The sequence below is a fragment of the Novosphingobium resinovorum genome (genome assembly GCF_036352595.1).
Taxonomy (GTDB): domain Bacteria; phylum Pseudomonadota; class Alphaproteobacteria; order Sphingomonadales; family Sphingomonadaceae; genus Novosphingobium; species Novosphingobium resinovorum_B.
In genome coordinates this window covers 110,902-165,196 of record NZ_JAZFAX010000008.1, presented here as the reverse complement: position 1 = coordinate 165,196, position 54,295 = coordinate 110,902, and the positions used below count along the sequence as shown (strand labels likewise).

Here is a 54,295-nt window from a genome sequence, read left to right as displayed (position 1 = left end):
GCGCCGCGAACAGCGCTGAACGTGTCCAGGCGGGCGGGTCCGGGGCGGCGACGGGATGCGCTTGCGACGGCGGAGCGGCGCCGATGGCGGGCGCGAGCCTCGCCACATAGGCGCGCGTCTCGGCAGGCAGCGGACGGCCGCGAAGATACTCATCATAGCGGCCCGGCCCGGCATTGTAGGCGGCGAGCATGGCGGCCGGATCGCCGTAGCGATCAAGCATCGCGCGCAGATAGGCCGCGCCCGCCATGATGTTGGCGCGCACGTCATAGGGATCGACTCCGAGGGCATGGCGAACGCGCAGCGCGGCCCAAGTCGCGGGCATGATCTGCATCAGACCTATCGCGCCCTTGGCCGACACCGCGCCGGGATCGCCCGCGCTCTCGACGCCCATAACCGCCCATATCCACGCCTCGGGAATGGCCCAGCGTTGCGCGGCATCGGCGACGTGGCGGGCAATCGCATTGGCGTCGGACGACGGGGCGGTTTGCGCTTGGGCCGGTGCGGTCAGGATCGCCGCGGGCACGCCGGCGAAACAGGCCAGCCACGCCAGCGCAACAGTCCGGCGACGCGAGGATGAACGACGCGGCGACATGCGCTCAGGCCCGATCGTCACGTGGACGCGGACGCTTCCACGACAGCCTGAGCGCACGGCCGTCGCGGTCCGCCTGGAACAGCACCGGACGGAATGGCGCACCGAAGAGCGGGCTATCGATCTCAAGCGCGATATAATCCCCGGCCCGTTCGCTGACACGTTTCCAGCCGCCGCCGATGTCCGGGCCTTCCGAGTCGTCGAGGTGCACGCGGTAGTCCGGCGCGTTTTCGGCGTCGCCGGGATCGAGGGCGATCAGCACGATCGCTTCGTCTATGCCGAACAGCCGGACGCGGCCGGCATAGCCGTTGGCGGTGGGTTCAAAGAACATGGAGGACATCGCCGGTCTCCTTTGCTGTGACGGATGAGGATTCGGGTTGAGGGCGTAGGCCGCGCCAGCGCAGCGGCGCGCTGGGTGCATCGCGAGTGAGCAGCGGGATTGCGCGGCCGAGCAGTCCCGAGGAGGGCAGAGGGCCGAGATAGCGGCCGTCCATGCTGTCGCGGACGGACGGGTTGAGCAGCAGCAGCTCGCCAGATCTGACCCTCCGGCATCCCCGCCAGATCGGTAGCGGTCGGCCACGGCTGTCGCGGGAGAGCGCGACGGCGATCGGCCGGGCATCGACGCTGACCACGGCGCCGGCACGACAAATCCGCTGCCCCGGCCGCGCGGCGACATGCTTCAGCAGCGGCACGCCCTCGGCGAGATAGCGGCGCGCCGCGAGCCAGCGCGCGACCGGCGCGGGCGGCACGATGGCGACCAGCGTAGCGACTGGCGGATGGGCATCCTGTTCGAGCCGGTAGAGCCCGATCGGCGCGCTCGCGCTCGCGTTCCAGATCAAGCGCGGTCGCGGTTGCACGAGCGCGACCGTGACGAACAGGGCTGCGAACAATTCCGCTGCGGAGACGGTCGCAAGGACATAACCGAAGCGGGTCATCCCTCGATCTCCCGGCGCTTGAGCCAGGCGTGATGACGCTCCAGCGTGTAGGGTCGTGGCTGATGGCCGGCGACGATGCGGTTGTGGACGTGGCGCCAATGGTCGGGTGCGGCGTCGCAGGGATCGACGCCCTCCGCCTCCACCGCGTCAATCGCGGCGAGTACCTGCGCGACCTTGGGCCAGCCCTCGATCTTGAGCAGGATGTCGCCACCCGGCCGTACGAACGGCAGCGTCGTATAGGCTTCGCGGGGCGCGACCGCCTGCACCACGTCGATACGCGACACGATCGTGCCGAAGTCGTTGGACGCCCAGCGCACGAACGCGAACACCGCGCCCGGCCGGAAGCTGACGACGCGGGTGCGACGCGTCACGATGCGGTCTTGGACGATGCGGCCGAAGCGTATCCAATGCTCCAGCTTCTTCTCGATCCACGTCAGCTCGACATGGGTGAGGCCGTCGGCGGCAAGTACGTTCAGCATGCGGCCGGCGCGCGCGCCGGTCGGTCCATTATCGTTCATGGGAATCGCTCCAGGGTTGGGCTCCGGGCAGGGTTGCGCGCCCCGCGGGCGGCCGGTCGTCCGGTAGGCCGGCGAGCGAGATGCGGCTGGGCGGCCCACAGCCCCGTTGCGCGTTAGCAAGAATCCGAAGGATTCTTCTCTATTAGCATCGTTAGAGGGGAGCCGATTCCGCGAGGATTTCCGCGGGTTTGCGGGCCATCCCGGTTCCTGATGGCACGACTCTGCGGTTCCCGATGGCACGACTCGGCCGGTTCCTGATAGCACGACTGCCATCACGACTTATCCACAGTCCGGAGGCCGACACGGCGCATGGCGGCGTCGAGCGGATCGACAGGGATGGGTGCGAATTTCAGCCGTTCGCGACCAAGCGCCTGTTCGAGAGTCAGAACGTAGCCGGGAAGCGGCTGTCGGCGCACGATGGCGCGCAGTTCAAATGCAAACCGCTTGAACGGTGAGAGCGCTCCGGACTTGAGATAGAGGTGGCTGAGATCGAAGCTCCAGCCGCCGCTCTGCCTTCCGCCATGCTTGCGCACGATGCGGTAGAGCCAGCGTTCGAGACCGCCGGTGAGGTCGAAATAGGCGCGGTCGATCGTCAGTACGAGCGCGCGATCGAGTACGCCGGCATAGAACCAGTCCGGCACGATCAGCTCAAGCCCGAGTGGGCGACCCGAGCCGTCGAGCCGCTCCTTCCATTCATTGATCCACGAAAAGCGATGACGCCTGCGTTGGTGCGGCTGGCGAATTGACGTCGCGACGGTGGTGGACTGCAGTCGATCGAGTGCGGCTTTCAGCCGGTCGTAGTCGCGGACAGACGTGCCACGGCCGATGAAGGTCAGGATTTCGTGTGGCGTCGTCGCCATCAGCCGCGAGGTCTGTCGCCCGGCGTCGCGCGCCTCGACGAGCTGACTGGCTGCCCAGATCAGCACGTCGGCGTCCCAGATGGTCGCCATGCCATGCTCGGGTGTCGCCTCGACGATGATCCAGGTTTCGCCCATGCGGAAGTCGATCGGCGCGATCCGCCTGGTCTTGGCGAGGCTGAAGAACGGCCAGCTCATCAGATCCTGGGCGTCGCGCGGCGCAAGGTCGCCGGGGATCGAACGGAACAGATCGAGTTGCGCTCGCTCGGCGCTGACAGCTCCGTTATTGGGTCGGGCTAGCATCGTCGGATCAGCCGCGCGTGCCGGTGGCCGGAAAGCGCCTGGCGGGATGGACGACACCGTTGCCTGGGTCTGACGTCGAGCGACGGGTGCCGAGGGCGGCCCAGGCTTCGAGGTCGTCGATGGCATAAACAATCCGGCCGCCGAGGCGGCGGTAAACCGGCCCTGTGCCGTAGCAGCGATGCTTTTCGAGTGTGCGCGGGGACAAGCCGAGATGAATCGCGGCGTCGGGTGTCTTGAGATAGCGCGGCGTGGTGACGGCTATGGCATGGTCCATGATGGTCCTCCTGACGATAGCCGGACCCAGGATGCAGGGCCGGCGGACAGGAGGGCATTGTGGCGAGCGGGCCCCTATGCCGAGAAGGGACAGCGCCAGAGGGGGCGCACTATGTCCCCTGCCGGTCGCCGCGCAGCAGGCGGACGTAGCCGCCCTGCATCAACTCCTCCGCCTCGGCTGACCAGCGTCGGATGCGCTTGCGCTGCCGACAATCGGACCACTCGGCCGCTCCATAGTCCCGCACGGCCGCGTCGATCAGGACAGCCGCCAGTTCGCGTTGGGTGGCGCCCGCGCGCCGCCCGTCGAGCAACTTCAACAGCGTCAGCAGATGGACGCGTCGCGACGGGCCCGGCCGCAGTGCCGGTGGTCCTGCGGCCAAGCCGAGCAAGCGGCGGCGCAAGCGCTCTGCCGCCGCCATATGCGTGTGTTGACCGGGACCATACGGGACCATCAGCGCCAGCGGCTCGTCGATCGGCCCCGCGATCCACAAATGTTCGTCACCTTCAGGGTCGGCCAAGATGAAATGGACGAAGCCGCCGAACGCGATTCGCGCCCGGATGGAGCTGAGCGCCGGCAGGTTGAGAGGCTGGGCCGAACGGAAGCCAGGCAGGGCCGGCGCGAGCACGATGCTGGAGGGCGACAGTTCCGGACGGATGACGACAAGCTTGGGATCGAACGCCGACGCTGGCACCGCGTGGAAGCTAAGGCCCCATCGTCGGACCAGTGCGCCGGTCGCTTCGTCGGCGCTGATCGCGCCGCGCCTTACACGACCCAGCGCGCGACGGTAATCGGCTTGGTACCGAGGGTTTCGGCTGAGATAGCCGATCGCGATGTCGGAATATTGGAGCGCTTCATTCCCAGCTTCCTCTGCCGGGGCGCGCCAGTCTGTGTCTGACGGCATCCGGGGTCTCCCAAATGCCGCTCCCTCGGAGCGGATCAGGAATTGTTCGGCGGAAGCGGTGCAGCGAGAAGACCCGGCATCCGACCGGTCGCATAGCCAATTCAAGTCAGCGTTGCCGCCGCGAGAATCCCAATATGCTACGGTCTGACGGGGTTGAGGTTAATCGTTCGGAGGCGTCAAATAGTGCCGATACCCTGTTTCCGACATCCACCGCGCACGCGCCAAATGCGTATCGTAGATGGTCTTGGCACGCAGCGGGTCCGCGGCGGCGTCGATGCCGAAAATGACCTGGGCCACTTCCCGCCAGTCGGCATTCTCGGCCGCCGCGTCGAGCAATCGCCAATAGGTGCGATGATGGCGCTCGTCATAGGCCGTGACATGATCGGCATCGGGAGCATGATCCTCGAACGGGGCCATTGCCATCGCTTCGCTCCGTTCCGAACCACCCCGCACGCGCGTTCCGCTTTAGGGGCTATACACCATGTTGGAGCGGAGTAATCGCACCAGCTTTGCTATGACTGTGGCATGGAATACGGATAATTGTATCCGCGCATTCACGGATTATTCGCGCAAGGGGCTCTGAGCACTGGCTGCGAGTAGCACCCCGTGACGGCCACCCGAATCGACGAACTCGATGCCTTCCAACTTCAGCGCATTGACGACTTGATGCCGGGTATCGTCGCGCACGGGTAGGTCGCTCTCCGATTCCAGACGCTTGAGCGCCGTCAGGGCGACGAGGGCCTTGTCTGCAAGCATCTCCTGTGTCCAACCGAGAAGCGCACGAGCGGCCCGCACCTGGCGGGAAGTGATCATGTACGATCACCTCCACAACCGATGCGTTATCCGCTATAGAAACGACTATTATAGTCGCTTTCGGAGAGCCGGAACGCAATATCGCGAGCCGGGCGGAGCCCGGCGAGCGCAGGCGCCCATCGCGGTCGCGCGGACCTTGGACGCGCGATCGCCGCCGATCTGCCTCAGCGGATCGGCGCAAATGGCGAAGCCGCAGGGCCGGAAACTCCGGCCCTGCGGCAGTTATGGTCAAGCCGCTTTGAGGCGCTGCATCCCTTCGGCCAGCGTCCAGAGCGCGCGATTGAGCGTCACATTCTGGTCGATGCCATTGATCGCGCGAGTCTGCGCGCGGCGAATGCGGCCCTCGGCATTCCGCTTACGGCCCTGCAACCCGCCCCGAACGACATTCTCTTGAATGACGTTGAACGTGGTCCACAGGCTGCGATCCACATCCTCACGGCGGCGCGGCTCGATGATCTGCTCGGGCCGAACCGGGCTTTCGTCGTCGCCATAGCGCGCAACGAGGCTAACCTCGCCAAGCAAGCGCTGCTCATCCGGCGAAAGCTGGATCGCCTTCATCGACTCGCTGGCGTCGATCAGGCGGGGGAAGTCCTCGGCGACGGTGAAGACGCCCTCGATAATATCGTGCTCGATATTGCCTTTGTGCGGCACGCGCACCTCCTCGAACCGCTCGCCCGCGATCATGCTGTTGGTGCAGACGAACCGCAGCATTCCGGCGAACATCTGATAAGCGCTGGTCCCGTCATGGCTGTTGACGATGATGACTTCGGCGGCCTCCGGCTTGCCGATGCCATCGTCCCGGCGCAGGCGAAGCATATGCTTGGCGTGGCCGTGGCGGCTGCCGTCGCGCGGAACGGACTGGACCGCGAAGAACGGCGACCATCCTTCCCGACGCAACCCCTCCACGATGTCGATGGTCGGGACATAGACATAGCGATCGGAACGGCTGTCGTGCGCCTCGCGGGCGAAGATGGACGGGACGTGGCGATAGAGCGCCTCGTTGTCGAGCGGTTCCCGGCCGCTGATCTGATGGGCGTTCCGGCCGAACCGGGTGGCAAGCTGATAGTGCATTTGGGCCTCCATGGGCTTGGGTTTCCGCGCAGCGGAGCGCCGCGCTGAAACCCTGCCCGTCGGCGAGACCGGGGGTGCAACCGGAGTGGGCGGCTTCGCGGGGAACCGGCTGCACGGAACGCGGCACGCGTGGAGGAAGCTGGGCGGAAGCCGATCCGGAGGGCGCTGGGGGCTGGCCCTAAGCAACAGGGCGCCACGCCAGTGGTGCCAATCAAGCGCAAACGCGGAGCGGTTCCGTGTGCAACCCTCTATCTAGAGGGATAGTGGCCTGGGGTCGGGACGTTATCGTTCGGGCAGACGATGAGGCTGATTCGCGGCATCGCGAGCAAATCACAGGAGATGCACCGTGACGGTCGACCGGGATGGCTATGTGCGCGACTTGCTGGAGGTGTGTGATTTATGGTTCCGCGGTCTGGATATGTTGGATCAATATCTGCCGAGCGACGATTCCGATCTTGTCGCACCATTGCTTGGGGCGCCGATGTTGATCGACAGCATCCTCCGGGAGTTGATGGGCTGTAAGTTGACCGCAGCCGAGCAGTCGGCGGTCGGGGCGCTGAAAAAGCGGCTCCAGGACCGTCGTGAGGCCATCATATTGTCGCAACCGGACGGCTCTGAAGAGCCGGTACGCCATTGAGTTCTCATAGGCCGGAGTCGAGCGTGCTTGATCGTGGATGGGGATTTGCAGATAGTTGAGAGATGCCGCAGCGCATGCAACGACAGTTCGAAGGAATATCTATGAATAATGCCGACATCGCCGAAAGACTGGTTACCGACCACGGCGTCTCCAAAGCCGACGCCAAAAAGCTGGTGGATGCGGTCTTCACCGCGATCGGCGACGCCGCCGCCAAGGGCGAGGAAGTGTCGCTCAACGGCTTCGGCAAGTTCAAGGTGAAGGACAGTCCCGCGCGCGAGGGTCGCAATCCTGCGACCGGCGCGGCAATAACAATCACGGCGTCGAAAAAGTTAGCTTTCACCCCGGCGAAGGCGGTCAAGGACAAGCTCAACGGCTGAGTTTGTGGTCGCTCTATCGATATGGTTGCGCGCCCGCACTGCGGCGCGTTGCACATTGAACAAGCGCAAGGCGCCCCGCCAGATGGCGGGGCGCCGGTTGCGGATCAACGCGACCAGATGAGGGCGTATTCGCCGGCGGTGTCGGTCTCGGACAGCGTGGCATAGACGGGAGCTGGGAAGCTCGGATCGTCCAGCTTGACGGAGATATAGTCGCGGCCTTCGCGGCTGGTCTTCTTCCAGGCGGCGCCGATGTCCATGTCGCCGACGCTGACGCGAAAGTCCGGGGACTTTTCGCCGTCCTTCTCGACGGAGCGGAAAACGGCCTTGGTGTTGAGAGTGAGCGTCTTGATGACGCCGGTGAACTCGCCTTTGCTGTTGGCGGTGAAGGTACCGATGGTAGCCATGTTGCATTCTCCATTTGCTCGGGCCACGCCCATCGCGCGGCCTCGATGGCTCGGCGTCGGCCGGGGTCCGATCGACCCGCACCGTTTGCGGCCGGAACGCAGTGGAGGTTGGGCAGAGGACGGCTTTTTTGCTTCGCGATGCAAAGCGCTGTGCGCGGCGGAAAAAAGCCGGATGGCGCCCTTGCGGGGAGGCGATCGGGCTTCGGCCAGACCAGCGTTTGGAGAGGCCGTGGGTGTGGCCCGCCAGCAAGTCGATGAGAGAGGGGTTGGCGTATCTGTCGGCAGTTCCGCCAGCAGACTTGCGCCATGTTCGGCCTACGTTCCAAGGTGCGCAGACGATAACCCAGGGAGGCCGTGAAGATTCGGGGGATGACGTGACGAAACTGTTCTCGCAGGACCAGCTCGAAGCCATTGCCGGCGCGCTCGGCGACACGGACACGGGCCTGAAGGGGACGGAGATCGCGATGCTGATTGCGACCTGCCAGATGAGCGATCCCGGTGAGATCACCAAACGCCACCGTATCTATACGGCCTTCGCCGAAAGCCAGAACGCCCGGCAGGATCGCACGCGCATCCTGGGCTTCATCCGCCATGCGATGCGCCCGGCACGGTATAGCCGCGAACCGCATCGTTACGAGCCGATGCGCGCCAGTCTCAACCTGGCGCTCGCCTTCGCGGGGCTGGTTGTCAACGAAGCGGGAAAGATTGAGGCGGCTGAACAGGCGACGACGCTGCCGGAAGCGCAACGCCGCGCGAAGGAGTTGCGCACCGATCTGGAAACGCGCGGCGTCCATGCCGACGTGCTGCGCTTCTGCCGGGCCGAACTATTGGCCGACGATTATTTCCATGCCGTCCAGGAGGCGGTCAAAAGCGTCGCCGACAAGATACGGGCGCGGACGGGCCTGACCGATGATGGCGGGACGCTGCTGGACCGGGCGCTCGGCGGCGAGCCGCCTATGCTCGCGATCAACCCGCGAGGAACAGCCAGCGAGCGGAGCGAGCAAAGCGGTTTCGCTAATCTCATCAAGGGCGTCTTCGGCATGTTCCGCAATCCGACCGCCCACGAAGCGCGCATCCACTGGCCGATGACAAAGACCGATGCCGAAGATCTTCTGACGCTCGTATCGCTGATCCATCGGCGGCTCGATGCCGCTCATATGCCGCCCCGCCCCTGAACCCCCAACAGCATCGCGGTCGCGCCCGGCGGGGCGCGGCCGCGATTTTTTGGACCCTACCGAAAGGGGTATGGCGAAATCAGCGCTGCGCTTCGCCCCAGCGCCGCGCCGCCGCCGGGTTGAACAGGGGGCGGCCAATGCAGGCCCGATGCTCGACCACGAAGGCGGCGCAACCGTCCAGAACATAATCGTGGGTGACGATGCGATCCTCGGAAAAATCGTTGATCGGCTCTCCGCAGCGGATGCAGCATAGCCGTCCCGGCTGGTTGTTGCGGCGGGCGATGACGCGGAACAAGCGGCGCATGACGGGCCTCCTTGTTGGCAACTGTCGCGCTGGCCCAGCCAGCGCGACAGTTGCAAAGGAAAGAAGGGCCGGAACCGTTTGCGCGATCCCGGCCCAGATGCCGCTATTCGGCGGCGACGGCATAGGCGGCTTCATCGTCCCCCGCTCGCGCTTCGGGGGCCTCGGCTTCGGACGGCTGCTCCGCCGTCCCGGCGTCCTCCTGCTCGACAGGTACGGGCTGCTTTGCCTCCGGCTCGGGGGTCCGCAGGATCGCGGGCAACCATCCGGTCCCGGCCAGAAGCTGCTCGGCGGCGTGCGCCATATCCGGCTTCTTCATGTCCGCGATGCGGCGGGCGACATCGTCCGACACGCCTTCGGTCACCGCCGCCACGATATGCGCCTTGGTGACGCGGCCAAGGTAGCTATCCACGGTCGGCGTCCAGTCCTTTGCCATGTCCAGCGCCAACGCGGTTGCCAGCCTGTCGGCGGTTTGCAGCGACCGGGGCTTGCGGTCCCACGGCAGGCGCAGAGCGTTGACGGTGCGGGACGCGCAATGCGCCAGCAATGCCAGCCGCTGCGCATCGTCCAGCCCGACGATGAAGCTCCACAGGTCCGCCACATCACGCGGCATCCGTTTGGCCCATGCCTCATGCGCGTCGCTCGCCCGCACTGCCAACGGGGTGTCCTCGATCCCGTCCGCATGGCTCCCCAACGGCGTCACGGTCGGACGAACCTCAAGGCAACCGGCCTCGGCATAGCTGTAGAACAACTGCGCCGTGAGCGTGTGGGTCAGGGCGATCAGCGCCAGATCGGGCCGCTCGGCCAGCCCGACGCGAAGCGCCAGCGTCCGATAGGCGGACAGGTCGCGGTTGAGGCTGTCGGAAATCGGCTTGCCCGGTTCCTCGTCCTCTTCCTCGATCTCCTGTTCGTCCTCGTCGCCGTGCTCGGCCCGCTCGTCCTCGACGGCATCCGGGTCGATGGCGTCAGGCCCTTCGCCCGCATCCTCGGGCTGCGGGTCGGCCAACGCCTCATCCTCGGGACGGACGAAACCGCGCTCGAGACGGGGAACGCCATCATGGTTCAGCACCACGAACACGCCGCCATGCGCGATCACATTGGCGTCGTAGGCGGAACGCTTCTCGGATATGGCGTCGATCTCGTCGGAAATCGCCTCCAGCTTTTCGGCCATGTCCTGGGGCATCTCGTCATAGGACGAATAACCTTCGGCCAGTTCGTCATGCTCGGTGGACAGGGCCTCAAGCCGCGCCTCGTCCTCGTCGGTCAACGCGACCGGCTCGGGATAGAAGCGCCGCATGCCATGCGCGTGGGGATAGTCGATATGTGCCTCGGCCCATGTCCAGCCCTCGGCCTGCACGGTCCCGGCGATCTCGCGCAGCTTCTCGATAGCAAGCATGTCGAGCAAGCCCGCATCCTCGAAAAACCCGCCCCGGTCCTCGCTGAACAGGTCACGGATGATATTGCCGCCCGCCTCGACATAGGCGTCGGCCCCGACGAACACCGCGCGCCGGTCAGTCGCCGGAACATTGCTGGCGGTCATGTCGCGCCGGATGATCCACGGCTCGCGATTATGGTGCAGACCCTCGAACACCTGCTCCTGCCGGGCGTGATCCTCGGTGATCGCGAAGGCCATCAACTGGTCCAGCGTAAGCCCATCCTCCCGATAGACCTGCAACAGCTTCGGGCTGACAGCGCCAAGGCGAAGCCGCTGCTTCACCACAGCGGCCGACACGCCGAACCGCGCGCCGATCTCTTGCGCGCCCCAACCCTTGTCGTTGGAAAGCTCCGCGAACCGCTCGAACTGGTCGGCGGGGTGCATCGGCGTCCGGGTGACGTTCTCGTCCAGACTGATCTCGGACGGATCGTTCTGCGTATCCAGCCAGCAGCGCACGGGTTCCGATTTCTTGATCTGCTTGCGCTTGGCGCGCAGCAGCATCGCCAGCCTGCGGCCTTCGCCAGCGGTGACGAGATAATAGCCGGTCGGCGTCCCGTCCTCCTTGGCCTCCGGCTCGATGACAAGGTTCTGGATCAGCCCCTTGTGCTGGATACTCGCGGCCAGCGCCTCGATGGCGGCTTCCCCATGCGGCACCTTGCGGGCATTGCGCGGGGACTTTTTGAGCTTGGCGAGCGGCACGAAAATCTCGATGCCGGACACAGGCTCGGCGGCAACGGTTTCGGTAACAGCGTTCATCACACTTCTCCTTCAAAACCACACGCACCCCGGAATGGGGTGGGCGGCGAAAGAGCGACCGGCAGGCCCGCCAGCAGAGCCGGGCAGCACCCGCAGGGCCGGAACGCAGAGGAGGTAAGCGCGGCACGCGCGTTGCGGCCCGGCGCGGCGGGCCTAAAGGGAAGCGACGCCCACCCCATCACGGGAGTGCAACGACCAAAACGCGATCGGGCCGGCGCACGCCCTGGCCCGATCTCCATGCCATCGTAGAGGCGCAATCCGTGGATACGGATTTACGGATCGGCGTGAAAACGCCGACACGCTCGGCGATCATCACCGACAGGACGAAACCCCGTAGGGCGTTCGGTCGGAGCGAAGCGGAGATAGAGCGCTGGTCCCGCAGGGAAGCGTCCGCTACTTGCGACGGCAGACACCGTCACATCCCGCTGGACAGGCGGTAACTTATATGTTACTCGTTGGATCATGAGATGATAGTTCAGGAATATATTCGGGAGGATGGCTCAAACCCATTCGGATCATGGTTCGGTGATCTCGATCCTCAAGCCGCCGCCAAAGTCGCCACGGCGACGCTGCGGTTGGAGATGGGCAACACGTCGAACGTCAAATGGATCGGTGGCGGGCTCGGCGAATATCGGATCGATTGGGGCCCAGGCTATCGCCTTTACCTCGCGCAGGACGGTGATGCCCTCATTATCCTGTTTGTGGGCGGAACGAAGAAGCGGCAACAGGCCGACATCGATCGGGCAGGTGCGTTGCTGGCAGAATACAAGGCCCGAAAAAAAGCGGTTGCGAAGCCATCGGGCAGGAGATGACGACATGGAACTGACACGCGATTTCAAGGAGACGGTGAAGGAGCGCGCGGCGCGTGATCCGGCTTTCGCCAAAGCGATGCTCGATGAAGCAGCGACGCTGTTCCTCAATGGCGAGCCCAATACAGCGCGGCTGATCCTGCGAGATCTGGTAAACGCGTCGGTGGGCTTTGAGACACTGGCCGTCGAGACGAACAGACCCAGCAAGAGCCTTCATCGGATGCTTTCCGAAAAGGGCAATCCGAGCATGGATAACCTCGCGGCGATCTTCGGCGCCGTCCGCAAGCGGCTTGGTGTCGATATCCAGGCTCACGCGGTGGAAGCCGCATGAGCCTCGGCTATTCTATGTGTTCCCATTATGTTCCGATTGATGTAAGTGCCGCGCGACGGGTGATCGACGCACGAATTCACGCCCGGACGGTGCAGCGAGATCGGCATGGCTGAAACGCAGATTGAATGGACGGACGCCACTTGGAATCCCGTCGCCGGCTGCTCGATCATCAGCGCCGGCTGCACGAACTGCTATGCGATGGAGATGGCGAAGCGGCTCGAAGCGATGCGCATGGAGAAATATGCCGGACTGACCCGGCAAAGTGGCAAGCGCACCATCTGGAGCGGCGTCGTCCGAGAAGATCCGGCTTCGCTCTCCATTCCCCATCGTTGGAAGAAATCGCGGAAGATATTCGTCAATTCCATGAGCGATCTGTTTCATGAACAGGTGAGCGATGCCTTCATCCTCGAAGTGTGGCGTGTCATGCGCGAAACGCCTCACCATAATTACCAGATTCTCACCAAACGCCCTGAGCGCATGGCGTCTATCGTCTCGACGCAGATCAAGGATATCCTGCCGAATGTGTGGTTGGGGACCAGTGTCGAAGATGCGGATGTTGTGGACAGGATCGATCATCTTCGAACAGTGCCGGCAGCCATTCGCTTCCTGTCGTTCGAACCACTGATTGGTCCCGTCGGGGACGTCGATCTGTCCGATATCCACTGGGCTATCGTGGGTGGCGAGAGTGGCCGATCGGCTCGGCCGATTCGGGAAGAATGGATCGATCAAATCCATGACCAGTGCGCGGAATACGAAACTGCTTTTTTCTTCAAGCAGTGGGGAACGTGGGGCAAAGACAATAAGCGCCGGTCGAAGAAAGCCAACGGTCGAGAATATCGCGGGCAAACCTGGGATGAAATGCCGTCCGCCTTTGCGGGCGCCGTATAGTCACAAGGGGAACGGCGTTGGTAAGGGGGCAGGATGGCGGAAAAGCCGTACGAGTGGGCTGATGGTGCGACGCTGGAGGATCATTCGCGGCGCAAACACAAGATACTTCGGGAGTATTTCGCCGAATATCTGACTGTCCGCTGCAAACTTCCACAGCAGGAACGGTTCCGCCTGGCGATCGTCGATGGGTTCGCTGGAGGCGGTCGTTATCAGTGCGGCACTGCCGGCTCGCCTCTGATCTTCGTTGAGGAATTGAAGCGGGCGATCGAGACGGTCAATATCCAGCGCGCGGCGCAGGGCATCGGGCTTATCGAGATCGAATGCCTGCTGATCCTGAACGATCAGAACCGAGATGCGATCGAGGCGCTGAAGGCGAACATCGCGCCTTTGCAAGCGGAGATCGTGGAGAATGTCCCGAAGCTTCATCTGCGCATCGCGTATCTGACCGAGGCGTTCGAGGTCGTTTATCCGCAGATGAAGGCGCTGCTCGATCAGGGTCGTTACCGCAACGTCCTCTTCAACCTGGACCAGTGCGGCCATAGCCATGTTCAGCGTCAAACGCTGCTCGACATCATGCGCTCCTATCACTCGGTCGAAATCTTCTACACCTTCGCGATCGAGGCGCTGGTGTCTTTCCTGCAGAAGTCGGACCCGGTCCAGCTCGCAGCCCAGCTCCGCCCCTTCGACATCGATGCCGCCAATCTAGGCACGCTCAATGGTGCGATGAGCAAGAGCAATTGGCTGGGCGCCGCCGAGCGACTGGTGTTCGAAACCTTCCGGACCTGCGCGCCCTTCGTCAGTCCATTCTCGATCAACAATCCCGATGGATGGCGATATTGGCTGATCCACTTCGGCAATTTCTACCGAGCGCGTCAGGTCTATAACAACATCCTGCACGAAAATAGCAGTGCCCAGGCCCATTTTGGCCGGTCGGGCCTCAATATGCTGAGCTATGATCCGAGCCACGAAGATGGATCATTATATCTCTTCGATCTCTCCGGCCGCGAAGCGGCGAAGACCCAGCTTCTGACGGACATTCCCAAGCTTATTTCCGGGTCCGGCGATGTTATCGGCGTGGGCGACTTTTACGAGAGCATCTACAATACGACGCCGGCGCACACGGATGATGTGCATAGCGCAATCATCGAAAATCCCGACGTTGAGGTGATAACACCCGCCGGGGGTGAGCGGCGCAAGGCGAACACCATCGCCATTGGGGATATGCTCAAGCTCAAGCCGCAAACGAGTTTCTACCCGATGTTCCTCAGAGCGGAGCCGCGGAAATGAGGGCGGCGTCATGACCAACATCATCGCTCGCACCGTCAGGCCGGTCCATTTCGAGGATTTCGGCGGGCAAGATTTCGAGCGCCTGGTCTTTGCCTATCATTTGCGCGCGGGCTGGAGCGATCTCGCGTGGCATGGCCAGACGGGCAGCGACCTTGGTCGGGATATTGTCGGCATCGAGCCCTTCGAGGATTGGCAACCGCGCAACACGGTGATCCAGTGCGTCAATCGGGCCAGTCTCACCGAAGCGAAAGCCACACGCGACATGGGAAAGGCTTGTAGTGCCCCAAGCGGCGTGCCGGACGCCTTCAAATTTGTCTGTCGGGGCGCCGTTTCGAGTGACCAGCGCGATCGGGTACGAGCCGCTGGCCGCAAGCTCGGCATCCTGAATGTCGATATCTGGTCGGGTGTCGAGTTCGAAGAGGCACTTCGGCTGCGTGCCGAATTTTTGCTTCAGCGGTTCGTCAACGGCGTCGTCTTTCCCGATGCCGAGAGCGAACTGCGCCGGTTCGTCGATGACTTTCCTGACCTGTCTGACGAGGACACGCTTCGGATCATGGCCGCGGTGTTCGAACGGCCAGCTTTCCGAACGCCGTTCCAGGCAGAAAGCTCGCTACCTGCTTTTCAGCAGGCGATCGAGGATACGATCGGCGCGCTCAACACGGGAATCTGGCGAACGCGCGAGGGCGCCGAAATTCGTCGATTGCCATCGCTGCACACCCTGCGAGATGCCGGGACGCGGGCAAAATTGACTAAAGTCGTGCGCGAGCTGGATGAAATTCGCCAGACCTTCAAACGCCATCTTGCCGATCAGAGTATCCGTCACTGTTCCTGCGACGATCCAAACTGTCCTGTTTTCATGGTCGATCATCGCGCTGCCTGCGCTTTGGACGAGGCCCGAACCAAGGCATTGCAGACGTTCCGTCGAGCTTGGCCACCCTTCGATGTCTCGGTTGCATGACCACGTGGACCGATGAAAGATCAGGCGGAGTTTGCGCGATGCACCTGTGTCGCCTTATGATTATCGATGAGGATCAGATTCGTCGGTCCGCTAATTGCGGTTGAGGCCCATTTCCCGGCTCTGCAGCTTGGCCTTCCAAAGTTGCTCCGCCACCAGGATCTCCTCGCCGGAAGCCGTCGAGCTACTCACTTCGAGAATACTAACCTGATAGTCCGAGGGATCGCGGCTTTTCAGCGCGACATTCCCGCCATGGCCGTCGCGGACATAACCGAGCCACCGGCCAAGGAAGCCGTCTTCTCCGGTTGCCGATCCGACATATTGTTCGCGGGTGCGCGGGCAGGTCAGCAGGTAGATGCCCCGCGAAGCCCGCAGAGCTGCGAGCCAGCCGTTCGGTAGCGTCTCGATTGCCGATAGGGTGCCCATGAAGCGGTTGTAGCCCGGAAACACCTCTTCCTGGAACGCGCGTGCGATCTCGACAATCGGCTTCGCCTGATTTTCCGCGCGCTGCACCCAGGACCGTGTGCCGGCGCCCCATTCGATGACCACACGTCCCGCCAGCGCTGTTGCAGACTCGACCGGGGCCTGCCGATAGATCTCCAGATCGCGCGCTCCGCCCTGAGACACAGGGACCAGTCGCAGCGGATCGATGATCGCGGGATCACAAGGGCCGGTCCGCTCCACCTCGAAGAGTCCCACGAACAAGGTCGACTGGGCCGGTGTGACCACAAAGCTTGCCCAATAGCGTGCCGAAAGCCGCGGACGGTTCTGGACGCTTTGGATGCTCTGATAGAGCCGAAACCCCTCGGGGTTGTCGCGCCAGAGCGTGTACGGTGTGCGCCCCGAATATTTGACCGTCTGGTGCCTCAGCAGCCGGACATCGCCCGGCGCGACGTCGAGATCTCTCAAGATCGCGTTGAATGTGAGCCCCATCCGCTCATAGTAACAAGAGCGAGGAGGCATGCCGATGGTAAAATTCTGCACGGCCCTCCGCGCGCAGGGAGGACACCGAATTTGATGGACGACTGGCCTGATGAAGCGCCCGAAGACCAGCGCCCGCGCCGAGCGGGCGAGATAGGTCCAAACGAGTTGTTCGAAGCGCTGAGGGCGCTTGCCGGGTTCAACGACAATCCCTTCCTTGTAATCCAGGGCCAACAGCTCGCGCTGGTCGACAATCTGCTCAACGGCATGGAAGAACGGGCCTTGCGCGGCATGGCCGACGACGAAAAGCCCATGACGCAGCGCGCCCTTCTCGGTGCGCTTTCACCCATGTGGATTTATGCCGCCTATGAACTGTTGCGAACTTGGCGCCAGCGCTGCGAAGAGATCATTCGTCTAGCCGCCAGCGGCGGCTTCGATCTCAAAGCCCAGCATCTCGAGCGCGAGACGAATTACCACCATCATGACCGTGAGCTGCGCGCCGAGCAGCTGCGGACAGCGCGCGACAATCCCGAGATCGTGCAGCGGATGAAGGATGATCTGACCAGAACCGAGATCGGCTTCACCATCATCGAGTTCATCCGTGTTGCGCTCGCCAAGCATGAGGTCAGCAGCAAGGCAAAGAATAAGCCGATCGCGTTCGCACCCGGTCTCGCCCTACCTGACCGTTACACCGGCAGCATGGTCTATGAGCTGAGCAATGGCGGCTCGATCATCGGCTTTCATTCACGCCGCGACCTGGCCGAAACCATCCGCGGTTTCCCGACGGCGCCGATCCCCAGCAAGGAGGATCTCGACGGATTCCGCGAATATCTGCGACCGCCGGAGGTCGGATGACGACCGCGCGCGCCGATGCATGCGGGCGGCATATGATTGCGCTGAGGCGGGTGGCGACACGCAGGCTTGAATTCATTCGCGGCTCGCGTGAATAGAACGCCATGCGACACGACGAAGTTAAAGAGGATCTGCGGCGACTCGCGTTCGAGTTCTTCTTCTGGTTCTCTCGCTTCGAATATGCGCTGAAAGACGCGCGCTTTCTGCGCTCAGACGAGGTTGGCACTCCCGCCGAGCCAAGCTGGAAGAAATTCAGCCAAAAATATCGAGAGACCTATAAGGCAGGACCGGCAGCGCGGGCGCTGCTCGACGCCAATCCGGAGCGCCAGATCGTCGCGGCGGGGGGCGAACTCGATTTCGAGCCGGTGCCGTTCAATCCCGGTGTCGCCGATCTCGACAAAGTCACCGAACTCGCGCGCACCGTCCGCAACACCCTCTTCCATGGCGGCAAACACGGCAGCAACTTCTGGGACGATCCCGCTCGGATGGAACTGCTCCTGACGACCACAATAGGCGTGCTGGACGAATTGGCGGAACTCGGCGGATTGCAGGCCGAATATAAGCGGGAATATTGAGCCTGCGTCGCTACCGCACGCCGGGGTTCGGCGCAATTTCGCTGTCGGCTGCGCCATGTTCGAGCCGCGCATGTTCGCGCGCGGCCGCTTCGGTCGGAAATCCTTGCGGCAGCTTGTTCGAGATGAAGTCTTTCCCATTCGCTGCGAACGCGCGATCGGTATGCAAATAGAAGAGGCCGTCGTCAGGATTCTTCTCGATCGCGTAGAGGCGGACAGGTGTTTCATTCATACCGTTGGCCTACCAGCCTGACGACACGATGGCGAGGCGCGCCGCGCGCAGTCAGATTTGGCCCATGTTTAATCCCTGCACCGCGAGTCTGAGCGCCGCAGAGGTAGCCGCCGCCTTCGGCGTAGAGACCCCGCTTGAGTCCAAAGAGGGCGCGAGGTCTATGCGGTCCGATGCCCGCTGCCAGCGGTATCTGTTATGGTGACGCAATGAATGATGGTCACACTCCTTTTTCGTCTCGATTCGGCTTCCGCGGACCCGACGCCAAGATCACGATCCGCGAGGACGCGCCCGACGAGGTGCGCGATGCCGTCGCGATGCTCGGCTATGCTTTCGACTTGGGGCCGGGGGGCATGCGCGAGCTCCTGTGCGAGGTGCTTCTCAAGCGCCCGGATCTCGGCAACTGGTCGCCCGGCAACATCGAGAGTGAGGTGCATCGGCTGATCGACCAGGCACCCTGGTACAAAATCTACGACTTTGTCGAGCGGCTCTATACCGAGGTCGGAAAGAACGACTTCACCGGCGAACGGAAGCGCGCGTTCGAAGAGCGGCTCAATCTGAGCTTTCGTGAACTGGGCGTCGGCTGGGAGCTTGAACAGGGCAAGCTGGTCGCCCGCGGATCGGAAGCCTTCGCGCTCGCAACCCGCGATGCCGTCGCGGTCATGCTCGAAGCCGGGTCGCCAACCGCCGCCAACGAGATCCACGAGGCGCTAAAGGACGTCTCCCGCAGACCGTCAGCTGACGTCACGGGCGCAATCCAACACGCCATGGCTGCTTTGGAGTGCGTGGCGCGTGAGATTGACGGCTCCACCGATACGCTCGGCAAGATCATCGGCCGCCTGACCTTGCCGCCACCACTCGACGCCGCCCTGCACAAGCTCTGGGGCTTTGCCTCGGAACAAGGCCGGCACATTGTTGAGGGCCGCGAGCCGCGCTTCGAAGAGGCCGAGCTGGTGGTGACGGTCGCCTCCGCGGTTAGCGTCTACCTCCTGCGTCACGCCGGGCGCGCAAGCCCGACAACCAGCTTTTGACCAGAAGATCCGCGGACATGGCACTCGATCTGTTCCAGCGCCTTGCCGCCGATGAGACGCTCCACCCGCACTATCTGAAGACGCGGGATGAGGCGATCATGGACCCCGCCCGCGCAGTGTTACGCGAGGTGGCCGCCACCATGACCGACCCCGACGGCAATTTCGTCCAGCAGTTCCAGACCCACGGCTTCGATGCGCGGACCTTTGAGCTCTATCTCCAGGCGCTGTTCACCGAGGCGGGACACAGCATCGACCGCAGTCATGACCGGCCTGACTTCCTCATTACCTGCGATGGTCTCACGGTCGCCGTCGAGGCGGTCACCGCCAATCCACCGCCACGGCCAGACTATCAGCCCTATGAACAATTTCCGCAGGACGGGCCGCGGAATCAAGAAGAGGCGATGCGCTATCTGAAGCACGAGGTGGCGATTAAATTCGGCAGCCCGCTCTATTCGAAGCTGAAGAAAAAATATTGGACCTTACCCCATGTCGCGGGGAAGCCGCTGGTGATCGCGATCGAGACCTTCCATGGCGGCGCGCTCAATCTTTCCGCTACCTCCATTTCCCAATATCTCTTCGGCATCGACCATCGGCACTGGTTCGATGACGGCGGTAATCTCGTGGTCGAAGGGGACACGATCCTTCACCATGAAGGCTCGAAGGTGATACCGTCCAACTTCTTCGGCCTGCCGGATGCGGAGCATATCTCCGGTGTTCTGTTCTGCAACGCCGGCACCATCCCGAAATTTGGCCGCATTGGTCAGCAGGGTGCTCACCGTTCAAGCGCCGTTCGCATGGTGCGCATTGGCGATTGCTGGGATCCCGATCCCAATGCAATCAGCCCCGAACCGTTCGCTTATGAGGTCGGCGATCCCGACGTGCCGCCTGAGCCTTGGCGCGATGGCTCGGTATTCATCCGCAACCCGCAGGCGCTGTTACCGCTTCCGCCGGGGTGGATTGGAGCAGGGGCGGAAGACGAACTAGCGGAAACCGGCACAATCATCCCGACCTTCGCGGACCGCTTCCATGTCTACTCGTCCAATACTCTTCTGTTCCGCGGGGATGTCTCGGACGAGGCGCTGTGGGTGGCCGTCGATGAACGGATGACGATCATGCGAATGGCACAGGAATTGGGAGAGCGGTGGCGAGCATGATCCGCGTTACCTGATGGCTATTCCGTCCCCCCCAACGCGACGAAATCTTCGGCATCCGCGTGTCGTGCGGGCTGTGGCGTAATGCATTCCCAAGCTGCGGCAATGCGCTCTGCCAGCCCATTGGGAAATGTCCGTCCGCTGATTGACCAAAGGGATGAAAACGTGTTCCGGCTTTTGAATTCGCCGGCAGGGAAGCCTAGCGGCGTTTCGATCACCATCGCTCCGTCCAGCCCATCCATATGGGCACTCTGCTTCAAAGCGTCGTTGATCAGCCAGGCTATCGTCTGATTGCCAAGGCGTTCGGGCGGACTGACGAACACGATGAGGCCGTAGGCATCGGGCATGTCGAGGACGGCTCGTGTTGCCGTAATCTGGCCTCGGGCCGACGTTACCTCCTTGCGGACGCGCGCGCCCACCACCCTCAATGCCTGTTCGGCGATCGGTTTTGGAAGGTCGTGAAGCCTGACGTTGACCGTGCCAAACACGATTGGCCCGCCAAAGGCCGCGTTGCGTTCCATCACCTCGCCAAGCTTGGTCGCAACTTGTGGATCTTGTCGCCGGTCGCTTGTGAACGACTTCACCTCGGCGATGAGATTGTCCGACGCGAACACTACGTCGGCGCGCTTGCCGGCGTAGCCGGCCGGAAGCGAATCCTCTGCGTGACGGCCGCCCGCTTCGCATAGGACCGTCGTGATGAGTTCGTGTTGATCCATGTTTGCAACCTAGCTGACGAAGCGCATCCGCACGAGCGGTTCGCCCAAACGCCACCCCCAGCTTTTGACGATCTCCAAGCTATCTCGGCGGGCTCACGATCGCTGGTGAGTTTTGTTCGAGGCGTTTTTGGCTGAAATGCTGGGTCTTTGCCGCCGCCGTGGCCAAAGCTGGTGAGTTTTAGGATCGGCGAGGCGGTCAACGGGAGAGGCTTGACCCTCTCAACCTGTTGATTTTACTAGGAAATTTGGTGCACCCGACAGGATTCGAACCTGTGACCTACGCCTTCGGAGGGCGCCACTCTATCCAGCTGAGCTACGGGTGCAGATGGCTTGAAGCCGTATGTGTTGTGCCGATGAAGGTCAATCCGCGATCAAATTCGGCTGTCCGAACGCGGTGAGTTTTTGGTGAGTTTTTTCGTCCGTCCTTTCTGTAGTCTTGTTAAACCCCCGGAAATCCAGTATAAAATCGTTGCTCTGCCGTTGGACGTGGGCCTTCGGAGGGCAGCGCTCTATCCAGCTGAGCTACGGGTGCAGTGCCAGCGCGGTTAGCAGACGGAAGCGGGGCTTGCCAGCGCCAAATGCGATGACTTGTCAGTTCCTGATATGTTCCTATGATCGCGATCATGGCCGAAGCTGATTCGCTTTCCCTCGCCCCTTCGCATGGGCATACCGCTGTGGACGTGGCACGCGGAATCGCCCGGCTGTTCGCCCGCAACGGCATCTGGTGCATGCCGGAAATGCCGCTGCGCTGTGGGCGGCGGGCCGATCTCATGGGGATCGACGCCAAGGGGCACGTCATCATCGTCGAGATCAAGGTGGCGCGCGCGGACCTGCTCGGCGACGGCAAGTGGACCGACTATCTCGATTACTGCGACCGGTTCTACTGGGGGCTCTCTCCTTTGCTGGACCGCAGCCCGCTTGAGAGCGAGGCGTTCCTGCCCGACAGTTGCGGGGTGATCGTGGCCGATGGCTACGACGCGGAAATCCTGCGCCCCGCTCCCCTGCGCCAGCTTGCCGCCGCCCGGCGCAAGGTGGAGACGGAGCGTCTGGCGCGCGCCTCGCTGCGGCGGCTGGTGACGCTGGGCGACCCGCATACGCTGCAGTGGGGGAGCGAAGGGTAGCGATACCCAGCCCTTTCTTCGTCACCCTGAACTTGTTTCAGGGTCCATCGGGCAGTTGTTCCGGAGAGCTGGTGCCACCAACGGCGCTCCCGGTTTGCTGCGGCAAACCACCGGGCTTGAGGCGAGATGGACCCTGAAACGAGTTCAGGGTGACGAAGGAGAAGAGGGGAGCGAACTCCGGTCCGGAAATGCCAAGCCGCAGCGGGGTGGGCACTTCCGCAACTTATCCGCAATTTTCTTGCGCTTTGTCGTAATTCATACTAAGTGGCCCGCCAGCAACCGGCGTGCGGGGTTCACCCCGCCGCAATCCGAGAGCAGCGTGAGGTCGCGGCATCCAGCCAAGACCGGCCCGGACTGACGGTTGCGACCAACCAAGCTTCCTTCCTCACGCAGGGTCGCCGCAACGACACCTTGCTGTGCGCGCGCCTTTTTCAAAAGCCTTGCGCGCCCCGCACTTTTGAAAGTGACGCATGTCCTATTTCTCCGAACTTGGCCTCGCCGAGCCGATTCTCCGCGCTCTGACCGCCAAGGGCTACACCGATCCCTCGCCGATCCAGCGCAAGGCGATCCCCTCGCTGCTCGAAGGCCGTGACCTTCTCGGCATCGCGCAGACCGGCACCGGCAAGACCGCCGCGTTCTCGCTGCCCTCGCTGCACCGCCTCGCGAACGAGCCCAAGCCGCGCCAGAACGCCGGCTGCCGCATGCTCGTGCTCTCGCCCACCCGCGAACTCGCCGCGCAGATCGCCGAGAACATGCGCGGCTACGCGAAGTTCCTGAACCTGACCGTCCAGTGCATCTTCGGCGGCGTGCCCGTGGGCAAGCAGGCCCGCGCGCTGGAGCGTGGCACCGACATTCTCGTCGCCACCCCCGGCCGTCTGCTCGACCTGATCGACCAGCGCGCGCTGACGCTCAAGCACGTCGAGATCTTCGTGCTCGACGAAGCCGACCAGATGATGGACCTGGGCTTCATCGTGCCGCTCAAGCGCGTCGCCGCGCTGCTGCCCAAGACGCGCCAGAGCCTGTTCTTCTCGGCCACCATGCCGCAGGCGATCGCCGAGCTGGGCCGCCAGTTCATCAACGATCCGGTCAAGGTCGAGGTCGCCCCGCAGTCGACCACCGCCGAGCGTGTCGAGCAGTACGCCACCCACATCAACCAGGCCGAGAAGCAGGCGCTGCTGACCATCTCGCTGCGTGACGGCCTCTCGCCCGACGCCGCCGAGAAGGCCAGCCACGGCGCCATCGACCGCGCCCTGGTGTTCACCCGCACCAAGCACGGCGCCGACCGCGTCGTGCGCCACCTCGTCGCCGCCGGCATCCCGGCTGCCGCGATCCACGGCAACAAGAGCCAGGCTCAGCGCACCGCCGCGCTCGGCGGCTTCCGCCAGGGCACCGTGCGCATCCTCGTCGCCACCGACATCGCGGCGCGCGGCATCGACGTCTCGGGCGTCAGCCACGTCTACAACTTCGAGATCCCCAACGTCGCCGAACAGTACGTCCACCGCATCGGCCGCACCGCGCGGGCCGGCGCGGACGGCGTCGCGATCAGCTACATCGCGCCGGACGAGAAGCCCTATATCCGCGACATCGAGCGCCTGACCCGCGTGAAGCTGGAACCGCTGCCGCTGCCGGAAGACTTCATGAACCAGGCCGCCCGCCTGCCCGCGCCTTCGCGCAAGGTGGAGCAGCCGCAGGGCGAGCGTCGCCAGGGCGGTGGCGGTGGTCGCGGCAACGGCGGTGGCCGTGGCGGCCAGCCGCGCCGCGACGGCCAGCGGGATGGAGCGCGCAGCGATCGTCCCCAGGGCGAGCGCAAGCGCGCCGACGGTCCGCGCGGTGAACGCCGCGAAGGCGCGCCGGTCGGCGAGGACCAGGGCGGTGAGCGCAAGCGTCGCTTCCGTCCGCGCGGCCCCAAGGGCATGGGCGCGCACAAGGGCGCGGTGAAGCGCGCCGGCTAACCGGAAGACGATGGGTCCATCCTCGTCGCCCTCGCCACTGCGGGGTGACGAGGAGACCCTCCTGCCGTCATTGCGAGTGAAGCGAAGCAACCCAGGGGAGTTCTAAACTGCCCTGGGTTGCTTCGCTTCACTCGCAATGACGATTACAAATCAAAGCGACGAATCACCAGTCGATCGTCCCGCGCCCGTGCTGCGCCAGGAAGGCATTGGCGCGGCTGAAATGCCGGCATCCGAAGAACCCCGAGTGCGCCGAGAGCGGGCTCGGGTGCGGTGCCGTCAGCACCAGGTGATGGCTCTCCATCAGCCCCGGCACGCTCAGCGCCTTCTTCTTCGCGTGGCTGCCCCAGAGCATGAACACGCAAGGCTCGGCCTTGGCCGCGACCGCCGCGACGGCGGCGTCGGTGACCGCCTCCCAGCCCTTCTTCTGGTGCGAGCCGGCCTGCCCTTCCTCCACCGTCAGCGCATTGTTGAGCAGCAGCACGCCCTGCCGCGCCCAATGCTCCAGATTGCCGTGGCCGGGCGCCTTCACGCCGCAGTCGGTGGCCAGTTCCTTGTAGATGTTCACCAGCGAGGGCGGCACTTTCACGCCTTCCTGCACCGAGAACGACAGGCCGTGGGCCTGCCCCGGCCCGTGATAGGGATCCTGCCCCAGGATCACCACCCGGACCTCGTCCAGCGGGGTCAGTTCCAGCGCCCGCAGCCGGGTGCCGCGCGGCGGATAGATGCGCTTGCCCGCAGCTTCCTCGGCCTTGAGCCAGCCGCCCAGCCGACGCGCCTCGGGCGTTGCCAGCACCGGGCCCAGCGCGGGCGCCCAGCTCTCCGGAACGGTCTGGCCGTCCTGTGTTGCCGTCATGCCCTTGTCCTTCCCGAAAAACCCGCATGGAGACGCGGCCGCCATTGCGAAACCGCCGTGCAGTCCCTAAGCATTTTTGGATCATGGCTGTCTATCTCCACGAAGAAGATCTTCCCGCAGGCGTACTCGCGCCCGGCCCCGTCGCCGTCGACACCGAGACCATGGGGCTCATCACCCCGCGTGACCGGCTGTGCGTCGTGCAGATTTCCGACGGCAAGGGGGACGAGCACCTCGTCCGCTTCAATGCCGGCAGCGCCTACGCCGCGCCGAACCTGAAGGCCGTGCTGGCCGATCCGGCGCGCCTGAAGCTCTACCACTTCGCCCGTTTCGACCTTGCCGCGATCGAGCATTACCTGGGCGTCACCGCCGCGCCGGTGTTCTGCACCAAGATCGCCAGCAAGATGGTCCGCACGTATACCGATCGCCACGGCCTGAAGGATCTGGTGCGCGAACTGCTCGGCAAGGAAGTGTCCAAGCAGCAGCAGTCGAGCGACTGGGGCGCCCCCGAACTGACCGAGGCGCAGAAGGACTACGCCGCTTCCGACGTGCGCTACCTGCACGCGATGCATGAAATCCTGGTCGTGCGCCTCGCGCGGGAAAACCGCACCGAACTCGCCCAGGCCTGTTTCGATTTCCTTCCGGCGCGCGCCCGTCTGGACCTTGCCGGCTGGCCGGACCACGACATCTTCAGCCACGAAGCAGCCTGACCCGTCCACGGGAGTTACCTGAAACGCCATGTCCGTCGAAGCCGCCCAGATCCAGAGCCGCCGCCGGCACTTCGCCGCGCCCGGCGGCTCGCACGATCGGCTCGTCGCGCTGCTGGCCAAGGTGCTCCCGGCGGGCATCGGCCTGGTCGCCGCGGTGATGATCCTGGTGCCGCTCTCCCCGCGCGGGGAGATCAGCTTCCTGCTCGATCGCAACAAGGTGGCGATCACCAGCGAGCGCATCCGCGCCGACAATGCCGCCTATCGCGGCAAGGACAACAAGAACCGCGACTTCACCGTCACCTCCGGCACCGCCGTGCAGAAGACCGCGACCACCCCGATCATCGAGATGCTCGGCCTCAAGGCCGACATGAACCTCAATGACGGCCCGGCGCACGTCGTCGCCCCGCGCGGTGCCTACAACTACGACACCGAGCAGATCGCGGTCGATGGCCCGGTGAACTTCGCCGCGCCCGATGGCTACAAGATGACCACGCGCAACGTCGCCATCGACGTGAAGAAGCAGACGGCGGTGGGCTCGGGCGGCGTCGACGGCACGGTGCCCACCGGCACCTTCCGCGCCGAAACGATGCACGCCGACCTCGAGAACCGCACCGTGACGCTCGAAGGCAACGCCCACCTGCGCATGACGCCGGGCAAGATCAGGATACCGCAATGACCGCCGCCCCCCGGATGCCCTCCACCACGTCTCGAATCGCACTGGTCCTGCCGGTGCTGGCGCTCGCCGCGCTGGCCGGTTCGCAGCAGTTGGGCGCGCAAGTCCTCTCCGGCCACAATTCGAACGCGCCGGTCGATTACTCGGCCGACCGCATCGAGTTGCAGGACAAGCAGGACCGCGTGATCCTGTCGGGCAACGTCGACGTGAAGCAGGCGGAACTGCGGCTGCGGGCGGCACGCACGGTGGTGAACTTCACCAACCAGGGCTCGATGCAGATCCAGCGCATCACCGCCAGCGGCGGCGTCGTCGTCTCGCGCCCGGACGAGACCGCGACCGGCGACGTCGGCGTCTACGATTTCAACCAGCGCATCATCACCATGACCGGCAACGCCACGATCAAGCGCAGCAATGGCGACACGCTGCGCGGTGGCCGCCTGGTGGTGGACCTCAACAGCGGCGTCTCCTCCGCCTCGGCAGGCCCCGGCGGCCGGGTATCGGGCACGTTCTCGGTGCCCAAGCAGAACGGCAAGTAATCTCGGCCACAGGCCGGATTACCATAGATTAACCAAAAAGGCATTTTCCTACACGGCGTAGGATGCGTATCTGGATAGGGGTTCCGTTCCCGGACGAGGAGCCCCCATGCCCACCAATCCCATTCAGATGCCTTCGGGCTACGCCACCGCCTTCGCCGTCGGTTTTGCCGATCCGGGCAATACCGGCCTCGCGCTGGTCGAAAGCGGTCGGCCGCTGCCGGTAACGACGCTGTCCGGCGTCGTTCCCGAACCGCTGGTGGGCACGACCGCCGCCAGCATCGCCGCCGGCCCGTTCGTGCCTGCTGCCGGAAGGCCGGTGTTCGTCACGCTTGCCGGAACCTGGCAAGGCTCGGTTACCGTGCTGCGATCGATCGATGGCGGCACCACCCGACTGCCGCTTACCCTGGGCGGCGACACTTGGGGCGTCTTCACCCAGAATGCCTGCGAGCCGGTCTGGGAGGAATTCGAGACCGGCGCGACGCTCCATCTCGCGATCACGCTCGCCTCGGGCGCGCTGACCTACCGCCTGGCGCAGTAAGCTTCGGGAGACACCCCATGCCCACCGACATTCTCGCACGCGGGGCGACCGCCGCCCATCGCCGCAACCTCGCTTCCTCCGCCCCGGCCAAGGGCGCATCGCTGGTCGGGATGGATGGTGGCGGCACCGTCCGCGACCGCATCAACTGGATCACCCCCGAAGCGTTCGGGGCGATCGGCGACGGCAACACCGCCAATGCCGCGATCGACACCGCCGCGCTCCAGCAGGCGGTCAACACCGGCAGGCCGGTGCTGCTGCGCCCCGGCGCGACCTACCGGATCAATGCCGAGATCACCCCGCCCGACGACGTCGATCTCATGATCCACGGCCATCGCAACACCGGCGACAAGCAGAGCGTGCTGAGCGCGGTTTCCGGCTTCCAGGGCTGGATGCTGCGTCCCAAGGCGTCCTACGATATCCGCGACATCAAGATCACCGGCAACAGCACCGATGGCTGCTACCTGATCGGGAGCCCCGATGCCTCCTCTGCCGGCCTTGCGCGCATCGAGCGGGTCTACATCGCCAACGCCGACATCGGGATATTCTTCGATACCGCCTGGAATCACCCCTGGGGCCTCTACTACAACCAGATCGTCGGCATCAGCTTCCGGACCGGCGCGATCAACCTTGGCGGGACGAGCGGAGACGGCAGATCGGGCGAGAGTGCCTGGACGATGGACAACATCAACGTCAACGGCAGTCCCGCCGGCAAGGGCATCGCCGCTGCCAACGTGGTCGTCACGGCTTCCAGCCCCGACACCACGCATGACGCCATCACCTGGAACAACGATACCCCGCCCCGCTATGGCTGGTGCGTCATGCGTTCCGCCGATGGCGCGACGGGCTGGCACGTACCGCCGAACTGGACCAGCAGCGGCCTTGCCGCCGGCACCTTTTCCGCCAGCAAGACCGCCGGCGAGACCTGGCAATATGCGGTCGTGCGCATGACGCGGGGCGTATCGCTGCGCCGGGGCAAGGCGATCTGGGCGGGCGTCATCCAGTCCGAATACTTCGGCGTCGGCCTGTACCTCCACGACATCGTCGCCGCCGACGTGCGCCAGTACTATGCCGAAACGCGCGACCGGGTTCCGCCGCTGCCCCAGTTCTGCGGCGTCCTCGCCTCCAATTCCAACGTGGCGATCGGCGGCGGCTGGGTGGAGCAGTTCGCCTATGGGCTGATCGCCGCATCGAACGGCCGCGTGAACCTGACCGGGCCCCTGCGCACAAACAACTGCAAGTGGGGCAGGGCCGCCATCGGCGGATCGACCATGCAGGCGATGCGGCTGTTCGGAGACCTCATCGCCACCGGCACGACCCCCGGCACCATCGTTCCGCTGACGGGAAGCGCCTACGACTACACCTCGGCGGGGGTGGAGCACGATACGTCGAACGCCAGCATGACCTCCTATGTCGATGGCGCCGCCGGTTCCGGCTTCTCGGTGCGGCGCCGGGGCACGACGCGCGGCCGGTTCTATGCGAACGCCTCCGGCTACGCGCAAGTCGAAAGCGAGTACCTGAAGCTCGTCCAGCCGAGCAAGACCGCTCTCGTCCCCATCGCCAACAAGAGCTATGCGACGACGCTGGCACCGGGCGTCACGACGCCCTTCATGACGGTGTCGGGCCTACCGTCCAACGCCGCCGCCGCCGCCAGCCTGTTCGTTCAGGTGATCGGGCGGGATGCGTCCTCGGTGGTCCGGCAATCGCTGGCGTGCCGACTCGACATCGCGCTGATCGAGACCGGCGGCGGAGGCGTCACTGCCGCGCTCGCCGCCTCCACCCCCGCCACCGTGCTCCAGGCGGGAACGATGGGTACGCCGACCTTCTCGGCCAGCGTGGCGAGCGGGACCGTCACCGTATCGTGCAACCTGGCTTCGAGCCTGACCTCGCTGGCGCTCTACGCGGTGCCCGTCGCCGGCACCGCCGAAGCCCAGACGCTGGCGATAGTCCAGTCGTGAAGCCCCGGACCGGGCGGGCGGTCAGAACGCCCGGTCGTGGACCAGCACGCGCATCGTCAGCAGGATGATCTGGATGTCGCGCATGATCGTCCAGCCCTCGAGATACTCGAGATCGGCCTGGAGGCGATTGACGAGGTCGGCCTCGTGGTCGGTCGCGCCGCGAAAGCCGCGGACCTGGGCAAGACCGGAAAGGCCCGGCTTCAGCGAGTGACGCTGCCAGTAGCGCAGATCGACTTCCCAGAACAGCTTGTCACCCGCGAGCGAGCCGGTGGCATGCGGGCGCGGGCCGACCAGGCTCATGTCGCCGAGCAGCACGTTGAACAGCTGCGGCAGTTCGTCGATGCTGGTGCGGCGGATGAAACGGCCGACGCGGGTGATGCGCTTGTCGTCCTTCGAGGCCGAGACGCTGCCGGTGGCATCGCCCAGCGCCTGCGTCATCGACCGGAACTTGTACATGTTGAAGAAGCGGTTGCCGCGGCCCATGCGGCGCTGGGTGAAGAACACCGGGCCGCCGTCCTGCAGCTTCACCGCCAGCGCCACCACGATCAGCAGCGGCGACAGCATGAGGATCGCGCCGCCCGCGAAGGCGACGTCGAACAGGCGCTTGATCGCCCGGTCACGCAGGCCCAGCGGACCGGCGGAAACCAGCAGCAGGCCATGCTTGCCGACCACCCGTGCGCCCTGCGCACCGAGCCGTGCGACCTCGTCGTCCAGCACTTCGCCGTCGACGTTGGCGCCCTTGAGCATCATCGCCCACTCGGCGCGGCGGCCCGCCGGGCAGCTCACCACCACACGGTCGATGTTGCGCAGCACGAGGCCGATGCGGTCGAGCGCATTGGGGTCGTTGAGATTGGGCCGCAGCCCCATCGCCGCCGCCGAGATCCGGATCGCGCCGCGCAGTTGCACTTGTGGTCCGCCGTCGTCGATGACCAGTTCGTTGAGGATGTTGTCCCCGCAGCGCCAGCGCACGAAGGCCCTCAGCTGCAGGCGGGTCCAGGCGATCACCGCCATGGCCGCGATGGCGCCGCCGTTGAACCCGGCCCGCGACACGTCCGCATCGGGACGGATCAGGAACTGCACGAAGACGACCACGACCACCGCGATCACCACCGCCATGAGAGCGCGGAAGACACCCTTCCAGCCCTCCTGCAGCGCAGCGGTCGAATAGGCGCCGTTGTACAGCGCCAGGGTGAGGAAGATCGGCAGGATCAGCTGTGCGTGGACGAAGCCCTCGGACAGCCCCTGGCTCCCGGCCAGCAGGTAGCCCGTGACGGCGAAACCGGCGAATACGGAGAAGATGTCGCCCAGGACGAGGGCGAGATAACACTGCAGCCGGCGCCGCTCCAGCGACGGCGCGACGAGCAGGTCATCAACGTCCGTCCGCTCCTTGTCGAGCGAACGCGCAGCAAATGGCGCGTTCATGCGTCCAACACTCCGGGTTGCGAACTCACGCTGAATGCCTCCCTCATCAGAACCTCAGCGCGTGCAGCAGGAACCTCATGCTGCGTTGCAATAGGTATACGCCCCTATTTACAGGAGAGGCAACTGGAAAAGCGCATTCTGTCGGGACGTGGTATTTGTCGGTTATCTTGAATTAGGACGCGCCGACCTTGCAATTGCCAGAAGGCCATCGGAGAGTAATAGTTCTGAGTCCTGACTGTTAGATAACAGTGTCTGGTGCAGCATCACCAGCCGCGCAACGAGTCGCTCCAGCCGCCGACCGCGCCACAACTGCAACTGGACGCCAAGCGCGGGCTGGTCCTTCCAGAACACCCGGCGCGCACCGGCCTCCGCCTTGAGAAAGCCGGCGACGTCGCGCCCATCCCCCAGCCGCGCGGCCAGGCCGGCGAGCTGGGCGGCGCGCCGCTCGAAGGCCAGCAGCAGGCCGACCGGGTTCATCCCCTGCTCCCGCATGCGGCGCAGCTGCGGGGCGATCGCCTCGCGCTTGCCGCCCAGCACGGCATCGACCAGCGGGGCGAAGTCATCGTCCTCGGTGGCGGCTCCGATCGCATCGAGGTCGGCGATCGCGACCGGCCGGGGCGTCTCGGGCGAGGCATCCAGATAGAGCGCGAGCTTGGTCACCTCGGAACGAGCAAGCCGCGTATCGAGCCCTGCCCCGCGCGCAATCCGCTCGGCGATCTCGCTGCCCAGCTTGAGCCCCGCCGCATTCGCCATGGTACGGACCGAGGCCGTCGCCGAGGCGAGATCGGGCGGATAGAACATCGCCACCAGCGCATCGGGCCGCGCGGCGAGCAGCTTGGCGGTGCGCGACTTGTCGGTGGCGGCCGTCGCGACGATCAGCACCGGGCAGCCCTCGACCGCGTTGTCGAGCAGCGTCTCCACCGCATCGTGCGCCTCGTCGCCCGAAGCGCGCACCCAGATGTGGCGGGCACCGCCGAACAGCGAGGTGGAACGCGCCTCGTCGCCCAGGCGCACCGGATCGCGCCGCAGCTCGGCACCGGACATCTCGATCCGCTCGCCGGGATCGGCCAGCAGCGAGACGATCCGCGCCGCGGCGTCGGAGGCACCCGATTCGTCGGGTCCGCAGAAAAAGAACACGCGGGCATCGCGGGCGGCGCGCTGGGCGAGGCCGGCGAATTCCTTCTGGGTGGCCTTCATCGGCCCTTACTGGTCGGTATCGCCACGCAGGCGCAGCGCGACGTTGGTGACGATGCGGCTGGCGACGTCCTTGGCCATGTTCTCCAGCGCGGTCTGTTCGGCGGCGATCGTCGCATAGTCGGAGGAGACCACGTCGATCCCCGCGTCCGAACCGGCGGTGGCATCGAGCACGACCGCGCCGCTGCCGACGTCGACCAGCTGGTAGCGCGCCCGCAGGGTACGCCGTTCGCGGCCGGTGGTGTCGTCACGCAGCAGCGCGAAGCTTTCCAGCTTGTCGTCGAGGCGGACGTCGAGCCGGTACTTCGGCGCGACGCCCTTCGCGCCCGAGACGCCGAGTTCGTCGACCAGGGCATTGCGCACCAGCCAGCCGGCGCGCCCCTCGATCGCGGAGACCTGCACGGCGGCAAGGCCTTGTGCGACGGCGGCATTGCCGCCGCCGGCGTACATCGGCTGCAACCCGCACCCGGCGAGCAGCATGGCGGCGGTGAGGGCGACTAAAGCCTTCACGCGACGAGATTTACCAGTCGGTCGGGCACCACGATCACCTTGCGAATTTCCGCACCATCGAGCGCACGCTGCACCTTCTCGCTGGCAAGGGCAAGCGCCTCGAGGTCTTCCTTCGACGTGCCCTTGGCGACGGTGAGGGTATCGCGCAGCTTGCCCTTGACCTGAACCGCCACGGTGACCTCGTCATCCACCAGCAGCGCCGGATCGACCTCGGGCCATGCGGCATCGGCGATCAGGCCCTCTCCGATAGAGGACCAGGCCTCTTCGGCAAGGTGCGGCATCATCGGCGAAACCAGCAGCAGCAGCGTGCGGATCGCGGCGGAACGGCTGGCGGAGGGCTGGGCCTTCTCCACCGCGCCGGTCAGTTCGTAGATGCGCGCCACGGTCTTGTTGAAGCCGAGCGATTCGATGTCACGCGCTGCGGCATCGACGGTCTGGTGGACCTTGCGGTCGATCGCCTTGTCCTCGCCGGTCGCCGCCGCGTCGTACTGCGCGAACAGGCGCCACAGGCGCTGGACGAAGCGGCCGCAGCCTTCGATGCCCGCTTCGGACCACGGCAGGTCGCGCTCGGGCGGGCTGTCGGACAGCATGAACCAGCGGATCGCGTCAGCGCCGTACGTCGCGACGATCTCGTCGGGATCGACGACGTTCTTCTTCGACTTCGACATCTTGATGACGCGGCCGACCTCGATCGGGGCACCATCGGCCTTGAGCGTCGCGCCTTCGGAGGTGCGGTCCACTTCACCGGGGGCGAAGTAGATCGGCTGACCGTTGGCCTCGTTCACGCGGCTGTAGGTCTCATGCGTGACCATGCCTTGCGTGAACAGGCTGCCGAACGGTTCCTTGACCTCGATCTTGCCGATGCGGGCCAGCGCGCGGGTCCAGAAGCGGGCGTAGAGCAAGTGCAGGATCGCATGCTCGATGCCGCCGATGTACTGCTCCACGGGCAACCACTCGGCAATTTTTGCCGGGTCGAACGGGCGGTCGTCGGGCTGGCTGGCAAAGCGCAGGAAATACCACGACGAGTCCACAAACGTGTCGAGCGTGTCAGTCTCGCGGCGGGCCGGATGTCCACACTGCGGGCAGTCGACGTGCTTCCAGGTCGGGTGGCGCACCAGCGGGTTGCCCGGCGTCTGGAAGTCGACGTCCTCGGGCAGCACGACGGGCAGGTGCTTCTTGGGCACCGGCACCACGCCGCAGACCTCGCAATGGATGAACGGGATCGGCGTGCCCCAGTAGCGCTGGCGCGAAACGCCCCAGTCGCGCAGGCGCCACACCGTCTTGCCCTCGCCCCAGCCTTCGGCTTCGGCGCGGGCGATGACGGCGGCCTTGGCCTCCGCGACGCTCAGGCCGTTCAGGAAGTCGGAGTTCACCAGAACGCCGTCGCCCGCCTCGGACTCGCCGTCGAAGGGCTTGTCGGCCTCCTCGGCGCTCGCCGCGACGACGCGCGCGATCGGAAGCTGGTACTTGGTGGCGAATTCGAAGTCGCGCTGGTCGTGGCCCGGCACGGCCATGACCGCGCCGGTGCCGTAGTCCATCAGCACGAAGTTGGCGATGTAGACCGGCAGCGGCGCGCCCGTGAACGGGTGCTTCGCGGTGATGCCGGTATCGAAGCCCAGCTTCTCCGCCGTCTCAAGCTCTGCGGCGGTGGTGCCACCCTGCTTGCACAGCGCGATGAAGTCCTGAACCTCGGGACGGCCTTCGGCGCACCCTTGCGCGATCGGGTGATCGGCGGCGACGGCGACGAAGCTGGCGCCGAAGATCGTGTCTGGGCGGGTCGAGTAGACCTCCACCTTGCCACCGGTCGACAGGTCGAAGCTGAACTGCAGGCCCTGCGACTTGCCGATCCAGTTCTCCTGCATCGTGCGGACCTTTTCAGGCCACTTGTCGAGCGTGGAGAGGCCGTCCAGCAGTTCGTCGGCGAAGTCGGTGATCTTGAGGAACCACTGGGAAAGCTTGCGCTTCTCCACCAGCGCGCCCGAGCGCCAGCCGCGCCCGTCGATCACCTGCTCGTTCGCCAGCACGGTCTGGTCGACCGGATCCCAGTTCACCGCGGATTCCTTGCGGTAGACGAGGTCGTGCTCGTACAGGTCGAGGAACAGCGCCTGTTCCTGGCCGTAGTATTCCGGCTCGCAAGTCGCGATCTCGCGGCTCCAGTCGAGCGCGAAGCCCAGGCGCTTGAGCTGGGCCTTCATGTTGGCGATGTTCTCGCGCGTCCAGCCGCCGGGGTGGACGCCCTTTTCCATCGCCGCGTTCTCGGCCGGCATGCCGAAGGCGTCCCAGCCCATCGGGTGCAGGACTTCGAAGCCCTTCATCCGCTTGTAGCGCGCCAACACGTCGCCCATCGTATAATTGCGGACGTGGCCGATGTGGATACGGCCCGAAGGATACGGGAACATCTCCAGCACGTAGCTACGTGGGCGGGAAGAGGTGTCATCGGCGCGGAAGCTCTGCGCTTCGTCCCACGCAGCCTGCCAGCGCGTGTCCGCCTGTGCGGGATCGAACCGCTCGGTCATTGTACTCGGATCTCCTGCGGGCGGCGGCCCTGCGAAGAGCCGCCGGGTTCCCGTCGCTTACTTCGTGATGGTGTCGCGGCGCAGGTCGCGGGCGCGGGTGAGAATGATGTCCTCGAGCTTCTGCACGGTCGCGGCCTGGACCGGCGCCGGCACCCAGCCGCCGCCCTGCTGCACTTCGCGCACGGCGGTGACGCGCAGCGCGTCAGCGCGCAGATCCTGGTCGAGGATCGCGATCGAGACCTTGACGCGCTCGGTCGGGGTTTTGGGATTCACGTACCAGTCGGTGATGATGACGCCGCCGGCGCTGTCCGACTGGAGCAGCGGCATGAACGAGACCGAATCGAGGCTCGCGCGCCACAGGTAGCTGTTCACGCCGATCGTGGTCACCTGCGAGGGGGCCAGCGTCGCCTGCTGCTGCTTGCGACCACCGCCGCAACCGGCCAGGGCCAGCGCCGCGACGGCACAGACGCCTGCGGTCGCCAGCGTGCGCACGGTGAAAAGGCCGGTCTTGGTGCTGCCTGTCATGTCTGTTCCTAGTGCTCTTGCTCAAGGCTCCATCGAGGCGGAGCCGGACCTTGTCGCAAAACGCCTCTATAACCGCCGGTGGGCCAGCGGCAAGTGCGGCTTTGCGCATGGCCCGCTCCTAACCGCTGCACGGCTGAGCGCGGGCTGAACGGCCTGCCGCAAGACGGCGTGGGTTTGCCGCGCGCTCATGGCGTGTTAATCTGCCTCGGCAATGATGGCGGCAAGAAACAGCACAGGCAGCAGGGACTTGCGATGAGTACCGAGCGGGGCACCGCAACGCGGGGAGGGATGAAGGGCAGCCTGCTGCTGGCAAGCTGCGTCGCGCTGCTCGCGCTGCCGAGCGCGGTGCTGGCATTCTCCACCGACTTCGCGGGCAAGCAGAACGACGGTCAGATCGATTCGCTCGCGCCCGAGACGACTCAGGAAAACCTGTCGCGCGCCATCGCCATGCGGTCGCTGGCGAAAGGGCAGATCTTCCCGTTCACCCCGGCCGGCACACCCAACCGGCAGGACCGCGCAGTGACCGTCGCCGTGCGCGTCGATCCGGAGGCGGCGCAGGCGATCATCGTCCACGGCCCCGCGCAAGTCGCCCAGAACAGCCAGGATGCCGGCCGCCTGCGCATGGCGCCCACCGCGTTCAACCTGGGCGTCTCGCGCGGCTACCAGAACTTCGCGCAGAACCTGGTGCCCCAGGCGCCGAGCCGCCCGATGGCCGAACTGCCAGATCTCAAGCGCTTCAACCTGACCCCCGGCCCTTCGAAGGGCGACGAATCGCGCTTCTCGCCGCGCATTTCGCTGGACGAGAAGAAGCCTTCCGGTCGCGCCCCGCGCACTTTCGCGATCGACGGCAGCGAAGTCGAACTCGGCGGCGCCTATCGCGTGACCGAGAATCTCGATGTCACCGCCGGGGTGCGCTATTCGCAGGAGCGCGAGCGACTGGTGCCGCTGACCGACGGCAAGCAGGACAGCCAGGCCGTCTACGTCGGAACCCAGTTCAAGTTCTGAATCCGGCAACCATCGTTGCAAAATACGCAACATAGAATGATGCGTTTAGGTCAATGGTCGGCCTTGCCGCCGTCATAATCCTTCCATAGCCTTGTCCCCGTGGATGCTCACTTTGGGAAAGGCTAAACATATGGCGCGCGTAGCAATTGTCACCGGCGGCACCCGTGGTATCGGCGAGGCCGTATCGCTCGCCCTGAAAGAGCGCGGTCACACCGTCGTCGCCAATTACGCCGGCAACGAGGAAAAGGCGGCGGCCTTCACCGAACGGACCGGCATCCCTTCGTACAAGTGGGACGTGGGCGATTTCGAGGCGACGCAGGAAAGCTGCGCGAAGATCGCGGCCGATATCGGCCCGATCGACATCGTCATCAACAACGCCGGCATCACCCGCGACGGCGTGCTCCACAAGATGAGCTTCGACGACTGGAACGACGTCATGCGCGTCAATCTGGGCGGCTGCTTCAACACTGCCAAGGCGACCTTCTCGGGCATGCGTGAGCGCGGCTGGGGCCGCATCGTCAACATCGGCTCGATCAACGGCCAGGCCGGCCAGTACGGCCAGGTGAACTATGCCGCGGCCAAGAGCGGCATCCACGGCTTCACCAAGGCGCTCGCGCAGGAAGGCGCCAAGTACGGCGTCACCGTCAACGCCATCGCACCCGGCTACATCGACACCGACATGGTCGCCGCCGTCCCCGCGCCGGTGCTGGAGAAGATCGTCGCCAAGATCCCCGTCGGCCGCCTCGGCAGCGCCTACGAGATCGCACGCGGCTGCGCCTTCCTCTGCTCGGAGAACGCCGCGTTCGTCACCGGATCGACGCTGAGCATCAACGGCGGCCAGCACATGTACTGACGATGGCAGTTGCCGTCGTCTTTCGGGTGATCTGCCCAACTTGAACTCGCCGCCCGAAAAGCGTAGAGTTAACGCTGGCAAACGACATTGGCCTGCCCATGTCGATCAAACCCCCGCCGCTGCAACGGCGGGGGTTTATCGTTTCGGGGCCATGATGTCCGGGGCAAAATTCAGGGGGATGCGCTGCAACGCATCCCCCTTTCATCGCCTACTTCCGGCCCTTCACGTCCACCACCTTCAGGATGAGGGAAGCGAACGCGAACAGGGCACCAAGGAAGAGGCACAAGTCAGCAAACGACACCGGCTTTTCCTCCATGGGACCGACGGTAGAAGTGCCGCCGCCGACTCTCATAAAGGAAAAATCCTACATGTTCCATATTTGTTCTCTCCGCCGGAGCGCATTCCGGAGGAGACTCGCCAGTGCAAGGGTCAGACGAGTCCAGGCCCGGGAACGGCGGTCGGCAAGGTGACGTCAGGCAGCGGGCGCGCGATCGCCAGCCAGAACGCCAGTTCCAGCCCGCGCCCGATGTTCCCGCTGAGCAGGTGCTGGCGGCAGACCTGTGCGAACGGCAGCGGCGAGCAGGATTCCATCGCCCCTCGGTAGCGATGCAGTTCCGCGCGCAACTGGCCCCAGTTCATCGAACGGTTCCGGCTTCGCACGAGGCGTTTCGCGATCTTCGCGAACTCACGGGATACGAAGCGGGCGACGACGAAGTTCGTCTCAGGCGCGGCATCCGGCACCGCGCTCGCTAACGCCGTCCCGAAACCGGCGAGGGCACTGGCCATGTCGTCGTTACCGCGACGGTCGAAGGCCGCGCGGGCCTTGTTGATGCGGGCCATGATGCTGCCGGGGCGCGAGCGGTAGAACACCCACGGCTCGGCCGCGTAATAGAAGCAGCGGGCGCGCAGCAGCAGCCGGGGCACCACGGCCACGTCCTCGAAGTGAGCGCCGTCGGGAAAGCGGATATCCTCCCCGAACAGATCCCGGCGCCAGACCCGGGACCACAAGTGCAGCCGGCGCTTCGCGAAAGTGCCGGCGATCAGTGTCTCGATGCACCGCGTATGACAGCGGCCCGCCCCCGGAAAGGTCGCATGCCGAACCTCGCTGCCGCGCAGATAGTCGCACAGGACGACGTCGGGCCGAACGGCCTCCACGATTGCCTGAAGCGCGTCGATCGCCCCAGGCAACAGCATGTCATCCGAATCGACGAACCAGAGGTATTCCCCCCGCGCCGCATCGACGAGCGTGTTTCGCGCCGCCGCGATACCGCGATTCTCGGCGTGCCGGAGCAGGCGGACGGCAGTACCGCAATCCGCGATCAACCGCTGGCACAGGGCTTCGGAACCGTCGCTCGACCTGTCGTCCAGAAGGACCAGTTCGATTCCGGGCCGAAGCGCCATCTGCTGCAGGATCGAGGCCACGCATGCCTCGATGAACGGTTCCACATTGTGGAACGGCACCAGCACGCTCAACCACGGCTGGTCCATTTCGAGATGCGATGTCGCACACGCACCCCCACCCGGGCCGCCCGCCACGGCCCTTGCTGTTTCGAAATCCATAACCCCCTTGGCCGGGAGCCCCCGCTCCCGATGGAAAATGACCCGCCGCGAACATGCCAGCCGCAATCACACCGTCAAGCTGATCCATCCGGGACGGATGCATTTCGACCACGAAAAAGGGCCGCGGTTTCCCGCGACCCCATTTCGTAGCCAAAGCTCCGAAAGCGCTTAGCGCTTCGAGAACTGGAAGCTGCGGCGTGCCTTGGCGCGGCCGTACTTCTTACGCTCGACCACGCGGCTGTCGCGGGTGAGGAAGCCGGCGGCCTTGACGGCGGCGCGCAGGGCCGGCTCGTACTTGGCTAGAGCCTGGGCGATGCCGTGCTTCACGGCGCCGGCCTGGCCCGACAGACCACCACCCTTGACGGTGGCGACGACGTCGTACTGCTCTTCGCGACCAGCGACCTGGAAGGTCTGGTTGATGACCAGACGCAGGGTCGGACGTGCGAAGTAGACTTCCTGGTCGCGGCCGTTGACGGTGATCTTGCCCGAGCCGGGCTTGATCCACACGCGGGCGACAGCGTCCTTGCGGCGGCCGGTGGCGTAAGCGCGGCCCTGCGCGTCGATCTGCTGCTCGCGCAGCGGAGCGTTCGAGACGGGTGCGACGAAGGTTTCGTCAGCCACGGCGACGGCGCCGGCGATCTCGCCGAGGTCGGACAGGCTCTGCACGGTTTCGTTGTCGGACATTATGCGCCCACCTTGTTCTTGCGGTTCATCGAAGCGACGTCGAGCGCTTCGGGCTGGGTGCCACCGTGCGGGTGCTCGGTGCCGGCGTAGACGTGCAGGGCGCGCATCTGGTCACGGCCGAGCGGGCCACGGGGGATCATGCGCTCGACAGCCTTCTCAAGCACGCGCTCGGGGAAGCGACCGGCGAGAACCTTGTCCGCGGTGACTTCCTTGATGCCGCCGGCGTAGCCGGTGTGCTTGTAGTAGGTCTGCTGCTTGAGCTTGTTGCCCGTGAAGCGCACCTTCTCCGCGTTGATGATGACGACATGGTCGCCGCAATCGACGTGGGGGGTGAAGCTGGGCTTGTGCTTACCGCGCAGCAGGTCGGCGATGATGACGGCCAGACGGCCTACCACCAGGTTTTCGGCATCGATCAGATGCCACTTCTTCTCCACCTCGGCCGGCTTGATCGACCGGGTGACCTTCGTGAGCGCCTTCATGGCTGGTCATTCCCTATAATTCGAGCGCCAGCCACGGGAGCGAATCCCCTGATAGCGCGGAAGGCGGCCAAATCGTCTAAACCCGGGCTCAAGTCAAGCAGACTGCGGGATTCCATGGAGGTAAAATAATACCTTCACGTTTTTCGCGGTCAGCCTCGCCGCCCCAGCGCATGCGCGCCCCACACCGTCGCGGCGACGAGCAAGGCCCCGCAAAGCTGGTGCGCCACCGCGATCCACAGCGTCACGCCCGACCATACCGTGGCGATGCCCAGCAGCACCTGCGTCCCGAAGGCGCTGTGCACCGCGACCGAGACCAGCCGCTCGTGCTTCGCCTTGAGCCTGCGGCCCATGACGATCAGCACCGCGACGACCGCCCAGGCCCACCAGCGATGGATGAAATGCGTGAGGTAGGGATCGTTGACCAGCGCGGAGAAGAAGCCGCGCGCCCATTCGACACCCTGGGGGAAGAACGTGCCCTGCATCAGCGGCCAGGCGTCCCAGTTCCACCAGCCCGCCCCGGCGACGTAACCGGCGCGCAGGCCCGCGACCATCGCGCCCATGAATAGCTGCAGCACCAGCATGCCCAGCGCGAGGGCGCCGAACCCCGTCAGCCGCGCGCGCTGCTCGCCGCGCTCCATGGCCTTGAGGTCGAGCGCGGTCCACACGAGCCCCCCCAACGTGAACAGCGCCACCAAGAGGTGCGCGGCAAGGCGGAAGTGGCTCACCCGGTCGAGCGCCTCGGCGCTGAGGCCGGAGGACACCATCCACCAGCCGACCACGCCCTGCAGCCCGCCCAGCGCCAGCAGTGCCAGCAGGCGCGACTTGTAGCCGCCGGGAATGGTGCGCTTGAACCAGAACCACGCCAGCGGAACCGCGAAGACGAGGCCGATGGTGCGCGCCAGCAGGCGGTGGAACCACTCCCAGAAATAGATGAACTTGTACTGCGCCAGCGTCATGCCCGCCGGACCGTTGACGTCAAGGTATTGCGGGATCTGCTTGTAACGGGCGAATTCGGCCTGCCACTGCGCGTCGGTCAGCGGCGGGATGGCCCCCGTCAGCGGCTTCCACTGGGTGATCGAGAGGCCCGATTCGGTCAGCCGGGTAATCCCGCCCACCGCGACGATCAGCACCACCATGACCGCCACGGTCAGCAGCCAGCGCACCATCGGGGCGATATCGTCACTTGTCCCGATGATCGGGCGGCCGTCGTTCACTCTCATGCGTCTGCTTCTTCTGTCATGGCGGCGTTTCCTGCGATTTTGCGGCCACATGCGCAAGGGGGACCGCGACCGGCCGTGTTTTGCCCGAGTCCTGACCTGCCCCGTCACGATTTTGCAGATGAGGGGTTGATAGATGTTACAACGTTACATAGATGGCAGCGCATGCGCACTGCCCTTCTTGCGATTCGTAACCGCCTCGACCGCGCCGGGATCATCCTGAGCGGGCTGTGTGCCGTGCATTGCGTGCTGGGCGTGGTACTCGTCGGCGTGCTCGGCATCGGCGGCGAAGCGCTGCTTTCGCCCAGCATCCACCGCATCGGCCTGGCGCTGGCGCTGGTGGTCGGCATCATCTCGCTCGGCTTCGGCATGCTGCGCCACGGCCGCGTCGCGCCGCTGGCGATCGGCGCATCCGGCCTGACGCTGATGGGCATCGCCCTGCTGGTCAATCACGGGATCGAGGAGACCGTGCTGACCATCGCCGGGGTGGGCCTCGTCGCCTTCGCGCACATTCGGAACTTGCACGGCGCCTGCTGAGCGCTATTCGGCAAGCCATGGCTGCCGAAATCCTGCTTACCGTGAACGGCGAACCGCGCCGCATTGCCGCCGGTTCCTCCATCGCCGACCTCGTCGCCCAGATCGGCCTCGACCCGAAGAAGGTCGCGGTCGAGCACAATGCCGAGATCGCCCCGCGCTCGACCCTGGCCGACGTGCCATTGGTCGAGGGCGACGTGCTGGAGATCGTCCACTTCGTCGGCGGCGGCTGATCGGGCCGCCCTGCCCTTCGCTTTTCCTGATTCCCGCTTCCCCGAAAGGACGCGCTTCGTGACCGATTTCCCCGCCGATACCTGGACTGTTGCAGGTCGCACTTTCACCTCGCGCCTGATCGTGGGCACCGGCAAGTACAAGGACTTCGCGCAGAACGCCGCAGCCGTCGAGGCATCGGGTGCGGAGATCGTCACCGTGGCGGTGCGCCGCGTCAACGTGTCGGACCCCAAGGCGCCGATGCTGACCGACTTCATCGATCCTCAGAAGATCACCTACCTGCCCAACACCGCCGGCTGCTTCACCGCCGAGGACGCCATCCGCACCCTGCGCCTGGCGCGTGAGGCGGGCGGCTGGGATCTGGTGAAGCTGGAAGTGCTGGGCGAGGCGCGCACGCTCTACCCCGACATGCGCGAGACGCTGAAGGCCACCGAGGTCCTCGCCAACGAGGGCTTCCTGCCGATGGTCTACTGCGTCGACGATCCGATCGCCGCGAAGCAGCTTGAGGACGCGGGCGCCGTCGCGGTGATGCCGCTGGGCGCGCCGATCGGCTCGGGCCTCGGCATCCAGAACAAGGTGACCGTGCGCCTGATCGTGGAAGGAGCCAAGGTGCCGGTGCTGGTCGATGCCGGCGTGGGCACCGCTTCGGAAGCGGCGGTCGCGATGGAACTGGGCTGCGACGGCGTGCTGATGAACACCGCCATCGCCGAAGCGAAGGATCCGGTGCGCATGGCCCGCGCCATGAAGCTGGCGGTCGAGGCCGGGCGCCACGCCTACCTGGCGGGCCGCATGGGCCAGCGCCGCTATGCCGATCCGTCAAGCCCGCTGGCCGGCCTGATCTGATTAACCAGGGCGGCAAGCGAGGGGACGGAACTACTGCGATTCCCTCGCAAGTTTTTCCCGGTAAACTGCGAATACAAACGATTGTGTCGTAAACGTTCCAGAAAGGTTGGTCGTGGTTAAATTCGACTCGTGACGGGGATCGTCCCTGCCACGACGGGAATGACCACAATGGCCCATGCAGGTACGGCTAGTCTGACCATCAACGAACTGCGCGAATTCGCCAGCTTCTCCGCCGGCGAACAGCGCTATATCCGGCGCAGCCTCGATGTCGGGCTCGGCCGTCAGGATGCCTTCAAGCTCTGGGCGCGTGACGGCGAGGAGCGCAGTTCGATCCGCCGCCAGTACGAAGCCTATCACGCCCTGAAGGAACTGCGCGCGACGCGGCCCGACGAATACGACTTCGACGGCGTCGAGGCGTTCATGGGCAAGCTGGTGCGGATGGCCGCCTTCGACCTTGCACAGGGACGTATCGGCAGCTTCTCGGCGTTCCGCTTCCTCTACGAACGCCTGCTCGGCGGCTGGGCGCGCCCGTGGCTGCCCGCGGCCTTCTGCGGCGCTGCCGCTCTGCCGCAGATCCAGCCCGAACGCCGCCGCACGCTGCTCCATTCGATCAGCGAGGCCGCCGCCACCGCCCCCGGCTGGTCCGACCGCGAGCCCAGCTTCTATCCCGAGTTCATCGAAAAAGAAGCGGCCTAAGGCGGCCCGCCTAGACCATCGCCGGCTCGGCCGCCCGAGCTGCTCCCCGCGCCCCTCCCCGCGCCTTCGCCGCCAGGCCGCGGACATAGTCCAGCTTGGCGACGATCGCGTCGGAGAGGTGGAAGGGATAGAGATCCGGCTGCCCCATAGAGCGGTTGACCGCGTTCATCGCGAACGACAGCGGCGCCATCGCCTCCGCCAGCGCGGCGGTGCCTGCCGAGTAGGGGTCGAAGTCGAGTTCCACTTCCAGCCCCGCCTCGTCGCCCGGCAGCGGCGCCAGTGACAAGTCGAACCCGCCCGCCGTCGCCAGCACGTCGACGATGTGGAGGTAATGCGCGAAAGTCTCGGCAAAGTCCTCCCACGGGTGCGAGGTGGCGTAGAAGCTGACGTAGGCGTCGGTCCAGACTTTCGATCCATCGTCGGCATAATGCGCCTGCAGCGCCTGGGCATAATCGATCCGCTCGTCCCCGAAGACGGCGCGGAACGCCTCCAGTTCGGCGGGATCGGTCTCGACCAGCCGCGACCAGTAGTGGTGCCCCACCTCGTGCCGGAAGTGGCCCAGCAGCGTGCGATAGGGCTCGCCCATGGCGTTGCGCATGCGCTCGCGCTCGGCATCGTCGGCCTCGATCAGGTTGAGCGTGATGACGCCGCCGTCGTGGCCCGTGTAGATCTGCGGATTGCCCGCCTGCTCCGCTGCCGCGTCGTAGAGGAAGTCGAAGGCCAGGCCCTGGGCGCCGCCGGTCCGGCCGGCGCCTTCCTCTGCCTTGGTCTCCAGCGGCAGGCCCAGCTTCATCAGCGTGTGGAACAGCCGCCGCTTGGCCGCCTCGATCCTGCCCCAGCGCGGCGGGACAGAGGGTTCGGACAAGTCCGGGATCGTGCGGTTGTGGCGGCAGGCGCGGCACATCGGCGTCGTCTCGCCCGTCGCCACCAGCCAGTTGCAGATCTGGAAGTCGTTGTTGTTGGCGCAGACCACCACTTCGGCCACCGCCCCCTCGCCGTCGCGCCAGACGGTGGCGTCATCGGCAAGGAAGCGGAAGCCGTCGATCGCCGGATCGTAGCCCAGCGTGGCCTGGCAGCCCGGGCAGACCCGGACCTCGAAGTGATTGAGACGGCGGCAGTTGGGGCAGGGAAATGCGCGCATGGCGGATTCGGGCTCGCGTTGACGTTAGTGGGCTCAACGCAGCAATCGCGATCCCGTTTCCCGAAGAACGGCCTCTCGCTTCACCCCCGGTAGAGCGCATCCACCCGCGTGCCGTAGCGCTCCTTGAGCTTGTGGCGGCGGATCTTGAGGCTGGGGGTCATCTCCTCGTTCTCGATCGAGAACGGCTCGTCCGCGAAAGTGAACTGGCGCACCTTCTCGATCACCGAGAGATCGGCATTGACCCGGTCGATCGCCGTGCGGATCGCCGCGCGGAAGGCCGGGAGATCCTGCAGCTTGCGGAAATCGAAGGTCTCGCCATTGTCGCGCGACCACTGCAGCGCCCAGTCGGCATCGGGCACGATGAGGCCGACGACATAGGGCCGCCGATCGCCGGAGACCATCGCCTGCGCGATTTCGGGCTGCAGGGTCAGCATCGATTCGACCTTCTGGGGAGAGACGTTGTCGCCCTTGTCGTTGACGATCATGTCCTTCTTGCGATCGGTGATGGCGATGCGGCCGCGTTCGTCGATATGGCCGATGTCGCCGGTGTGCAGCCAAGCACCTGTGCCGGGCTCCGACCCGGTATCCTTGAGCACGTTGGCGGTCGCCGCCTCGTTCTGCCAGTAGCCGGACATCACCAGTTCGCCGCGCACGAGAATCTCGCCGTCATCCGCGATCTTCACCTCGACGCCGCGCAGGGGCGGGCCGACGGTGTCGAACTTCACGCCCGCCGCCGGGCGGTTGCAGCTGATGATCGGGCCGGCCTCGGTCTGGCCGTAGCCCTGCAGCAGCGTCAGCCCCATCGCATCGAAGAACACGCCGATCTCGGGGTTGAGCGGTGCCCCGCCCGATACCAGCGCCTTGATGCGGCCACCGAAGCGCGCGCGGATCTTGGGCCGCAGCGTGCGCTCGATCAGCAGGTCGAGCGGATAGTCGAGCACCCCGCGCTTGCCGGCAAGGCGGCGCATCCCGCCACCGATCGCCCAGTCCATCAGCCGGTTGGCGACCTTCCCCTGCTTCTCGATCTGCTTCATGATGCGCGTGCGCAGCACCTCGAACAGGCGCGGCACCACCACCATCACGGTCGGGCGGACTTCCTCGATATTGGCGGCGAGCTTGTCGAGGCCCTCGGAATAATAGATCTGGCCGCCCAGCCCGATCGGCAGGAACTGGCCGCCGGTATGCTCGTACGCGTGGCTGAGCGGCAGGAACGAGAGGAATATCTCGCGCTTGTCCGGCCCCTGGTCCCAGCCGAAGTCGTCGGCGATGATCTTGGCCGCGCCCGCCACGTTGGACAGCAGCATGCCGTGATGCTGGCGCACCCCGCGCGGGGCGCCGCCGGTGCCGCTGGTGTAGATGATGCAGGCGAGATCCTGCCGGGCGATCCCCGCCACCCGCCGGTCGACTTCCGCCCGCGCGGCGACGGCATCGCCTTCGAGCAGTTCGCCCCACATGTGGGTCTCGTAACTGCCGCCCTGCATCGGTGCGAGCGGCTCCATGCCGATGACATGGCGGCACATGTCGGTCTGGACGATCGCCGGCAGCATCGCCTTGCCCAGCTTCGCGGTCGAGACGATGGCCGCGCGCGCGCCCGAATTCTCGAGGATGTGGATGTGATCGCGGGTGGTGTTGGTGGTGTAGGTCGGCACCGTCACGCAGCCGGCGGCCATGATCGCGAAGTCGGCGAGGCACCATTCGGGCCGGTTCTCCGAGACGATCAGCACCCGCTCGCCGTCCCGCAAGCCCAGCCGGCGCAAGGACTGCGCCATCAGGCATACCCGCCGCGCCGCCTCGGCCCAGCTGATCGCGCGCCACTGCCCGTCCTGCTTGGACCACAACAGCGGCGCCTCGCCCAGCGCATCGGCGCGGGAGAGGAACAGCGAGACGACGTTCGCGCTCCGATCGAAGTCGGCAATATCCATGGCGCCCCGGTATCCTCTAAGCATTTCTTGTGGTCGAACGTCTATGCGGCACGGCGGGTTGCCACAAGCTTACTGCGATATCGCGACACCTTCGGTCCGCGGATCGCCCGCGCCCACCAGCCTGCCGTCCACCACCATGACCGCGTTGGTCTTGAGCGGCATCTCGGCCGCCTTCACCGACGCATGGCCGAGCGCCTGCAGCGCAGGAATCATCGGCTCCAGCGCCGAGCCCTTCTCGACGTTGACGGTATCGCCCGGCGCGAACAGCACCGGCAGCGCCAGCGCCTTGTCCACCGGCAGCTTCCAGTCGAGCACGCCGACGAGCGCGCGGATCACCTGCACCGGGATCGTCGCCCCGCCTGCCGCGCCGACCACGAACAGCAGCTTGCCGTCGGGACCGTAGACCACCGTAGGCGCCATCGAACTGCGCGGGCGCTTGCCGCCCTCGACCCGGTTGGCGACGATCGTGCCGTCCTTCTCCGGCGCGAAGTTGAAATCGGTCAGTTCGTTGTTGAGATAGAACCCGCCGACCATGATGCCCGATCCGAACGCGCTCTCGATCGTCGAGGTCCACGAGGCAACCTCGCCCTGCCGATCGACGACGACGAAGTGCGAGGTGCCGTGCTCCTCGTAGCCCTTGCCGAGCGAGAGGTGCGGCGCGGGGAGGCCGGCAGTGACCGTCGCCATCGTCCGATCGGCGGCGATCAGCGCCCCCCGGCGCCGCAGGTACGCGGGATCGAGCAGCGCCGCGACCGGCACCTTCACGAAATCGGGGTCGGCGAGGAACAGGTCGCGGTCGGCATAGGCCAGCCGCTCGGACTCGGCGATCAGGTGCCAGGCGACCGGCGAATCCGGGCCCAGCTTGCCGAGGTCGAACCCCTCCAGCTGGATCAGCGTCGCCAGCACCGTGGTCGCGCCCGAGGATGGCGGCCCCATGCTGCAGATCTTGTAAACGCGGTACTTCGCGCAAGTGCTCGGCCGCTCCTTCGCGGTGAAGGCGGCGATGTCGGCCTCGGTCATGCGACCGTCGGCAGGGGTCTGCGCCGCCACCTTCGTGGCGATCGCGCGGGCCAGTTCGCCCTTGTAGAAGCCGTCCGGCCCCTTGGCGGCCAGCATCTCCAGCGTGCTCGCCAGCGCCGGGTTGCGGATCGTCGTGCCGACCGGCAGCGGCTTGCCGTCGGCGCCATAGTAGATGCCGCGCGCCTGCTCGTCGTGCGCCCCGGTATCGGGCTGCCTGGTCAGCGACTGGAACCCGCGCGGCGAGAGCGCGAAGCCCTCGCGCGCAAGATCGATCGCCGGCTGGAACAGCTCCGCCCAGGGCAGGCGGCCGTGCTCGGCATGAATCTTCGCGGCGAGCGCGATGTTGCCGGGCACGCCGACGCTGCGCCCGCCGACGACCGCCGTGCGGAACGGCAGCGGCTGGCCCGAGCCGTCGAGGAAGCGCGCCGGCGTCGCAGCCCCCGGCGCCGTCTCGCGCCCGTCCCACGATTCGACGTTGCCCGCCTCGTCAGCCAGCATCAGGAAGCCGCCGCCGCCGATGCCGGAGCTTTGCGGCTCGACCACCGTGAGCGCCAGCATCGTCGCGATCGCCGCGTCGGTGGCGCTGCCGCCCCGGCGCAGGATCGCCGCCCCCGCCTCGGCCGCGCGCGGATCGGCGGCGCTGACCATGCCGGCATCGAAGACCGCCGGGGCACCGGCCCGCACTGCAGGTGCGGTGGCCGTCGTCGCGGCACAGCCGGGGAGAAGCAGGGAGAGGGCGAGGGAGGCAGTAAGCCCCAGGGACGACTTTCCGAACATTGCCAAGGGGCTTATTCGGTTCCGACCGCCTCTGCAATCGATGCGAAGCCATCGCGGCGCATCAATTCGCCGAGGCCTTTGGTGATGGCCTTGGCAATTCCCGGCCCTTCGTAAACCATCGCGCTATAAAGCTGGACGAGGCTGGCGCCGGCGCGGATGCGGGCCCAGGCGTCCTCGGCAGTGGCGATCCCTCCCACGCCGACCAGCGGCACCGCGCCGCCGGTCGCCTTGCGGAAGTCGCGCAGGCGCTGCTGGGCGAGATCGCGCAAGGGCGCGCCGGACAGGCCGCCGGTCTCGTCGCGATGGACCGAACCCAGCGAGGGCCGCGATATCGTGGTGTTGGAGACGATCAGCGCCCCCAGCCGCTTGTCGATGGCGATGCGCGCGATGGCGTCGATATCGGCCGGCTCCAGATCGGGCGCCACCTTCAGGAACACCGGCGGCCGGCGCCCCTCGCCGCAGGCCGCGTCGCGCGCCTCGATCACCGCGTCGAGCAGGCCGGTCAGCGCCGATTCGTCCTGCAGCGCGCGCAGGCCCGGCGTGTTCGGGCTGGAGATATTGACCGCGAGGTACGTGGCCAGCGGCGCCATCAGCCGCGCCATCGTCGCGTAGTCTGCCACGCGGTCGGTCGAATCCTTGTTGGCACCGATATTGATGCCGACCACGCCAGGACGCGCCGCGCGCGCCTCGAGCCGGTAGACAGCCGCCTGAGCGCCGCCGTTGTTGAACCCCATGCGGTTGATGACCGCGCGATCCTCGACCAGCCGGAACAGGCGCGGCTGGGAGTTGCCCGCCTGCGGCAGCGGGGTGATCGAGCCCACCTCGGCAAAACCGAAGCCCAGCCGCAGCAGCGCGTCGGGCACCTCGCCGTCCTTGTCGAAGCCCGCCGCCATGCCGACCGGATTGGGAAAGGCAATTCCGGCAACCTCGCTGGCGAGCCCGGGATCGCCGCGCGGCGCGCGGACGGGTCCGGAAAACCTCAGCGCTTTCAACGCAAGGCCATGGGCCTTCTCGGCCTCGATTCGGAAAAGGGCGGGTCGGATCAGGGAATAGAGCACGCGAATCGCATAACGCCGTGGGAAGTGTTGCTCAAACGCTTCTTGTGCTGCGGTGCGAGATGAAAAACGCCGTTAGGGCACGCGGCAGGTCGGCTCCACCTGAGAACGTGTCGCGTTTATACAATAAATCGCCCCAACTGGAGCATACACGACTCTTGCGACCCGAAGGGCTCGTAGCGGGATGCGCTCGAGTTCTTTATCACCTTACGGCGGTTTCCGGTTTCGATCGGGAACCGCCTTTTTTCGCGGTGTTGCGGGCAAAACTCCCATAGTTAACTTTTAGCGCAAGCGATTTTCCATGGCTTGCGTATCTTTTGCGACGAGCTAAGGGGCTCCGGCGACGAACCGTGACGTTCCTGTCACATCCCGGCACGGGACGCCCGAAGACGCGCAAAACCCCCGTTGAATGGGCATTGAAACTCGGCGCGCCCTGCACTAGGTGCAAATCGGAAAAAATTGATCCGATTTAAACACAGGAACCGGAAAGCCCGCTCATGCGCCTGTCGAGTATGACAGACTATGCCGTCGTCATAATGTCCGCTGCGGCGCGGCATTGCGGCACTTGCTCGCTCATCGAGCAGGCGGGCGGCAAGCGTGCGCGCATTTCCGCCGCACAACTGGCGGCAGAAACCGGCCTGCCCGCTCCCACGGTGCAGAAGCTGGTGAGCAAGCTTTCGGCCGCCGGCCTCATGCGCTCGTCGCGCGGTGTCGGCGGGGGTCTGCGACTCGCACGGCCGCCGGCAACGATCTCGCTGGCGGACATCGTCGAGGCGGTGGAAGGGCCGATCGCCCTCACCGCCTGCATCGACCGGGTGAAGAGCGACTGCACGCTCGATTCCTGTTGCAACGTAAAAGGCCACTGGCCGCAGGTTAATGCGGCCGTGCGCGGGGCGCTCGCCCAGGTGGCGCTGACCCAGCTCGTCGAGGAAGTTTGAGATGACCGAAGAAACCCTCCCCATCGCGCCAGAACGCGATCAGGCCGCGCGCGAGGCTGCTGCCCGCGTCGCCGAGTACGAGCACGGCTGGTCCTCGGACATCGAGCAGGAATATGGCCCCAAGGGTCTGTCCGAAGACACCATCCGCTTCATCTCGGCCAAGAAGGACGAGCCCGAGTGGATGCTCGACTGGCGCCTGAAGGCTTACGCAAAGTGGCTGGAAATGACGCCGCCGGACTGGGCGAAGCTCGACATTCCGCCGATCGACTATCAGGAATCCTACTATTGGGCCGCGCCCAAGAAGAAGGATGCGCTGGCCAGCCTCGACGAGGTCGACCCCGAAATCCTGCGCGTCTACGAAAAGCTGGGCATTCCACTGGAGGAGCAGAAAGTGCTCGCCGGCGTCGAGGGTGCGCGCAAGGTCGCGGTGGACGCGGTGTTCGATTCGGTTTCGGTCGCCACCACCTTCCGCAAGGAGCTGGAGCAGGCGGGCGTCATCTTCCGCTCGATCTCCGAGGCGATCCGCGAATTCCCCGATCTGGTGAAGAAGTGGCTGGGCCGCGTGGTGCCCGTCCATGACAACTACTTCGCGGCGCTGAACTGCGCGGTCTTCTCGGACGGCACCTTCGTCTACATTCCCGAGGGCGTACGCTGCCCGATGGAGCTGAGCACCTATTTCCGCATCAACGCGGAGAACACCGGCCAGTTTGAGCGCACGCTGATCGTCGCCGAAAAGGGCAGCTACGTCTCGTACCTCGAAGGCTGCACCGCCCCGATGCGCGACGAGAACCAGCTGCACGCCGCCGTCGTCGAACTGGTCGCGATGGAGGATGCGGAGATCAAGTACTCCACCGTCCAGAACTGGTATCCGGGCGATGCCAACGGCAAGGGCGGCATCTACAACTTCGTCACCAAGCGTGGCCTGTGCCAGGGCGCGCGGTCCAAGATCAGCTGGACCCAGGTGGAAACCGGCTCCGCCGTGACGTGGAAGTACCCCAGCTGCGTCCTCAACGGCGAGGATTCGGTGGGCGAGTTCTACTCGGTTGCCGTCACCAACAACTACCAGCAGGCCGATACCGGCACCAAGATGATCCACAACGGCAAAGGCAGCCGCTCGACGATCATCTCCAAGGGTATCTCGGCAGGCAAGAGCAACAACACCTATCGCGGCCTCGTCCGCGTGGGCGCCAATGCCGATGGTGTGCGCAACTTCACGCAGTGCGATTCGCTGCTGCTCGGCAAGGAGTGCGGCGCGCATACGGTGCCCTACATCGAAGTGCGCAACCCCAGCGCCCAGATCGAGCACGAGGCGACCACCAGCAAGATCAGCGACGACCAGCTGTTCTACGCCATGCAGCGTGGCCTCGACACCGAGCAGGCGGTGGCGCTGATCGTCAACGGCTTCGCCAAGGAAGTGCTGCAGCAGCTGCCGATGGAATTCGCGGTGGAAGCGCAGAAGCTGCTGGGCATCAGCCTTGAGGGGAGCGTGGGCTGACCCACCTCCCCCGCCATGAATAACGAAGGACCAGAAACCATGACCGCCGCCCGCAAGACACTGGGCATCAGCCTCGCCTCCAACGGGCCGAAGGCAGACGCCAAGGCCAGCTTCGCCGTCACCGGCACGCGCCTCGAAACGCTGAAGGAGCGCGCCAGGGACCAGCGCCGCAATCCCACCGAGGCGCAGAAGGCGCTGTGGGCGAAGCTGTCCGGCTCGCAGCTGGGCGGGGTGAAGTTCACGCGGCAGTCGATCGTCGGCTCGGCGATCGTCGATTTCGCCTGCCCCTCGCGCTGGATCGTGATCCAGCTGAGCGCCGAGGATTCCAACCCCGACGTCAACGAACTGCAGGACCGCAAGCTCACCGAAGTCGGCATCCGCGTGCTGCGCTTCTCGGAAGAGGAAGTGATCGGCCAGGTCGATACCGTGGTCCGCGAGATCAACACCGAACTCAACGTGCCCTTCGACAAGCGCTCCGCGCGCAAGAAGGCTGGCTCGCGTCCGGCAGGGACGTTCGTGAGCGACGAAGGATAAGCCATGCTCAAGATCGAAAACCTCACGGCGAACGTCGCCGACAAGCAAATCCTCAAGGGTCTGTCGCTCACCATCAATCCCGGCGAGATTCACGCGATCATGGGCCCCAACGGCGCGGGCAAGTCGACGCTGGGCTATACGCTCGGCGGCCGTCCGGGCTATGACGTGACCGGTGGTTCGGTGGACTTCGCAGGGACCGACCTGCTCGAACTCGAACCGCACGAGCGCGCTGCCGCCGGCCTGTTCCTGGGCTTCCAGTACCCGGTCGAGATCCCCGGCGTCTCGTTCGTCCAGTTCCTGCGCGAGGCTGCCAACGCCCAGCGCAAGGGCCGCGGCGAGGAACCGCTGTCGGGCGGCGAATTCCTAAAGCTGGCCAAGGAGAAGGCCGGCCTGCTGCGCATGGACATGGACATGCTCAAGCGCCCGGTGAACGTCGGCTTCTCGGGCGGCGAGAAGAAGCGCGCCGAGATGGTGCAGATGGGCATCCTGAACCCCAGGCTGGCAATCCTCGACGAGACCGACTCCGGCCTCGACATCGATGCGCTGCGCATCTGCGGCGAAGGCATCAACGCGATCATGCGGGCGCCCGACAAGGCGGTACTGCTCATCACCCACTACCAGCGCCTGCTGGACTACGTGAAGCCGGACTTCGTTCACGTCCTCGCTGCAGGCCGCATCGTTAAGTCGGGCGGCCCCGACCTTGCCCTGCGCCTTGAGGAAGAGGGCTACGAGGCGGTGGTGCAGGAGGCGGCATGAACGTCGAACTCGCCCTCCCCACCCGCAAGGACGAAGATTTCCGCTACTCGGACATCGTGGCGCTGGGCACCGTCTGGCCGATCGTGACCGAGGAGATCACGGTCGCGGACGGCGCTGAGGATGCGCTGCAGCTCGTCGAGACCGGCGCCGGAGCCGTCGCCCGCCACATCGTCATCACGCTGGGCAAGGGCGCGAAGTTCGACCTGCGCGTGCTGACCGCCGGCCCCGCCTATGGCCGCATCGCGGTGGACGTGCGACTGGCCGAAGGCGCCGACTTCACGCTGGGCGCCGCGCAGTTGGCGACCGGTGAGGAGACGCTGGAGATCGTCACCGAAGTCACCCACGCAGGCCTCAACGCCACGTCCGAGCAGATCGTGCGCACGGTGCTGGCGGGCAAGTCGGTCGGCACTTACCTCGGCCGCATCGCGGTGGAGCGCGGGGCCGACGGCACCGATGCCGAGCAGTCGGTCCGCGCCATGCTGCTGGAGCGTACGGCGACCGCCAACGCGCGCCCGGAACTGGAAATCTACGCCGACGACGTCAAGGCCGCGCATGGCTGCGCGGTGGGCGAACTCGACGCGCAGGGCCTGTTCTACCTGATGAGCCGCGGCCTCACCCCGCCGCAGGCCAAGCGCCTGATGCTGCAGGCCTTCATCGCCGAAGCCTTCACCGGCGCGGCGGGCGAAGAAGAATTGAGCGCAGCGGCGATCGCCCGTCTGGAGGCGATCCTGTGAGTCTCGACACCGCAGAACTTGCGCTCAAGAGCCAGTTCCCCGGCCTTGCCGGCGACTGGCACTACCTCGACACCGCCGCCACCGCGCAAAAGCCGCAGGCCGTGATCGACGCCACGGTCGCCGCGATGGGCCGCGACTATGCGACCGTCCATCGCGGTGTCTATGCCCGCTCGGCCGACATGACGCTGGCCTTCGAGGCGGCCCGCCGCCGCACCGCCGCGTTCCTGAACG

At 65.5% G+C, this 54,295-nt stretch carries 61 protein-coding genes and 1 tRNA gene (2 of these 62 running past the window's edge); 31 read left to right on the top strand and 31 right to left on the bottom strand.

What is annotated here, in order from left to right:
• From V2S85_RS10495 to V2S85_RS10450, 10 genes are all read right to left on the bottom strand, one after another.
• On the bottom strand, positions 1–613 hold the 5' portion of the coding sequence (locus V2S85_RS10495; RefSeq protein WP_330702799.1) for a lytic transglycosylase domain-containing protein. Its footprint begins 161 nt before the window's first position; the window shows 613 of its 774 coding nt (coding positions 1–613); the start codon lies at positions 611–613; the stop codon falls past the left edge of the window.
• On the bottom strand, positions 597–929 hold the full coding sequence (locus V2S85_RS10490) for a DUF736 domain-containing protein (protein ID WP_330702798.1): 333 nt from the start codon (positions 927–929) through the stop codon (positions 597–599). The genes V2S85_RS10495 and V2S85_RS10490 overlap by 17 nt, the downstream gene beginning before the upstream one ends.
• Complete coding sequence (locus tag V2S85_RS10485) at positions 910–1,524, bottom strand: S26 family signal peptidase (RefSeq protein WP_330702797.1); 615 nt, start codon at positions 1,522–1,524, stop codon at positions 910–912. The genes V2S85_RS10490 and V2S85_RS10485 overlap by 20 nt, the downstream gene beginning before the upstream one ends.
• Entirely contained in the window at positions 1,521–2,042 is a 522-nt protein-coding gene (locus V2S85_RS10480; protein WP_419198186.1) for a DUF2840 domain-containing protein, read from the bottom strand. Before V2S85_RS10480 ends, V2S85_RS10485 begins: the two co-directional genes overlap by 4 nt.
• A gap of 272 nt (positions 2,043–2,314) precedes the next feature.
• Positions 2,315–3,202, bottom strand: a complete 888-nt coding sequence (locus V2S85_RS10475; protein ID WP_330702842.1) for a replication initiator protein A — start codon at positions 3,200–3,202, stop codon at positions 2,315–2,317.
• A gap of 7 nt (positions 3,203–3,209) precedes the next feature.
• A complete protein-coding gene (locus V2S85_RS10470) occupies positions 3,210–3,476 on the bottom strand; it encodes a helix-turn-helix domain-containing protein (RefSeq protein WP_330702796.1) in 267 nt (88 codons plus the stop codon).
• Positions 3,477–3,585: 109 nt separating this feature from the next.
• On the bottom strand, positions 3,586–4,377 hold the full coding sequence (locus V2S85_RS10465) for a DUF2285 domain-containing protein (protein ID WP_330702795.1): 792 nt from the start codon (positions 4,375–4,377) through the stop codon (positions 3,586–3,588).
• Between the two features lie 159 nt (positions 4,378–4,536).
• Complete coding sequence (locus V2S85_RS10460) at positions 4,537–4,800, bottom strand: DNA -binding domain-containing protein (RefSeq protein WP_330702794.1); 264 nt, start codon at positions 4,798–4,800, stop codon at positions 4,537–4,539.
• Between the two features lie 138 nt (positions 4,801–4,938).
• Positions 4,939–5,190: a helix-turn-helix transcriptional regulator gene (locus tag V2S85_RS10455; protein WP_330702793.1), complete on the bottom strand. Its 252-nt coding sequence runs from the start codon at positions 5,188–5,190 to the stop codon at positions 4,939–4,941.
• A gap of 228 nt (positions 5,191–5,418) precedes the next feature.
• Positions 5,419–6,261, bottom strand: coding sequence for a DUF932 domain-containing protein (locus V2S85_RS10450; protein ID WP_330702792.1), 843 nt, complete (start codon positions 6,259–6,261; stop codon positions 5,419–5,421).
• 346 nt (positions 6,262–6,607) lie between these two features.
• Here V2S85_RS10450 and V2S85_RS10445 point away from each other — a divergent pair, with 346 nt between their 5' ends.
• Both V2S85_RS10445 and V2S85_RS10440 read left to right on the top strand, forming a co-directional pair.
• Entirely contained in the window at positions 6,608–6,898 is a 291-nt protein-coding gene (locus V2S85_RS10445; RefSeq protein ID WP_330702791.1) for a hypothetical protein, read from the top strand.
• Positions 6,899–6,999: 101 nt separating this feature from the next.
• The gene (locus V2S85_RS10440) at positions 7,000–7,275 is read left to right on the top strand and encodes an HU family DNA-binding protein (RefSeq protein WP_330702790.1); all 276 of its coding nucleotides are present in this window, start codon (positions 7,000–7,002) and stop codon (positions 7,273–7,275) included.
• Positions 7,276–7,379: 104 nt separating this feature from the next.
• On the opposite strand, the gene V2S85_RS10435 is transcribed toward V2S85_RS10440, so the two are convergent.
• Positions 7,380–7,679 (bottom strand): DUF736 domain-containing protein, encoded by a 300-nt coding sequence (locus tag V2S85_RS10435; RefSeq protein WP_330702789.1) that lies wholly within the window; start codon positions 7,677–7,679, stop codon positions 7,380–7,382.
• A 374-nt stretch (positions 7,680–8,053) separates the two neighbouring features.
• Here V2S85_RS10435 and V2S85_RS10430 point away from each other — a divergent pair, with 374 nt between their 5' ends.
• Entirely contained in the window at positions 8,054–8,854 is an 801-nt protein-coding gene (locus tag V2S85_RS10430) for a TIGR02391 family protein (RefSeq protein WP_330702788.1), read from the top strand.
• Between the two features lie 79 nt (positions 8,855–8,933).
• On the opposite strand, the gene V2S85_RS10425 is transcribed toward V2S85_RS10430, so the two are convergent.
• The gene (locus V2S85_RS10425) at positions 8,934–9,158 is read right to left on the bottom strand and encodes a hypothetical protein (RefSeq protein WP_330702787.1); all 225 of its coding nucleotides are present in this window, start codon (positions 9,156–9,158) and stop codon (positions 8,934–8,936) included.
• A gap of 103 nt (positions 9,159–9,261) precedes the next feature.
• Positions 9,262–11,346: a ParB/RepB/Spo0J family partition protein gene (locus V2S85_RS10420; RefSeq protein WP_330702786.1), complete on the bottom strand. Its 2,085-nt coding sequence runs from the start codon at positions 11,344–11,346 to the stop codon at positions 9,262–9,264.
• 467 nt (positions 11,347–11,813) lie between these two features.
• Between V2S85_RS10420 and V2S85_RS10415 the strand changes: the two genes are divergently transcribed.
• The 5 genes from V2S85_RS10415 (at position 11,814) to V2S85_RS10395 (ending at position 15,619) form a co-directional block, all read left to right on the top strand.
• Complete coding sequence (locus V2S85_RS10415) at positions 11,814–12,158, top strand: type II toxin-antitoxin system RelE/ParE family toxin (protein ID WP_330702785.1); 345 nt, start codon at positions 11,814–11,816, stop codon at positions 12,156–12,158.
• Positions 12,159–12,162: 4 nt separating this feature from the next.
• Positions 12,163–12,486 (top strand): transcriptional regulator, encoded by a 324-nt coding sequence (locus tag V2S85_RS10410; protein WP_330702784.1) that lies wholly within the window; start codon positions 12,163–12,165, stop codon positions 12,484–12,486.
• 105 nt (positions 12,487–12,591) lie between these two features.
• Positions 12,592–13,374: a phage Gp37/Gp68 family protein gene (locus tag V2S85_RS10405; RefSeq protein ID WP_330702783.1), complete on the top strand. Its 783-nt coding sequence runs from the start codon at positions 12,592–12,594 to the stop codon at positions 13,372–13,374.
• Positions 13,375–13,407: 33 nt separating this feature from the next.
• Complete coding sequence (locus V2S85_RS10400) at positions 13,408–14,661, top strand: three-Cys-motif partner protein TcmP (RefSeq protein ID WP_330702782.1); 1,254 nt, start codon at positions 13,408–13,410, stop codon at positions 14,659–14,661.
• Between the two features lie 10 nt (positions 14,662–14,671).
• On the top strand, positions 14,672–15,619 hold the full coding sequence (locus V2S85_RS10395) for a hypothetical protein (RefSeq protein ID WP_330702781.1): 948 nt from the start codon (positions 14,672–14,674) through the stop codon (positions 15,617–15,619).
• A gap of 90 nt (positions 15,620–15,709) precedes the next feature.
• Here the strand turns inward: V2S85_RS10395 and V2S85_RS10390 are convergent, their stop codons facing one another.
• Positions 15,710–16,600, bottom strand: a complete 891-nt coding sequence (locus V2S85_RS10390) for a GIY-YIG nuclease family protein (protein WP_330702780.1) — start codon at positions 16,598–16,600, stop codon at positions 15,710–15,712.
• 33 nt (positions 16,601–16,633) lie between these two features.
• Between V2S85_RS10390 and V2S85_RS10385 the strand changes: the two genes are divergently transcribed.
• Together V2S85_RS10385 and V2S85_RS10380 are read left to right on the top strand one after the other, a co-directional pair.
• On the top strand, positions 16,634–17,392 hold the full coding sequence (locus V2S85_RS10385) for a hypothetical protein (protein ID WP_330702779.1): 759 nt from the start codon (positions 16,634–16,636) through the stop codon (positions 17,390–17,392).
• Between the two features lie 101 nt (positions 17,393–17,493).
• On the top strand, positions 17,494–17,964 hold the full coding sequence (locus tag V2S85_RS10380; protein WP_330702778.1) for a hypothetical protein: 471 nt from the start codon (positions 17,494–17,496) through the stop codon (positions 17,962–17,964).
• 10 nt (positions 17,965–17,974) lie between these two features.
• Here the strand turns inward: V2S85_RS10380 and V2S85_RS10375 are convergent, their stop codons facing one another.
• On the bottom strand, positions 17,975–18,193 hold the full coding sequence (locus tag V2S85_RS10375; RefSeq protein WP_330702777.1) for a hypothetical protein: 219 nt from the start codon (positions 18,191–18,193) through the stop codon (positions 17,975–17,977).
• 170 nt (positions 18,194–18,363) lie between these two features.
• On the opposite strand from V2S85_RS10375, the gene V2S85_RS10370 reads away from it, so the two are divergent.
• Together V2S85_RS10370 and V2S85_RS10365 are read left to right on the top strand one after the other, a co-directional pair.
• On the top strand, positions 18,364–19,221 hold the full coding sequence (locus tag V2S85_RS10370; protein ID WP_330702776.1) for an AbiJ-NTD4 domain-containing protein: 858 nt from the start codon (positions 18,364–18,366) through the stop codon (positions 19,219–19,221).
• Positions 19,222–19,238: 17 nt separating this feature from the next.
• Complete coding sequence (locus V2S85_RS10365) at positions 19,239–20,375, top strand: hypothetical protein (RefSeq protein ID WP_330702775.1); 1,137 nt, start codon at positions 19,239–19,241, stop codon at positions 20,373–20,375.
• 17 nt (positions 20,376–20,392) lie between these two features.
• On the opposite strand, the gene V2S85_RS10360 is transcribed toward V2S85_RS10365, so the two are convergent.
• Positions 20,393–21,088 carry a hypothetical protein gene (locus V2S85_RS10360; protein WP_330702774.1) on the bottom strand — a complete coding sequence of 232 codons (696 nt, stop codon included), beginning with the start codon at positions 21,086–21,088 and terminating at the stop codon, positions 20,393–20,395.
• Between the two features lie 246 nt (positions 21,089–21,334).
• Positions 21,335–21,411, bottom strand: a tRNA-Arg gene (locus V2S85_RS10355).
• A gap of 300 nt (positions 21,412–21,711) precedes the next feature.
• Here V2S85_RS10355 and V2S85_RS10350 point away from each other — a divergent pair.
• Both V2S85_RS10350 and V2S85_RS10345 read left to right on the top strand, forming a co-directional pair.
• Positions 21,712–22,209, top strand: coding sequence for an MmcB family DNA repair protein (locus V2S85_RS10350; RefSeq protein WP_036525822.1), 498 nt, complete (start codon positions 21,712–21,714; stop codon positions 22,207–22,209).
• 470 nt (positions 22,210–22,679) lie between these two features.
• The gene (locus tag V2S85_RS10345; RefSeq protein ID WP_330702773.1) at positions 22,680–24,161 is read left to right on the top strand and encodes a DEAD/DEAH box helicase; all 1,482 of its coding nucleotides are present in this window, start codon (positions 22,680–22,682) and stop codon (positions 24,159–24,161) included.
• Positions 24,162–24,324: 163 nt separating this feature from the next.
• Here the strand turns inward: V2S85_RS10345 and ung are convergent, their stop codons facing one another.
• Complete coding sequence (gene ung, locus V2S85_RS10340) at positions 24,325–25,014, bottom strand: uracil-DNA glycosylase (RefSeq protein ID WP_330702772.1); 690 nt, start codon at positions 25,012–25,014, stop codon at positions 24,325–24,327.
• Between the two features lie 83 nt (positions 25,015–25,097).
• Between ung and V2S85_RS10335 the strand changes: the two genes are divergently transcribed.
• The 5 genes from V2S85_RS10335 to V2S85_RS10315 all read left to right on the top strand — a co-directional run bounded on the left by V2S85_RS10335 (position 25,098) and on the right by V2S85_RS10315 (position 29,423).
• Positions 25,098–25,721 (top strand): ribonuclease D, encoded by a 624-nt coding sequence (locus V2S85_RS10335; protein WP_330702771.1) that lies wholly within the window; start codon positions 25,098–25,100, stop codon positions 25,719–25,721.
• Between the two features lie 28 nt (positions 25,722–25,749).
• Positions 25,750–26,397, top strand: coding sequence for an LPS export ABC transporter periplasmic protein LptC (gene lptC, locus V2S85_RS10330; protein WP_330702770.1), 648 nt, complete (start codon positions 25,750–25,752; stop codon positions 26,395–26,397).
• On the top strand, positions 26,394–26,930 hold the full coding sequence (locus V2S85_RS10325; RefSeq protein ID WP_330702769.1) for an LptA/OstA family protein: 537 nt from the start codon (positions 26,394–26,396) through the stop codon (positions 26,928–26,930). Before lptC ends, V2S85_RS10325 begins: the two co-directional genes overlap by 4 nt.
• Before the next feature lie 106 nt (positions 26,931–27,036).
• Positions 27,037–27,468, top strand: a complete 432-nt coding sequence (locus V2S85_RS10320) for a hypothetical protein (protein WP_330702768.1) — start codon at positions 27,037–27,039, stop codon at positions 27,466–27,468.
• Between the two features lie 17 nt (positions 27,469–27,485).
• On the top strand, positions 27,486–29,423 hold the full coding sequence (locus tag V2S85_RS10315) for a hypothetical protein (RefSeq protein WP_330702767.1): 1,938 nt from the start codon (positions 27,486–27,488) through the stop codon (positions 29,421–29,423).
• 21 nt (positions 29,424–29,444) lie between these two features.
• On the opposite strand, the gene V2S85_RS10310 is transcribed toward V2S85_RS10315, so the two are convergent.
• The 5 genes from V2S85_RS10310 to V2S85_RS10290 all read right to left on the bottom strand — a co-directional run bounded on the left by V2S85_RS10310 (position 29,445) and on the right by V2S85_RS10290 (position 35,590).
• Positions 29,445–30,845 (bottom strand): sugar transferase, encoded by a 1,401-nt coding sequence (locus V2S85_RS10310; RefSeq protein WP_330702766.1) that lies wholly within the window; start codon positions 30,843–30,845, stop codon positions 29,445–29,447.
• A gap of 162 nt (positions 30,846–31,007) precedes the next feature.
• A complete protein-coding gene (holA, locus tag V2S85_RS10305) occupies positions 31,008–32,042 on the bottom strand; it encodes a DNA polymerase III subunit delta (RefSeq protein ID WP_330702765.1) in 1,035 nt (344 codons plus the stop codon).
• A gap of 6 nt (positions 32,043–32,048) precedes the next feature.
• Entirely contained in the window at positions 32,049–32,549 is a 501-nt protein-coding gene (gene lptE, locus V2S85_RS10300; protein ID WP_330702764.1) for an LPS assembly lipoprotein LptE, read from the bottom strand.
• On the bottom strand, positions 32,546–35,065 hold the full coding sequence (gene leuS, locus V2S85_RS10295; protein WP_330702763.1) for a leucine--tRNA ligase: 2,520 nt from the start codon (positions 35,063–35,065) through the stop codon (positions 32,546–32,548). Before leuS ends, lptE begins: the two co-directional genes overlap by 4 nt.
• Positions 35,066–35,122: 57 nt before the next feature.
• Entirely contained in the window at positions 35,123–35,590 is a 468-nt protein-coding gene (locus V2S85_RS10290; protein ID WP_330702762.1) for a DUF3576 domain-containing protein, read from the bottom strand.
• Between the two features lie 252 nt (positions 35,591–35,842).
• On the opposite strand from V2S85_RS10290, the gene V2S85_RS10285 reads away from it, so the two are divergent.
• Both V2S85_RS10285 and phbB read left to right on the top strand, forming a co-directional pair.
• Positions 35,843–36,595 (top strand): hypothetical protein, encoded by a 753-nt coding sequence (locus V2S85_RS10285; protein ID WP_330702761.1) that lies wholly within the window; start codon positions 35,843–35,845, stop codon positions 36,593–36,595.
• Positions 36,596–36,725: 130 nt separating this feature from the next.
• Positions 36,726–37,448, top strand: a complete 723-nt coding sequence (phbB, locus tag V2S85_RS10280) for an acetoacetyl-CoA reductase (RefSeq protein ID WP_330702760.1) — start codon at positions 36,726–36,728, stop codon at positions 37,446–37,448.
• Between the two features lie 429 nt (positions 37,449–37,877).
• On the opposite strand, the gene V2S85_RS10275 is transcribed toward phbB, so the two are convergent.
• The 4 genes from V2S85_RS10275 to V2S85_RS10260 all read right to left on the bottom strand — a co-directional run bounded on the left by V2S85_RS10275 (position 37,878) and on the right by V2S85_RS10260 (position 41,391).
• Positions 37,878–38,915, bottom strand: coding sequence for a glycosyltransferase family A protein (locus tag V2S85_RS10275; protein WP_330702841.1), 1,038 nt, complete (start codon positions 38,913–38,915; stop codon positions 37,878–37,880).
• 261 nt (positions 38,916–39,176) lie between these two features.
• Positions 39,177–39,692 (bottom strand): 30S ribosomal protein S9, encoded by a 516-nt coding sequence (gene rpsI / locus V2S85_RS10270; protein WP_330702759.1) that lies wholly within the window; start codon positions 39,690–39,692, stop codon positions 39,177–39,179.
• On the bottom strand, positions 39,692–40,171 hold the full coding sequence (gene rplM / locus V2S85_RS10265; protein WP_008831262.1) for a 50S ribosomal protein L13: 480 nt from the start codon (positions 40,169–40,171) through the stop codon (positions 39,692–39,694). The genes rpsI and rplM overlap by 1 nt, the downstream gene beginning before the upstream one ends.
• 149 nt (positions 40,172–40,320) lie before the next feature.
• Positions 40,321–41,391 (bottom strand): COX15/CtaA family protein, encoded by a 1,071-nt coding sequence (locus V2S85_RS10260; protein WP_330702758.1) that lies wholly within the window; start codon positions 41,389–41,391, stop codon positions 40,321–40,323.
• Positions 41,392–41,553: 162 nt separating this feature from the next.
• Between V2S85_RS10260 and V2S85_RS10255 the strand changes: the two genes are divergently transcribed.
• The 4 genes from V2S85_RS10255 to V2S85_RS10240 all read left to right on the top strand — a co-directional run bounded on the left by V2S85_RS10255 (position 41,554) and on the right by V2S85_RS10240 (position 43,692).
• Positions 41,554–41,925 (top strand): MerC domain-containing protein, encoded by a 372-nt coding sequence (locus tag V2S85_RS10255; protein ID WP_330702757.1) that lies wholly within the window; start codon positions 41,554–41,556, stop codon positions 41,923–41,925.
• A 17-nt stretch (positions 41,926–41,942) separates the two neighbouring features.
• On the top strand, positions 41,943–42,155 hold the full coding sequence (gene thiS, locus V2S85_RS10250; RefSeq protein ID WP_330702756.1) for a sulfur carrier protein ThiS: 213 nt from the start codon (positions 41,943–41,945) through the stop codon (positions 42,153–42,155).
• A 58-nt stretch (positions 42,156–42,213) separates the two neighbouring features.
• The gene (locus tag V2S85_RS10245) at positions 42,214–42,996 is read left to right on the top strand and encodes a bifunctional sulfur carrier protein/thiazole synthase protein (protein ID WP_330702755.1); all 783 of its coding nucleotides are present in this window, start codon (positions 42,214–42,216) and stop codon (positions 42,994–42,996) included.
• Between the two features lie 168 nt (positions 42,997–43,164).
• Positions 43,165–43,692 (top strand): hypothetical protein, encoded by a 528-nt coding sequence (locus V2S85_RS10240; RefSeq protein WP_330702754.1) that lies wholly within the window; start codon positions 43,165–43,167, stop codon positions 43,690–43,692.
• A 10-nt stretch (positions 43,693–43,702) separates the two neighbouring features.
• Here the strand turns inward: V2S85_RS10240 and V2S85_RS10235 are convergent, their stop codons facing one another.
• The 4 genes from V2S85_RS10235 to V2S85_RS10220 all read right to left on the bottom strand — a co-directional run bounded on the left by V2S85_RS10235 (position 43,703) and on the right by V2S85_RS10220 (position 49,610).
• Positions 43,703–44,833 carry a zinc-binding metallopeptidase family protein gene (locus tag V2S85_RS10235; protein WP_330702753.1) on the bottom strand — a complete coding sequence of 377 codons (1,131 nt, stop codon included), beginning with the start codon at positions 44,831–44,833 and terminating at the stop codon, positions 43,703–43,705.
• A gap of 80 nt (positions 44,834–44,913) precedes the next feature.
• Positions 44,914–46,755, bottom strand: a complete 1,842-nt coding sequence (locus tag V2S85_RS10230) for a long-chain fatty acid--CoA ligase (RefSeq protein ID WP_330702752.1) — start codon at positions 46,753–46,755, stop codon at positions 44,914–44,916.
• Positions 46,756–46,824: 69 nt separating this feature from the next.
• Positions 46,825–48,552, bottom strand: a complete 1,728-nt coding sequence (gene ggt / locus V2S85_RS10225) for a gamma-glutamyltransferase (RefSeq protein ID WP_330702751.1) — start codon at positions 48,550–48,552, stop codon at positions 46,825–46,827.
• 11 nt (positions 48,553–48,563) lie between these two features.
• Positions 48,564–49,610, bottom strand: coding sequence for a quinone-dependent dihydroorotate dehydrogenase (locus V2S85_RS10220; protein ID WP_330702750.1), 1,047 nt, complete (start codon positions 49,608–49,610; stop codon positions 48,564–48,566).
• A 494-nt stretch (positions 49,611–50,104) separates the two neighbouring features.
• Here V2S85_RS10220 and V2S85_RS10215 point away from each other — a divergent pair, with 494 nt between their 5' ends.
• The 6 genes in view from V2S85_RS10215 to V2S85_RS10190 are tightly spaced (at most 39 nt apart) and all read left to right on the top strand, a layout consistent with a single transcriptional unit that may run on beyond the window.
• Complete coding sequence (locus V2S85_RS10215; RefSeq protein ID WP_330702749.1) at positions 50,105–50,545, top strand: SUF system Fe-S cluster assembly regulator; 441 nt, start codon at positions 50,105–50,107, stop codon at positions 50,543–50,545.
• 1 nt (position 50,546) lies between these two features.
• On the top strand, positions 50,547–52,040 hold the full coding sequence (gene sufB / locus V2S85_RS10210) for a Fe-S cluster assembly protein SufB (protein ID WP_330702748.1): 1,494 nt from the start codon (positions 50,547–50,549) through the stop codon (positions 52,038–52,040).
• Positions 52,041–52,079: 39 nt separating this feature from the next.
• Complete coding sequence (locus V2S85_RS10205; protein ID WP_330702747.1) at positions 52,080–52,574, top strand: endonuclease domain-containing protein; 495 nt, start codon at positions 52,080–52,082, stop codon at positions 52,572–52,574.
• Positions 52,575–52,577: 3 nt separating this feature from the next.
• On the top strand, positions 52,578–53,330 hold the full coding sequence (sufC, locus tag V2S85_RS10200; RefSeq protein ID WP_330702746.1) for a Fe-S cluster assembly ATPase SufC: 753 nt from the start codon (positions 52,578–52,580) through the stop codon (positions 53,328–53,330).
• Entirely contained in the window at positions 53,327–54,064 is a 738-nt protein-coding gene (locus V2S85_RS10195) for a SufD family Fe-S cluster assembly protein (protein ID WP_330702745.1), read from the top strand. Before sufC ends, V2S85_RS10195 begins: the two co-directional genes overlap by 4 nt.
• Positions 54,061–54,295: the 5' portion of a cysteine desulfurase gene (locus V2S85_RS10190; RefSeq protein ID WP_330702744.1), read on the top strand. Its footprint extends 965 nt past the window's final position; the window shows 235 of its 1,200 coding nt (coding positions 1–235); the start codon lies at positions 54,061–54,063; the stop codon falls past the right edge of the window. Before V2S85_RS10195 ends, V2S85_RS10190 begins: the two co-directional genes overlap by 4 nt.

Bases quoted from the DNA above. Each gene is read 5' to 3' on its own strand.
- V2S85_RS10410 (WP_330702784.1), top strand. From the start codon at position 12,163: ATGGAACTGACACGCGATTTCAAGGAGACGGTGAAGGAGCGCGCGGCG.
- V2S85_RS10260 (WP_330702758.1), bottom strand. From the start codon at position 41,391: ATGAGAGTGAACGACGGCCGCCCGATCATCGGGACAAGTGACGATATC.
- lptC (WP_330702770.1), top strand. From the start codon at position 25,750: ATGTCCGTCGAAGCCGCCCAGATCCAGAGCCGCCGCCGGCACTTCGCC.
- V2S85_RS10230 (WP_330702752.1), bottom strand. From the start codon at position 46,755: ATGGATATTGCCGACTTCGATCGGAGCGCGAACGTCGTCTCGCTGTTC.
- ggt (WP_330702751.1), bottom strand. From the start codon at position 48,552: ATGTTCGGAAAGTCGTCCCTGGGGCTTACTGCCTCCCTCGCCCTCTCC.
- V2S85_RS10360 (WP_330702774.1), bottom strand. From the start codon at position 21,088: ATGGATCAACACGAACTCATCACGACGGTCCTATGCGAAGCGGGCGGC.
- sufB (WP_330702748.1), top strand. From the start codon at position 50,547: ATGACCGAAGAAACCCTCCCCATCGCGCCAGAACGCGATCAGGCCGCG.
- leuS (WP_330702763.1), bottom strand. From the start codon at position 35,065: ATGACCGAGCGGTTCGATCCCGCACAGGCGGACACGCGCTGGCAGGCT.
- V2S85_RS10485 (WP_330702797.1), bottom strand. From the start codon at position 1,524: ATGACCCGCTTCGGTTATGTCCTTGCGACCGTCTCCGCAGCGGAATTG.
- V2S85_RS10350 (WP_036525822.1), top strand. From the start codon at position 21,712: ATGGCCGAAGCTGATTCGCTTTCCCTCGCCCCTTCGCATGGGCATACC.
- V2S85_RS10285 (WP_330702761.1), top strand. From the start codon at position 35,843: ATGAGTACCGAGCGGGGCACCGCAACGCGGGGAGGGATGAAGGGCAGC.
- V2S85_RS10375 (WP_330702777.1), bottom strand. From the start codon at position 18,193: ATGAATGAAACACCTGTCCGCCTCTACGCGATCGAGAAGAATCCTGAC.
- V2S85_RS10290 (WP_330702762.1), bottom strand. From the start codon at position 35,590: ATGACAGGCAGCACCAAGACCGGCCTTTTCACCGTGCGCACGCTGGCG.
- V2S85_RS10380 (WP_330702778.1), top strand. From the start codon at position 17,494: ATGCGACACGACGAAGTTAAAGAGGATCTGCGGCGACTCGCGTTCGAG.
- V2S85_RS10365 (WP_330702775.1), top strand. From the start codon at position 19,239: ATGGCACTCGATCTGTTCCAGCGCCTTGCCGCCGATGAGACGCTCCAC.
- V2S85_RS10400 (WP_330702782.1), top strand. From the start codon at position 13,408: ATGGCGGAAAAGCCGTACGAGTGGGCTGATGGTGCGACGCTGGAGGAT.
- V2S85_RS10235 (WP_330702753.1), bottom strand. From the start codon at position 44,833: ATGCGCGCATTTCCCTGCCCCAACTGCCGCCGTCTCAATCACTTCGAG.
- V2S85_RS10335 (WP_330702771.1), top strand. From the start codon at position 25,098: ATGGCTGTCTATCTCCACGAAGAAGATCTTCCCGCAGGCGTACTCGCG.
- V2S85_RS10440 (WP_330702790.1), top strand. From the start codon at position 7,000: ATGAATAATGCCGACATCGCCGAAAGACTGGTTACCGACCACGGCGTC.
- V2S85_RS10195 (WP_330702745.1), top strand. From the start codon at position 53,327: ATGAACGTCGAACTCGCCCTCCCCACCCGCAAGGACGAAGATTTCCGC.
- V2S85_RS10215 (WP_330702749.1), top strand. From the start codon at position 50,105: ATGCGCCTGTCGAGTATGACAGACTATGCCGTCGTCATAATGTCCGCT.
- V2S85_RS10325 (WP_330702769.1), top strand. From the start codon at position 26,394: ATGACCGCCGCCCCCCGGATGCCCTCCACCACGTCTCGAATCGCACTG.
- V2S85_RS10320 (WP_330702768.1), top strand. From the start codon at position 27,037: ATGCCCACCAATCCCATTCAGATGCCTTCGGGCTACGCCACCGCCTTC.
- V2S85_RS10435 (WP_330702789.1), bottom strand. From the start codon at position 7,679: ATGGCTACCATCGGTACCTTCACCGCCAACAGCAAAGGCGAGTTCACC.
- sufC (WP_330702746.1), top strand. From the start codon at position 52,578: ATGCTCAAGATCGAAAACCTCACGGCGAACGTCGCCGACAAGCAAATC.
- holA (WP_330702765.1), bottom strand. From the start codon at position 32,042: ATGAAGGCCACCCAGAAGGAATTCGCCGGCCTCGCCCAGCGCGCCGCC.
- V2S85_RS10205 (WP_330702747.1), top strand. From the start codon at position 52,080: ATGACCGCCGCCCGCAAGACACTGGGCATCAGCCTCGCCTCCAACGGG.
- rplM (WP_008831262.1), bottom strand. From the start codon at position 40,171: ATGAAGGCGCTCACGAAGGTCACCCGGTCGATCAAGCCGGCCGAGGTG.
- V2S85_RS10470 (WP_330702796.1), bottom strand. From the start codon at position 3,476: ATGGACCATGCCATAGCCGTCACCACGCCGCGCTATCTCAAGACACCC.
- phbB (WP_330702760.1), top strand. From the start codon at position 36,726: ATGGCGCGCGTAGCAATTGTCACCGGCGGCACCCGTGGTATCGGCGAG.
- V2S85_RS10415 (WP_330702785.1), top strand. From the start codon at position 11,814: ATGATAGTTCAGGAATATATTCGGGAGGATGGCTCAAACCCATTCGGA.
- V2S85_RS10420 (WP_330702786.1), bottom strand. From the start codon at position 11,346: ATGAACGCTGTTACCGAAACCGTTGCCGCCGAGCCTGTGTCCGGCATC.
- V2S85_RS10465 (WP_330702795.1), bottom strand. From the start codon at position 4,377: ATGCCGTCAGACACAGACTGGCGCGCCCCGGCAGAGGAAGCTGGGAAT.
- V2S85_RS10310 (WP_330702766.1), bottom strand. From the start codon at position 30,845: ATGAACGCGCCATTTGCTGCGCGTTCGCTCGACAAGGAGCGGACGGAC.
- V2S85_RS10405 (WP_330702783.1), top strand. From the start codon at position 12,592: ATGGCTGAAACGCAGATTGAATGGACGGACGCCACTTGGAATCCCGTC.
- rpsI (WP_330702759.1), bottom strand. From the start codon at position 39,692: ATGTCCGACAACGAAACCGTGCAGAGCCTGTCCGACCTCGGCGAGATC.
- V2S85_RS10315 (WP_330702767.1), top strand. From the start codon at position 27,486: ATGCCCACCGACATTCTCGCACGCGGGGCGACCGCCGCCCATCGCCGC.
- V2S85_RS10370 (WP_330702776.1), top strand. From the start codon at position 18,364: ATGCCCGCTGCCAGCGGTATCTGTTATGGTGACGCAATGAATGATGGT.
- V2S85_RS10385 (WP_330702779.1), top strand. From the start codon at position 16,634: ATGGACGACTGGCCTGATGAAGCGCCCGAAGACCAGCGCCCGCGCCGA.
- V2S85_RS10460 (WP_330702794.1), bottom strand. From the start codon at position 4,800: ATGGCAATGGCCCCGTTCGAGGATCATGCTCCCGATGCCGATCATGTC.
- ung (WP_330702772.1), bottom strand. From the start codon at position 25,014: ATGACGGCAACACAGGACGGCCAGACCGTTCCGGAGAGCTGGGCGCCC.
- thiS (WP_330702756.1), top strand. From the start codon at position 41,943: ATGGCTGCCGAAATCCTGCTTACCGTGAACGGCGAACCGCGCCGCATT.
- V2S85_RS10455 (WP_330702793.1), bottom strand. From the start codon at position 5,190: ATGATCACTTCCCGCCAGGTGCGGGCCGCTCGTGCGCTTCTCGGTTGG.
- V2S85_RS10345 (WP_330702773.1), top strand. From the start codon at position 22,680: ATGTCCTATTTCTCCGAACTTGGCCTCGCCGAGCCGATTCTCCGCGCT.
- V2S85_RS10450 (WP_330702792.1), bottom strand. From the start codon at position 6,261: ATGCACTATCAGCTTGCCACCCGGTTCGGCCGGAACGCCCATCAGATC.
- V2S85_RS10255 (WP_330702757.1), top strand. From the start codon at position 41,554: ATGCGCACTGCCCTTCTTGCGATTCGTAACCGCCTCGACCGCGCCGGG.
- V2S85_RS10490 (WP_330702798.1), bottom strand. From the start codon at position 929: ATGTCCTCCATGTTCTTTGAACCCACCGCCAACGGCTATGCCGGCCGC.
- V2S85_RS10475 (WP_330702842.1), bottom strand. From the start codon at position 3,202: ATGCTAGCCCGACCCAATAACGGAGCTGTCAGCGCCGAGCGAGCGCAA.
- V2S85_RS10480 (WP_419198186.1), bottom strand. From the start codon at position 2,042: ATGAACGATAATGGACCGACCGGCGCGCGCGCCGGCCGCATGCTGAAC.
- V2S85_RS10425 (WP_330702787.1), bottom strand. From the start codon at position 9,158: ATGCGCCGCTTGTTCCGCGTCATCGCCCGCCGCAACAACCAGCCGGGA.
- V2S85_RS10395 (WP_330702781.1), top strand. From the start codon at position 14,672: ATGACCAACATCATCGCTCGCACCGTCAGGCCGGTCCATTTCGAGGAT.
- V2S85_RS10240 (WP_330702754.1), top strand. From the start codon at position 43,165: ATGGCCCATGCAGGTACGGCTAGTCTGACCATCAACGAACTGCGCGAA.